Source organism: Cyanobium sp. Lug-B, from assembly GCF_024345635.1.
Taxonomy (GTDB): Bacteria; Cyanobacteriota; Cyanobacteriia; order PCC-6307; family Cyanobiaceae; genus Cyanobium; species Cyanobium minutissimum.
The window spans coordinates 1-55,070 of sequence record NZ_JAGQBM010000013.1; the positions used below are offsets into that span (position 1 = coordinate 1).

The 55,070-nt window shown below is 70.1% G+C and carries 53 protein-coding genes (1 of these 53 running past the window's edge); 34 read left to right on the plus strand and 19 right to left on the minus strand.

All coding sequences use genetic code 11. From position 1 onward, the window contains the following. Window positions 1-141 precede the first annotated feature (141 nt). The 3 genes from KBY81_RS04975 (at window position 142) to KBY81_RS04985 (ending at window position 2,616) form a co-directional block, all read left to right on the plus strand. The gene (locus KBY81_RS04975) at window positions 142-951 is read left to right on the plus strand and encodes an NYN domain-containing protein (protein WP_254971614.1); all 810 of its coding nucleotides are present in this window, start codon (window positions 142-144) and stop codon (window positions 949-951) included. Window positions 952-996: 45 nt separating this feature from the next. Next, window positions 997-1,830: a PhzF family phenazine biosynthesis protein gene (locus KBY81_RS04980; RefSeq protein WP_254975834.1), complete on the plus strand. Its 834-nt coding sequence runs from the start codon at window positions 997-999 to the stop codon at window positions 1,828-1,830. Between the two features lie 111 nt (window positions 1,831-1,941). After that, window positions 1,942-2,616 carry a gamma-glutamylcyclotransferase gene (locus KBY81_RS04985; RefSeq protein ID WP_254975835.1) on the plus strand — a complete coding sequence of 225 codons (675 nt, stop codon included), beginning with the start codon at window positions 1,942-1,944 and terminating at the stop codon, window positions 2,614-2,616. Here KBY81_RS04985 and KBY81_RS04990 read toward each other — a convergent pair. Beyond that, window positions 2,613-4,745: a 4Fe-4S binding protein gene (locus tag KBY81_RS04990; protein WP_254975836.1), complete on the minus strand. Its 2,133-nt coding sequence runs from the start codon at window positions 4,743-4,745 to the stop codon at window positions 2,613-2,615. The genes KBY81_RS04985 and KBY81_RS04990 overlap by 4 nt on opposite strands. 92 nt (window positions 4,746-4,837) lie before the next feature. On the opposite strand from KBY81_RS04990, the gene pdeM reads away from it, so the two are divergent. Next, window positions 4,838-5,542, plus strand: a complete 705-nt coding sequence (gene pdeM / locus KBY81_RS04995) for a ligase-associated DNA damage response endonuclease PdeM (protein ID WP_254975837.1) — start codon at window positions 4,838-4,840, stop codon at window positions 5,540-5,542. On the opposite strand, the gene KBY81_RS05000 is transcribed toward pdeM, so the two are convergent. Continuing rightward, entirely contained in the window at window positions 5,499-5,966 is a 468-nt protein-coding gene (locus KBY81_RS05000; RefSeq protein WP_254975838.1) for a CBS domain-containing protein, read from the minus strand. The two genes, pdeM and KBY81_RS05000, sit on opposite strands and share 44 nt — an antisense overlap. Window positions 5,967-6,013: 47 nt before the next feature. On the opposite strand from KBY81_RS05000, the gene KBY81_RS05005 reads away from it, so the two are divergent. Beyond that, window positions 6,014-6,547, plus strand: coding sequence for a CDP-alcohol phosphatidyltransferase family protein (locus KBY81_RS05005; RefSeq protein ID WP_254971705.1), 534 nt, complete (start codon window positions 6,014-6,016; stop codon window positions 6,545-6,547). Window positions 6,548-6,562: 15 nt separating this feature from the next. On the opposite strand, the gene KBY81_RS05010 is transcribed toward KBY81_RS05005, so the two are convergent. Genes KBY81_RS05010 through KBY81_RS05020 form a run of 3 tightly spaced genes read right to left on the minus strand, consistent with a single transcriptional unit; the run spans window position 6,563 to window position 8,518 of the window. Continuing rightward, the gene (locus KBY81_RS05010; protein ID WP_254975864.1) at window positions 6,563-7,480 is read right to left on the minus strand and encodes an NAD-dependent epimerase/dehydratase family protein; all 918 of its coding nucleotides are present in this window, start codon (window positions 7,478-7,480) and stop codon (window positions 6,563-6,565) included. Window positions 7,481-7,524: 44 nt separating this feature from the next. After that, window positions 7,525-8,304 (minus strand): hypothetical protein, encoded by a 780-nt coding sequence (locus KBY81_RS05015; RefSeq protein ID WP_106220159.1) that lies wholly within the window; start codon window positions 8,302-8,304, stop codon window positions 7,525-7,527. Beyond that, window positions 8,294-8,518 carry a hypothetical protein gene (locus tag KBY81_RS05020; protein ID WP_181280021.1) on the minus strand — a complete coding sequence of 75 codons (225 nt, stop codon included), beginning with the start codon at window positions 8,516-8,518 and terminating at the stop codon, window positions 8,294-8,296. Before KBY81_RS05020 ends, KBY81_RS05015 begins: the two co-directional genes overlap by 11 nt. 69 nt (window positions 8,519-8,587) lie before the next feature. Between KBY81_RS05020 and hisA the strand changes: the two genes are divergently transcribed. The 6 genes from hisA to KBY81_RS16600 all read left to right on the plus strand — a co-directional run bounded on the left by hisA (window position 8,588) and on the right by KBY81_RS16600 (window position 14,361). Beyond that, window positions 8,588-9,349 carry a 1-(5-phosphoribosyl)-5-[(5-phosphoribosylamino)methylideneamino]imidazole-4-carboxamide isomerase gene (gene hisA / locus KBY81_RS05025; RefSeq protein WP_106220158.1) on the plus strand — a complete coding sequence of 254 codons (762 nt, stop codon included), beginning with the start codon at window positions 8,588-8,590 and terminating at the stop codon, window positions 9,347-9,349. Window positions 9,350-9,561: 212 nt separating this feature from the next. Then, window positions 9,562-9,927 (plus strand): Fur family transcriptional regulator, encoded by a 366-nt coding sequence (locus KBY81_RS05030; protein WP_219904006.1) that lies wholly within the window; start codon window positions 9,562-9,564, stop codon window positions 9,925-9,927. A gap of 63 nt (window positions 9,928-9,990) precedes the next feature. After that, complete coding sequence (locus KBY81_RS05035) at window positions 9,991-11,685, plus strand: DUF3685 domain-containing protein (protein WP_254975839.1); 1,695 nt, start codon at window positions 9,991-9,993, stop codon at window positions 11,683-11,685. 22 nt (window positions 11,686-11,707) lie between these two features. Continuing rightward, window positions 11,708-12,301: a thylakoid membrane photosystem I accumulation factor gene (locus KBY81_RS05040; RefSeq protein WP_106220156.1), complete on the plus strand. Its 594-nt coding sequence runs from the start codon at window positions 11,708-11,710 to the stop codon at window positions 12,299-12,301. Continuing rightward, window positions 12,298-13,680 carry a class II fumarate hydratase gene (gene fumC / locus KBY81_RS05045; protein ID WP_254975865.1) on the plus strand — a complete coding sequence of 461 codons (1,383 nt, stop codon included), beginning with the start codon at window positions 12,298-12,300 and terminating at the stop codon, window positions 13,678-13,680. The genes KBY81_RS05040 and fumC overlap by 4 nt, the downstream gene beginning before the upstream one ends. A gap of 222 nt (window positions 13,681-13,902) precedes the next feature. Beyond that, window positions 13,903-14,361 carry a type IV pilin protein gene (locus KBY81_RS16600; RefSeq protein WP_106220154.1) on the plus strand — a complete coding sequence of 153 codons (459 nt, stop codon included), beginning with the start codon at window positions 13,903-13,905 and terminating at the stop codon, window positions 14,359-14,361. 32 nt (window positions 14,362-14,393) lie between these two features. Here the strand turns inward: KBY81_RS16600 and KBY81_RS05055 are convergent, their stop codons facing one another. After that, window positions 14,394-15,773, minus strand: a complete 1,380-nt coding sequence (locus KBY81_RS05055) for a PhoH family protein (protein ID WP_106220153.1) — start codon at window positions 15,771-15,773, stop codon at window positions 14,394-14,396. Window positions 15,774-15,858: 85 nt separating this feature from the next. Here KBY81_RS05055 and KBY81_RS05060 point away from each other — a divergent pair, with 85 nt between their 5' ends. The 6 genes from KBY81_RS05060 (at window position 15,859) to proB (ending at window position 20,994) form a co-directional block, all read left to right on the plus strand. After that, window positions 15,859-17,037, plus strand: coding sequence for a F420-0:Gamma-glutamyl ligase (locus tag KBY81_RS05060; RefSeq protein WP_254975840.1), 1,179 nt, complete (start codon window positions 15,859-15,861; stop codon window positions 17,035-17,037). Window positions 17,038-17,128: 91 nt separating this feature from the next. Next, complete coding sequence (locus tag KBY81_RS05065; RefSeq protein WP_254975841.1) at window positions 17,129-18,235, plus strand: hypothetical protein; 1,107 nt, start codon at window positions 17,129-17,131, stop codon at window positions 18,233-18,235. Continuing rightward, window positions 18,236-18,754 (plus strand): Holliday junction resolvase RuvX, encoded by a 519-nt coding sequence (gene ruvX, locus KBY81_RS05070; protein ID WP_106220150.1) that lies wholly within the window; start codon window positions 18,236-18,238, stop codon window positions 18,752-18,754. It abuts the gene before it with no gap. A 19-nt stretch (window positions 18,755-18,773) separates the two neighbouring features. After that, window positions 18,774-19,322 (plus strand): DUF3727 domain-containing protein, encoded by a 549-nt coding sequence (locus KBY81_RS05075; protein ID WP_043325387.1) that lies wholly within the window; start codon window positions 18,774-18,776, stop codon window positions 19,320-19,322. Further along, window positions 19,322-19,831, plus strand: a complete 510-nt coding sequence (locus tag KBY81_RS05080) for a YqeG family HAD IIIA-type phosphatase (protein WP_254975842.1) — start codon at window positions 19,322-19,324, stop codon at window positions 19,829-19,831. The genes KBY81_RS05075 and KBY81_RS05080 overlap by 1 nt, the downstream gene beginning before the upstream one ends. Beyond that, on the plus strand, window positions 19,831-20,994 hold the full coding sequence (gene proB / locus KBY81_RS05085) for a glutamate 5-kinase (protein WP_181280020.1): 1,164 nt from the start codon (window positions 19,831-19,833) through the stop codon (window positions 20,992-20,994). The genes KBY81_RS05080 and proB overlap by 1 nt, the downstream gene beginning before the upstream one ends. Here proB and bla read toward each other — a convergent pair. The 4 genes from bla to KBY81_RS05105 are packed head-to-tail and all read right to left on the minus strand — an operon-like array spanning window position 20,975 to window position 24,637. Then, window positions 20,975-21,877: a class A beta-lactamase gene (bla, locus tag KBY81_RS05090; protein ID WP_254975843.1), complete on the minus strand. Its 903-nt coding sequence runs from the start codon at window positions 21,875-21,877 to the stop codon at window positions 20,975-20,977. The two genes, proB and bla, sit on opposite strands and share 20 nt — an antisense overlap. An 8-nt stretch (window positions 21,878-21,885) precedes the next feature. Continuing rightward, window positions 21,886-23,112, minus strand: a complete 1,227-nt coding sequence (locus tag KBY81_RS05095) for a hypothetical protein (RefSeq protein WP_106220148.1) — start codon at window positions 23,110-23,112, stop codon at window positions 21,886-21,888. Next, window positions 23,109-23,870 carry a phosphatase PAP2 family protein gene (locus KBY81_RS05100; protein ID WP_106220147.1) on the minus strand — a complete coding sequence of 254 codons (762 nt, stop codon included), beginning with the start codon at window positions 23,868-23,870 and terminating at the stop codon, window positions 23,109-23,111. The genes KBY81_RS05095 and KBY81_RS05100 overlap by 4 nt, the downstream gene beginning before the upstream one ends. Window positions 23,871-23,920: 50 nt before the next feature. Then, entirely contained in the window at window positions 23,921-24,637 is a 717-nt protein-coding gene (locus KBY81_RS05105) for an SDR family oxidoreductase (RefSeq protein WP_106220146.1), read from the minus strand. An 82-nt stretch (window positions 24,638-24,719) separates the two neighbouring features. On the opposite strand from KBY81_RS05105, the gene KBY81_RS05110 reads away from it, so the two are divergent. Genes KBY81_RS05110 through KBY81_RS05120 form a run of 3 tightly spaced genes read left to right on the plus strand, consistent with a single transcriptional unit; the run spans window position 24,720 to window position 29,524 of the window. Next, window positions 24,720-27,782: a CHAT domain-containing tetratricopeptide repeat protein gene (locus KBY81_RS05110; protein ID WP_254975844.1), complete on the plus strand. Its 3,063-nt coding sequence runs from the start codon at window positions 24,720-24,722 to the stop codon at window positions 27,780-27,782. Window positions 27,783-27,840: 58 nt separating this feature from the next. Further along, entirely contained in the window at window positions 27,841-28,662 is an 822-nt protein-coding gene (locus KBY81_RS05115) for a hypothetical protein (RefSeq protein ID WP_254975845.1), read from the plus strand. Window positions 28,663-28,678: 16 nt separating this feature from the next. Beyond that, window positions 28,679-29,524, plus strand: a complete 846-nt coding sequence (locus KBY81_RS05120) for a hypothetical protein (RefSeq protein WP_254975846.1) — start codon at window positions 28,679-28,681, stop codon at window positions 29,522-29,524. Here the strand turns inward: KBY81_RS05120 and KBY81_RS05125 are convergent. Continuing rightward, complete coding sequence (locus tag KBY81_RS05125) at window positions 29,521-29,916, minus strand: hypothetical protein (RefSeq protein WP_106220142.1); 396 nt, start codon at window positions 29,914-29,916, stop codon at window positions 29,521-29,523. The two genes, KBY81_RS05120 and KBY81_RS05125, sit on opposite strands and share 4 nt — an antisense overlap. Before the next feature lie 125 nt (window positions 29,917-30,041). Between KBY81_RS05125 and KBY81_RS05130 the strand changes: the two genes are divergently transcribed. Next, window positions 30,042-31,466 (plus strand): mechanosensitive ion channel domain-containing protein, encoded by a 1,425-nt coding sequence (locus tag KBY81_RS05130; RefSeq protein WP_254971568.1) that lies wholly within the window; start codon window positions 30,042-30,044, stop codon window positions 31,464-31,466. 4 nt (window positions 31,467-31,470) lie between these two features. On the opposite strand, the gene KBY81_RS05135 is transcribed toward KBY81_RS05130, so the two are convergent. From KBY81_RS05135 to KBY81_RS05160, 6 genes are all read right to left on the minus strand, one after another. Next, window positions 31,471-32,682: a cytochrome P450 gene (locus KBY81_RS05135; protein WP_254975847.1), complete on the minus strand. Its 1,212-nt coding sequence runs from the start codon at window positions 32,680-32,682 to the stop codon at window positions 31,471-31,473. 52 nt (window positions 32,683-32,734) lie between these two features. Then, window positions 32,735-33,151, minus strand: coding sequence for an ester cyclase (locus KBY81_RS05140; RefSeq protein ID WP_106220139.1), 417 nt, complete (start codon window positions 33,149-33,151; stop codon window positions 32,735-32,737). 99 nt (window positions 33,152-33,250) lie between these two features. Further along, window positions 33,251-33,751: a GNAT family N-acetyltransferase gene (locus KBY81_RS05145; RefSeq protein WP_254975848.1), complete on the minus strand. Its 501-nt coding sequence runs from the start codon at window positions 33,749-33,751 to the stop codon at window positions 33,251-33,253. A gap of 707 nt (window positions 33,752-34,458) precedes the next feature. Further along, window positions 34,459-34,968 (minus strand): alpha/beta fold hydrolase, encoded by a 510-nt coding sequence (locus KBY81_RS05150; RefSeq protein WP_254975849.1) that lies wholly within the window; start codon window positions 34,966-34,968, stop codon window positions 34,459-34,461. A 203-nt stretch (window positions 34,969-35,171) separates the two neighbouring features. After that, window positions 35,172-35,615: a hypothetical protein gene (locus KBY81_RS05155; protein ID WP_254975850.1), complete on the minus strand. Its 444-nt coding sequence runs from the start codon at window positions 35,613-35,615 to the stop codon at window positions 35,172-35,174. Window positions 35,616-36,812: 1,197 nt separating this feature from the next. Continuing rightward, window positions 36,813-39,164: a S8 family peptidase gene (locus tag KBY81_RS05160; RefSeq protein ID WP_254975851.1), complete on the minus strand. Its 2,352-nt coding sequence runs from the start codon at window positions 39,162-39,164 to the stop codon at window positions 36,813-36,815. A gap of 104 nt (window positions 39,165-39,268) precedes the next feature. Here KBY81_RS05160 and KBY81_RS05165 point away from each other — a divergent pair, with 104 nt between their 5' ends. The 10 genes from KBY81_RS05165 (at window position 39,269) to fba (ending at window position 48,084) form a co-directional block, all read left to right on the plus strand. Further along, a complete protein-coding gene (locus KBY81_RS05165) occupies window positions 39,269-39,991 on the plus strand; it encodes a polysaccharide deacetylase family protein (protein WP_254975852.1) in 723 nt (240 codons plus the stop codon). Window positions 39,992-40,048: 57 nt separating this feature from the next. Beyond that, the gene (lpxD, locus tag KBY81_RS05170) at window positions 40,049-41,077 is read left to right on the plus strand and encodes a UDP-3-O-(3-hydroxymyristoyl)glucosamine N-acyltransferase (RefSeq protein ID WP_106220135.1); all 1,029 of its coding nucleotides are present in this window, start codon (window positions 40,049-40,051) and stop codon (window positions 41,075-41,077) included. Window positions 41,078-41,106: 29 nt separating this feature from the next. Beyond that, window positions 41,107-42,189 (plus strand): 3-isopropylmalate dehydrogenase, encoded by a 1,083-nt coding sequence (gene leuB, locus KBY81_RS05175; protein WP_254975853.1) that lies wholly within the window; start codon window positions 41,107-41,109, stop codon window positions 42,187-42,189. A gap of 80 nt (window positions 42,190-42,269) precedes the next feature. Then, the gene (locus KBY81_RS05180; protein WP_106220133.1) at window positions 42,270-43,172 is read left to right on the plus strand and encodes a phosphoribulokinase; all 903 of its coding nucleotides are present in this window, start codon (window positions 42,270-42,272) and stop codon (window positions 43,170-43,172) included. 65 nt (window positions 43,173-43,237) lie between these two features. Beyond that, window positions 43,238-43,615, plus strand: a complete 378-nt coding sequence (locus KBY81_RS05185; RefSeq protein ID WP_219903951.1) for a hypothetical protein — start codon at window positions 43,238-43,240, stop codon at window positions 43,613-43,615. Continuing rightward, window positions 43,612-44,463, plus strand: coding sequence for an A24 family peptidase (locus tag KBY81_RS05190; RefSeq protein ID WP_254975854.1), 852 nt, complete (start codon window positions 43,612-43,614; stop codon window positions 44,461-44,463). The genes KBY81_RS05185 and KBY81_RS05190 overlap by 4 nt, the downstream gene beginning before the upstream one ends. Window positions 44,464-44,502: 39 nt before the next feature. Beyond that, window positions 44,503-45,393: an acetyl-CoA carboxylase, carboxyltransferase subunit beta gene (accD, locus tag KBY81_RS05195; RefSeq protein ID WP_106220131.1), complete on the plus strand. Its 891-nt coding sequence runs from the start codon at window positions 44,503-44,505 to the stop codon at window positions 45,391-45,393. Further along, window positions 45,390-45,836: a hypothetical protein gene (locus KBY81_RS05200; protein WP_254975855.1), complete on the plus strand. Its 447-nt coding sequence runs from the start codon at window positions 45,390-45,392 to the stop codon at window positions 45,834-45,836. Before accD ends, KBY81_RS05200 begins: the two co-directional genes overlap by 4 nt. Continuing rightward, window positions 45,823-46,917 (plus strand): Gfo/Idh/MocA family protein, encoded by a 1,095-nt coding sequence (locus tag KBY81_RS05205; protein WP_254975856.1) that lies wholly within the window; start codon window positions 45,823-45,825, stop codon window positions 46,915-46,917. The genes KBY81_RS05200 and KBY81_RS05205 overlap by 14 nt, the downstream gene beginning before the upstream one ends. 93 nt (window positions 46,918-47,010) lie before the next feature. Further along, window positions 47,011-48,084 (plus strand): class II fructose-bisphosphate aldolase, encoded by a 1,074-nt coding sequence (gene fba, locus KBY81_RS05210; RefSeq protein WP_015108367.1) that lies wholly within the window; start codon window positions 47,011-47,013, stop codon window positions 48,082-48,084. Between the two features lie 98 nt (window positions 48,085-48,182). On the opposite strand, the gene KBY81_RS05215 is transcribed toward fba, so the two are convergent. Further along, window positions 48,183-51,065: a UPF0182 family protein gene (locus KBY81_RS05215; protein WP_254975857.1), complete on the minus strand. Its 2,883-nt coding sequence runs from the start codon at window positions 51,063-51,065 to the stop codon at window positions 48,183-48,185. Window positions 51,066-51,185: 120 nt separating this feature from the next. Here KBY81_RS05215 and thrC point away from each other — a divergent pair, with 120 nt between their 5' ends. The 3 genes from thrC to KBY81_RS05230 all read left to right on the plus strand — a co-directional run bounded on the left by thrC (window position 51,186) and on the right by KBY81_RS05230 (window position 53,888). Then, entirely contained in the window at window positions 51,186-52,466 is a 1,281-nt protein-coding gene (thrC, locus tag KBY81_RS05220) for a threonine synthase (protein WP_159818195.1), read from the plus strand. Between the two features lie 41 nt (window positions 52,467-52,507). Further along, entirely contained in the window at window positions 52,508-52,783 is a 276-nt protein-coding gene (locus KBY81_RS05225) for a MoaD/ThiS family protein (protein ID WP_106220127.1), read from the plus strand. A 109-nt stretch (window positions 52,784-52,892) separates the two neighbouring features. Next, window positions 52,893-53,888 carry a cupin domain-containing protein gene (locus KBY81_RS05230; RefSeq protein WP_254975858.1) on the plus strand — a complete coding sequence of 332 codons (996 nt, stop codon included), beginning with the start codon at window positions 52,893-52,895 and terminating at the stop codon, window positions 53,886-53,888. Here KBY81_RS05230 and ftsH read toward each other — a convergent pair. Beyond that, window positions 53,826-55,070, minus strand: the 3' portion of a protein-coding gene (gene ftsH / locus KBY81_RS05235) for an ATP-dependent zinc metalloprotease FtsH (protein WP_106220125.1). 711 nt of this gene lie beyond the right edge of the window; the window shows 1,245 of its 1,956 coding nt (coding positions 712-1,956); its start codon lies off the right edge, out of view — the gene reads right to left on this strand; its stop codon occupies window positions 53,826-53,828. The two genes, KBY81_RS05230 and ftsH, sit on opposite strands and share 63 nt — an antisense overlap.

Here is a 55,070-nt window from a genome sequence, read left to right on the forward strand (position 1 = left end):
GGCGGCAGGGGGGCTGGCGGGGCGGTGGCGATCCGGGGCACAACCATGGCTGGATTCTCCCGTCGGCGGCGGCGGCCGGCGGCATCCGGGGACACGCGGGCGCGGGCCGGGTAGGGTCAAGGAACCGCGGGGGGATGTGTGATGCGATCCCCATCGGGAGCCCAGCCGCCGGCCGGTGGTCTGGCGGAAGACACGGGCCGGCGCCTGGCGGTGCTGATCGACGCCGACAACGCCCGGGCGGCGGTGATCGAGGCGGTGCTGGAGGAGGTGGCCCGCTTCGGTGAGGCGATCGTGCGGCGCATCTACGGGGATTTCACCTCCAGCCAGAGCGCCTCCTGGAAGGCGCTGCTGAACAAGTTCTCGATCAAGCCGATGCAGCAGTTCGCCTACACCGTGGGCAAGAACGCCACCGACAGCACGATGATCATCGATGCGATGGATCTTCTCTACACCCGGCGTTTCGACGGCTTCTGCCTGGTGACCAGCGACAGTGATTTCACCGGCCTGGCGGTGCGTCTGCGGGAGGAGGGCCTGCTGGTGTACGGCTTCGGGGAGGAAAAGACACCGGCGGCGTTCCGCAACGCCTGCCACAAGTTCCTGTTCACCGAGGTGCTGCGCACCGCCTCCCGACAGGGGGAGATCAGCGACGGGGCCGGCGAGGCCCGGCGGGCCCGGGATGCCGAACCCCCCGCCAGCGCCCATCCCGTCATCCCGGCCGACTTCCTGATGGAGGCCCTGGATCGCTCGGTGGATGAATCGGGCTGGACCCAGCTGGGCACCTTCGGCAGCTACCTGCAGAAGATCCAGCCCGATTTCGATACCCGCCTCTACGGCTTCCGCAAGCTTTCCGACCTGGTGCGCGGCTGCCCCTCCCTGTTCGTGATGGAGGAGCGGGAGGCGCCGAGCGGCAACCGCACGATCGTCTACGTGCGCGCCCGCGAGGACGACTGAGGCCGGCAGACTGGTCCGCGTCCGCCGTCGCCGCCTCCCCCTGCCATGACCGTCCTGCGCCTGGCGGCCTTCAGCGACGGGGAGCGGGGCGGCAACCCGGCCGGTGTGGTGATCGCTGAGACGTTGCCCGCGGACAGCGCGATGCAGGGCATGGCGGCCGAGGTGGGTTTCTCAGAAACGGCCTTTGCCGCCCCGCAGGGGGACGGCTGGCGGGTGCGCTACTTCTCCCCGGCGGCCGAGGTGCCCTTCTGCGGCCACGCCACCATCGCCCTCGGCGCGGCCCTGGCCGAACGGTGCGGGGATGGGGTGTTCCCGCTGACGCTCAACCAGGCCGAGATCACGGTGGAGGGGCGCCGGCAGGGGGAGCGCTGGAGGGCCGCCCTGCAGTCGCCCCCCACCCGCAGCACTCCGGTGACGCCGGAGCTGCTGACGGCCGCCCTGGAGCTGTTCGGCTACGACCCCGGCGACCTGGATCCGGCCCTGCCCCCCGCCGTCGTCCACGGGGGTGCCGACCATCTGCTGCTGGCCCTGCGCCGCCGCGAAGACCTGGCCGCCATGCGCTACGCCATGGAGGACGGGGCCCGGCTGATGGCGGAGGCGGGCCTGCTGACGCTGCTGCTGGTGTGGGCCGAGGGTCCCCGGCTGTTCCACAGCCGCAACGCCTTCGCCGTCGGCGGTGTCTACGAGGATCCGGCCACCGGAGCCGCCACCGCGGCCCTGGCCGGCCACCTGGGGCGCCTGGGCTGGCCCCACGGCGGGTCGATCACGGTGGTGCAGGGGGAGGACATGGGCTGCCGTTCCCTGCTTGAGGCCGAGATTCCCGCGATGCCGGGGGCTTCGGTACGGGTGGCGGGGCAGGTGCGCCGCCTGGGGCCCTGACTCAGGAGGCCTTCTCCAGGCGCTTCACGATCCAGCCCATCAGCACCAGGGAACCCAGCAGCGCCACCAGCAGGGCGATCGTCATGGAAACGGGGGCAGGTCCGTCGCATTATGACCACAGGCACCCCAGCCCTGGCCCGAGCCGTGCACAGCCATCCCGAGCTGGTCTTCGTCTACGGCACGCTCAAGCGCGGCCACGGCAACCACCACTGGCTGCTGGATGCGCCCTTCCTCGGGGAGGCGGTGCTGCCGGATGTGATGCTCCACGACCTGGGCCCCTTTCCGATGGCCGTGCCCGGTGCAGGGGTCGTGCGGGGTGAGGTGTACCGCGTCGATGCCGCCGGCCTGGCCCGGCTGGATCGGCTGGAGGGCTACCCCCGCCTCTACGACCGCCGGCCCCTGCCCCTGGCCGATGGCCGCCATGCCTGGGTCTACCTGGGGCGGCCCCACCAGGTGCGTCACGTGTCCGCCATCGCCGACGGCTGCTGGCGAGGACCGGCGCCGGGAGCGGCCGTGCGCCGCAGCCAGATGGGACTGGCCGTGGTGCTGGCCCTGGGCGGGGCTGCGCTGCTGGCGGCCGCGGTCCCCTCCGTCGCCCTGGCCCTCGACACCCTCTCCCAGTGCAACGCCTGGCGCGGCAGCCGCGGCAGCGAACGCGTGCTGCTGGGCAACGGCCTTGGCGCCGCCCACTACCTCACGAAGAAGGTGCGGCTGCAGGAGAGCCCGGCCGAGGCGCCCGTGGCGCTCTACAGCGACAGCGATCTGCAGCGGCTGTGCGGGCGTTAGCCGCCGGCCACCAGCCAGCGCCCCCCCGTGCCCAGGGCCACCACCAGTCCGCCCAGGGCCAGGGACGGGCCGCTCCAGAGGGCCAGCTGCAGCAGGCGCCGCAGCATCAGCAGGGAACCGCCCACCCCCACCAGCACCGCCAGGCTCTGGCAGAAGGCGATCACGTGGGCATCGGCGCTCCAGGCGGGCAGCCGGGCGGCCAGGGCCGGCCAGAGGGTTTCGGTGCTCACCGGCAGCAGACGGCCCCCCTCCGCCATGCCCATGGGCAGATGCTGGGCCAGCAGCAGGGCCCAGAGCAGGGGCAGCAGGGCGTAGAGCAGCAGCCAGCTGGGGCTGGCCGGCCGCAGCCGGGCCACCAGGGGTCGCAGCAGCAGCCACAGCCCCGCCGGCAGGGCCAGGGCGAGGGCGGCGAAGGCCAGGCGCCCCAGCAGCGGGCCCTGCGCCAGGTCTTCCGGAGCCAGGGGCAGCCAGCCCAGCAGCCGCTCGGTGTGCCGCAGGCAGACGCCGCCGGCCAGCGCCAGGATCAGTCCCGCCTCCCCCGCCGGGGGCGCCATGTCGCGCTGCAGGTCGGCGGCGGGGGGGCGCAGGCGCAGCTGCACCGACCGGTGCGGGCAGGCCTGGGCGCAGGTCAGACAGAGCACGCAGTTGCGGTTGTCGGCGAGGTGGGCCGGATGGGTGCCCAGGGGGCAGCCGGCGGTGGCCATCCCCTCCCCTTCCGCCGGGCCCCCCTTGAAGCAGGCATAGCTGCTGCAGCTGCCGCTGCAGGTGCCCGCCTCCGCCCGCAGCTCGCTGATGGCCAGCTTGGCGAACAGGCCGTTCATGCCCCCCACCGGGCAGAGGTGCCGGCACCAGAAGCGCTTCTCGAAGCGCAGGGAGCCGACCACGGCACCGGCGGTGATCAGCAGCAGCAGGGCGCTGCTCTGGCGGGCGCTGTTGCGCAGGTCGCCCAGTTCCTCCCACAGCAGGATCGCCGCGAAGCCGGCCGCCAGCAGGGGGGCCGCCCAGCGGTCGCTGTCCCCCCGCGGCCAGCGGGCCGGCCGCCAGCCCAGTCCCGTCGCCAGCCGCTGGACGATCTCCCCCCAGACCATGAACGGGCAGAAGGAGCACCACAGCCGGCCCACCAGGGGATAGGCCAGCAGGATCAGGGGCCACCACCAGGCCCAGAAGAGGTTCAGGTCGCCGTTGTGGGCGCGGTCCTGGGGCCCCCACCAGAGCCAGAGGTTCACCAGCACGAACACCCAGCTCACCACCCCGTACAGCAGGGCGTTCCAGAGCACGGGCGAACGCATGATGTCCCGGAGCTGTGGCTTCCAGCGCCACAGATCGAAGCGGGCCCGCTGGGGCCGCCGCAGGGTCCAGAACACGTCCTCCGGCAGCTCCTCCGGATGGGCGCCGCTGCACTGGCGCAGGGCCCGCTCGATCAGCTCCAGCAGCTCCCGCACGTTGCCGGGAAAGTCGTAGGTCTGCAGGCGCTTCACCAGCCCCTCCCCCACGGCCGGCGGCCGGCTCCAGCCGAGGCTGAGGGCCTTCTGGCGCACCCCGTAGCGCAGCCACTCCCCCAGGTCCTGGCGCCGCACCCGCAGCGGCGGCACCCGGATGTGACAGCCGAGGGCGTCGAAATCGGGGGCGCTGGTTTCGGCGGTGAGGAACACCCGGCCGATGAAGCGGTGTTCGCTGTGGCCGGCGTCGGGCGAGCGCCAGCGGCCGCTGCGGGCCAGCTCCAGCAGGGCGGGCCGCAGGGCGGGGTCGGCGCGGTCGATCTGATCCAGCAGCAGCCCGCCGGCACCGATGCAGTCGATCAGGGCCACACCGCCGGCAGGGGCCCCGAAGAGTTCGGCGCCGTCGGCCCGCAGCTGGGCGCAGTTGACGCGCACCAGCAGCTGCTTGCGGGCCGACGAGCCGAAGTGGATCAGGGCGGCGAGGTTGTCCTTCTCCAGGCCGGGCTCACCGCTGATCAGCACCGCCCGGCGGCTGGTGTCGGCGGAGGCGGCGCGGATGGCGTCCCGCAGCTTCTGGGCATAGCGGCTGCTGCCGACCACGCCGCGGCGGGCCCGGCCCAGCAGGTAGGGGGCCAGCCGCAGCAGGCAGGCCCTCGGATCGGGGGTGGCCTCCGGCGGGCTGGACGTCATCGCTGACCTCGTGCTGGTTCGATTCTGGTCGGAGAAGATGGCCACGCCGGCGCGCCGACGTCGGACCCCTCCCCCACGCTGATGGTTTTCGCATGAACGGGCCGGGTTCGGCCGAGTTTCTGTGGCGCGGTCACCGGCTCCAGTTGCTGGGCCAGCGGGCCGTGTGGGATCCCCAGCAGGGGTTGCTGCTGGTGGCGGATCTGCACCTGGGCAAGGCGGAGAGCTTCCAGAGCCAGGGCATCCCGCTCCCCAGCGATGGCGACGGGGCCACCTTCAACGCCCTGCTGGCGGTGGCCCATGGCCTCGGGCCCGCCCAGGTGGTGGTGCTGGGGGACCTGATCCACAGCCGGCTGGGCCTGACGGCCGAGCTGCGCCAGAAGCTGCGGGCCCTGCCGGACCTGCTGGGCTGCCCGCTGCGGCTGATCGGCGGCAACCACGAGCGGGGCTGCTGGCTCGAGGGGCTGGAGCAGGAGCCGTCTCTGGCCCTCGGCCCCCTGTGGCTGAGCCACGCGCCCGAGCCCCGCCCCGACCACCTCAACCTCTGCGGCCATCGCCATCCCGTTGCCCTGGTGGGTGGCGGTGCCGACCGGCTGCGGCTGCCGTGCTTCGCCTACGACCCCGTGGCCGATCAGCTGGTCCTGCCCGCCTTCGGTGCCCTCACCGGCGGCCATCCCTGTCCGGACGGCGAGCGTCTCTGGCTGCTGGCCGATGGGGCCGTTGTCCCGTGGACGGGGACGTCCCGCCGCTCCGGCGTCAGCCCTCGGCGGCCAGGGCCCGCACCACGTCGCCGCGGGTGAGCACCCCCACCAGGGCCTCCTGGTCGTCGAGCACGAACAGCCGCTGGGTGCCCCGGTCGTGCAGCAGATGGGCCGCCGCCGGCAGGCTGGTGGTGGCGGGGCAGCTGTGGGGCTTGGAGCCCATCACGTCCCCCACCGTGCTGCCCAGCACCTGGTGCACCTGCTTGTCCCAGTCGAGGGGATTGCGCAGGTAGATGACCGCATCCAGCAGCATCACGTAGGGGCCGGCATCGAAGCCGCTCTCGCGCACCATCAGGTCCTGCTCGCTGAGTTCCCCCACCAGGGCGCCGAGCTCATCGAGCACCGGCAGGCCGCTGACGTGGTGGTCGCTCATCAGCTGCACGGCCTCCTGCAGGGGCGTGGTGGTGGTGACACTCAGCACGGGGCTGGTCATCACCTCGGCCACGCTGCGCTCGACGACCATGCGGATCTCCTCGGTGATGGCATTCTGCTGGTGAACGGGACCCTGCCCTGCGACGCCTCGCCGACCTGCTGACCCTGGCCCGGGCCGTGCTGGGGTTGCCCCTGCTGCTGGCCCTGGCGGGCGGCCGGCCCGCTTTGGCCTGGGGTCTGCTGCTGCTGGGCGGCCTGAGCGACTGGGCCGATGGCGCCCTGGCCCGCCGGGCCGGCGGCGGTTCGGTGTGGGGGGCGCGGCTCGATCCCCTCACCGACAAGATCCTGATCAGCGCCCCGCTGCTCTGGCTGGCCCATACGGGCGGCCTGCCCCTGTGGGCGGTGTGGCTGCTGCTGGCGCGGGAGCTGCTGATCTCCGGCTGGCGGGCCGGCCAGGGCAGCGGCGGCCCCGCCTCGCTGGGGGGCAAGGCCAAGACGATCCTGCAGTTCGTTTCGCTGCTGCTGCTGCTCTGGCCGCCGGCCTGGGGCCTGGGCCAGGGGGCCGGGCTGGTGGCCGCTCTGCAGGCCGCCGGCTGGTGGCTGTTCTGGCCGTCGCTGCTGCTGGCCCTCAGCTCGGCCCTGGGGTATCTGCGGGCGGCTCAGCGGGGCTGACCTGCCGGCGGCCCCTCACCCCAGCAGGGCCGCATCGCTGCTGAAGTCGGGGGTGGTGGGCATCCGCAGGGCGTAGTCGTTGGCGTAGCTGTCGGCCAGGGTGGCCTCCAGGTCGTAGGCGGGCTCCCAGGCCAGCTCCCGCCGCACCCGGTGGGTGTCGGTGAGGAAGTGGGCCAGGCGCAGGGGGAAGGCCTTGCGGGCCTTCTTGTCGAGGCCGGCGGGATCGAAGCTGCGGATCTCCACCGCCTCCAGATCGGTGCCGCAGGCGCGGGCGGCGGCGGCCACCAGGCCCCGGAACGTGGTGCCCTGGGAGCCGGTGCAGTTGTAAATGCGGTTGGTGGCGGTTTCCACCTCGATGCAGCGGGCCATGGCGGCCGCCAGGTCGGCCACGTGGCCCAGCTGGGTGATGGTGCTGCCATCGCCCGGCAGGGGCACCGGCCGGCCGTGCACGATCCGATCGAAGAACCAGCTCTCCACCGGGTTGTAGTTGCCGGGTCCGACGATGTAGGTGGGGCGGAAGCTGGTGAAGGGGATGCCCTCCTGGCGCAGCCAGGCTTCGGTGTCCAGCTTGCCGGCGTGGCGGCTCTGGGGATCGGTGGGGGCGTCCTCGTCGAGGGGCCAGAGCTCGCTGTCGGCGTAGACCCCGGCCGAGCTGACGTACACCAGCCGGTGGGAGGGGGGACCGGTGCGCTCGATCACCTGGCGGGTGTCCTCCAGGGTGCGGCCGGAGCTGTCGACGATCACATCGAAGGGGCGGTCCTGGAGGGCCGCCAGGCCCTCGGCGCTGCTCCGGTCACCCCGCAGATGCTCCACCCCCGCCGGCACCGGCTGGCGGCCGCGGGTGAAGAGGCTGAGCTCATGGCCCGCCTCCAGCAGCCGGTTGACCAGGGGGCGACCCACGAATCGGGTGCCGCCCATCACCAGGATCCTCATCGCCATGCCGCGTCGGTGAGCGCCATTCAAGCGGCCGGGCCGGATCAGGGGCCGCAGGGGAGGGGCTGGCCCAGGCGCTCGAACGGCAGCGGCAGCAGCTCCAGCAGCACCGTGCCGGGCGGCCCGCTGGTGCCGTCGGCCACCGGCAGCGGCATGGGCCGGTAGGTGCGGCCATCGAAGCGCAGCTCCTTGAGGCCGTCGGGGGCGCCATGCAGGCTGGCGGGCATGGTGAGATCCAGCCAGCCGCGGTGGCGGTTGCTGATCACCGTCAGGGGCGACTGGAACAGGCCGTTCTCCGCCACCAGTTCCAGGCTGCCGTCGTTGTCCCGGAAGATCAGCAGGCTGCAGCCGCCGCTGGAGCAGGCGTAGGAGCCCACCACCACCGCCACGGTCTCCAGGCGGCCGTCGCCGTCCAGGTCGACCCGGTTGTGCAGGTAGCGCAGGGGGCCCACGTCGGCGCAGACCGGCCGGGTGGCCGTGGCACGGGCCTGCTCCCACTCGGTCTGGTCGGGATCGCCGGCTGCGGCGGGGGGGGAGGCCAGCGGGCCGCCGAACAGGCGGGCCCGCAGGGCCGCCTCCAGCCGGGGATCGGGGCGGTTGATGGGTGGGATCACCGAACCGGGCGGTGCCAGGGGGGGCGGCCTGTCGCGGGGATCGGGACCGTCGGGCCCCAGCAACGAGCGCGGCGGTGGGGCCGGCGGCGCCAGCGGAGGCGGGGCCAGGGGCTGGGCCAGGGCCGGGCCAGCGCCGCCGATGGGCAGCAGCAGGGCGACGAGTCCCAGATAGGTGACCAGCCGCAGGGGCCCCGTCCTCTCAGCCCGCATCGGCCCCGTCGAGCCCGGCGAGATGTTCTTCGATGCGATCCGCCAGCGCCAGGCAGCGGTCCATCTCCTCCCACAGCAGTTCCCGGCGCCGGCTGTCCACCGCGTAGGACCGGTGATGGAGATCGCGGCCCTGGTAACGGAGCGCATCCCGGAGGCGGCGCCAGTCGTCCGGGGCGAGGTGAAGAGTGGCGAGGTCGGGAGGGGTGGGGGCCATCAGGTCCGCATCATCCAGGCAGCGTCATGGCACAGGATGGGTCCGGCAGCGGCATTGTCCTCCCTTTCCATGCAAGTCATCCCCGCCATCGATCTGCTCGACGGGCATTGCGTGCGGCTGCATCAGGGCGATTACGGCCAGGTCACCCGCTTCAGCGACGATCCGGTGGCCCAGGCCCGCGAGTGGCAGCGGCAGGGGGCCACCCGTCTGCACCTGGTGGATCTCGATGGCGCCCGGAGCGGCGAACCCTCCAACGACGCCGCCGTGCAGGCCATCGCGGCGGCCCTGGAGATCCCAGTGCAGCTGGGGGGAGGGGTGCGCTCGGTGGAGCGGGCCGAACAGCTCCTGGGCTGGGGTGTGGACCGGGTGATCCTGGGCACGGTTGCCGTGGAGAACCCCGCGCTGGTCCGGGACCTGGCGGGCCGCCACCCGGGCCGGATCGTGGTGGGGATCGATGCCAACGAGGGCAAGGTGGCCACCCGCGGCTGGATCGAGCAGAGCACGGTGGAGGCGACGGCCCTGGCCGCCAGCCTGGAGGGAACCGGAGTGGCGGCGATCATCAGCACCGACATCGCCACCGACGGCACCCTGGGGGGCCCCAACCTGGCGGCCCTGCGGGCCATGGCCCAGGCCACCTCCCTGCCGGTGATCGCCTCAGGCGGTGTGGGCAGCCTCACCGACCTGCTCAGCCTGCTGAGTCTCGAACCCCTCGGCGTGGAGGGGGTGATCGTGGGACGGGCGCTGTACGACGGACGGGTGGAGCTGGCCGAGGCGCTGCAGGCCCTCGGCGACGGTCGGCTCCAGGATCCGCTGCGGCTGCCGATCGCCTGAGCCCGGCCGGCCGCCGCTGTGGCGTTCATGCCGATGATCGGGCAACTGCTCTATAACAGAGCCAATGTGTTCTGCGGCAGCGTTTGCCTTCTTCAACGACCACCGCATCCTCCGCGGCCCCGGGCCGCCGCGGCGAGGCCGGTGATCGCCATGCGGTGGCCACGGCGCCATCCCATGTGGAGGAGGTTTACCAGCGTTGCCGGGATCTGGGCATGCGGCTGAGCCGTCAGCGGCGCATGGTGCTGGATCTTCTCTGGGATGAGAAGAGCCATCTTTCCGCCCGCGACATCTTCGACAAGCTCAACAACCAGGGCCGCCACATCGGCCACACCTCCGTCTATCAGAACCTCGAGGCGTTGCAATCGGCCGGCGTGATCGAGTGCATCGAGCGGGCCAGTGGCCGTCTCTATGGCTATCGCGCCGATCCCCACAGCCACCTGACCTGCACCCAGTCCGGCCAGATTCACGACCTTGATGTTCTTCTGCCCGACCATCTCCTCCAGCAGATCGAGGAGCAGACGGGCTTTGCCATCGAGTCGTACACCCTGCATCTCTCCGGCCGGCCCCGCCCCTCCTGAAGGGGTGGCACTGGAGAAAGCCCGGCGCCTTGGTTAAGGTCGGGCCATTCCTTCTCTGGCAACGTGGGACGACGTCCGGCACGGCCCCTGCCCCAGCTGCTGCTGTTCGCCGACCCCCTGGAGCGCGCCGGCCTCACCAGCTGGCTGGAGGTTGACGATTCCGGCGCGGCTTCCGATGGATGGGGCGGCTGCCGGGTGGTCGGCCCTGAAGAGCTCCAGGGGGCACCCCAGCTCGTCCTCTGGTACCTCGGCAGCCTGCCCGAACCCCAGGCCCTCGACGCCGAGAGCCGCCGGCTGCTGGAGCGCTGGCACCCGGCGCCGCTGCTGCTGCTGCTGCCCGCGACCCACCCCTACGGCAGCGATGTCCTGCTACAGCTGCCGGCCCAGGGGCTGATCGAGCAGGCCGATGCCGAGAGCCTGCGGCAGGCGGTCACCACCCTGCTGGCCGGCGGCCGGGTGCTGGCCATCGCCGCGACGCAACGGGGCGAGAACCCCGGGCCCTCCATGCCGATGGGCCTGGGCCAGTGGCTGCTGCTGAGCGGCCTGCAGCAGATCGATGCCGAACTCCGCCTTTGCCTGCGCCTGCTGGATCCGCCGCCGGTCGACCTGCTGCCGCTGCTGGTGCTGCAGGGCCGGGTGCGGGAGCTGCGCCTGGCCCGCCGGCTGCTGCTCTGGCTCTGGGGGCCCGTCAGCCTGGCCTGGGGCCAGCCCCTCGACGGCCCCGCCGGGCTGCCCTCCCCGTCCGCCGACGCCAGCGTGCCCAGCGCCCCACTCGGCGGCCCGGCCCATGGGGTGGCCATCACCCTGCGGCAACGCACCGCCGAAGGGCTCTGGGAGGCCCTGCGCGGCCGGCTCACGGCGGCCGCCGCCGCCGGCCCCAGCAACAACAGTGGCCAGCTGCTGGCCCTCGACGGCCTCCATGCCTCCCGCCGCAGCGACCTGCTGCTGGGACTGCTGGAGCAGTTCCACCGGCTGCGCCAGCGTCTGCTGCAGGATGATCCCCGCGGCGAGCAGCTGGAGCGGCTCTGGAGGGAGCTCCAGCCCGAGCTGCGCCAGCAGGCCCTGCGCTCCATGGCCGGGTCCTATGTGCAGTTGCCCATGGAGGGCCGGCTCTGCCCGGTGGCCGAGACCCTGCTGCAGCGCAGCAGCCTCGACACCGACGATCTGGAGCTGACCGATCCCGCCGCCATGCTCAGCCCGCTGCTGCAGGCCCGTCCGCTGCTGGTGGACGGCCGCCTGGTGGCGCCGGATGAGCCCCAGGCGGTCCTGTACCTGGAGCTGCTGCTCAGCAACTGGCTGGTGCGCAGTGCCGAGCTGATCAGCGCCGAGGTGCTGGCGGCCTGCGCCGAATGGCCCGAACTGCGCCGCTACCTGCTGCGCCCTGAGCTGCTCGCCACCCGCAACCTGGAACGGCTGCGCAACCAGCTCAACGCCCAGCAGCGCTGGACCAGCTGGTTCGAGCGGCCGATCCACCTCTACGAGAGCCGACGCTCCCTGTTCCGCCTGGGCGACGGTGCCATCGACTGCGTGGATCTCACGGAGCCCCGCGATGCCGAGCTGCGCCAGCTGGGCTGGGTGCAGCAGGCGGTCACCCTGGCCCTGGAGGCCCGCGATGCCCTGGGTCCCCAGCTCCGCAGCCTGCTCAAACGTCTCGGCGACCTCCTGGTGGTGCTGCTGACCCAGGTGCTCGGCCGGGCGATCGGCCTGGTGGGGCGCGGCATTGTCCAGGGGATGGGCCGCAGCCTCAACCGCAGCTGAGGCGGCCGGTTACCACGGCACAATGTGCCCATCTGCCCGCTTCCCCTTGCTCCGTTCGCGCTCCCGGCCCCTCGCCGGCCTCTGGGCCCTGCTGCTGACCCTGGTGCTGGGGCTGCTCTGGGCCCCGGGCGAGGCGACGGCCAGCCTCGAGAACGACCGCTACGACGGCAACATCTTCGCCCTCTACGCCGGCAACGGCTCCCTGGTGCCGCCCCGCAGCAGCCTGGCCCAGTCCCTAGACGAGCACCGGGTGGCCGTGCTCGTCTACTACCTCGACGACAGCAGCGTCAGCAAGCAGTTCTCGCCGGTGGTGTCGGAGCTGCAGCGGGTCTGGGGCAATGCCGTCGACCTGATCCCCCTGGTCACCGATCCGCTCCAGAACCGGCCCGACGCCGGCGTGGCCGATCCGGCCCATTACTGGGACGGCCTGATCCCCCAGGTGGTGGTGATCGACGGCACCGGCCGCGTCGTCTTCGATCGCCATGGCCAGGTGAGCGTCGATGCCATCAACACGGCCGTGAGCGAAGCCACCGGCATTCCGATGGCGCCGGGCTCGGGGAACAGCGCCACCTTGAGTTTCAACGAACTCAACAGCGAAGTGGTGGCGTCCCGCTGATGCCGGCCACCCGCACAGAAACCGACAGCCTCGGCCCGGTGGAGGTGCCGGCCGAGCACTACTGGGGCGCCCAGACCCAGCGTTCCCTGCGCAACTTCCCCTTCGGCGCGCCGATGCCGATGGCGGTGGTGCACGCCTTCGGCCAGCTCAAGGCCGCCTGCGCCGAGGTGAACGCGGCCCGTGGGGTGCTGAGCCCACAGCTGGCGGGCCTGATCGTGGCCGCCGCCGAGGAGGTGAGCCAGGGCCGGCTCGATGGCGAGTTCCCGCTGCGGGTCTGGCAGACCGGGTCGGGCACCCAGACCAACATGAACGTCAACGAGGTGATCGCCAACCGGGCGATCGCCGCCGCCGGCGGCGTGCTGGGCAGCAAGGTGCCGGTGCACCCGAACGACCACGTCAACCTGAGCCAGTCGAGCAACGACACCTTCCCCGCCGCCATGCACATGGCGGTGGCGATCGAACTGCAGCAGCGGCTGATCCCGAGCCTGGAGGCGCTGATCGCCGCCCTGCGCCAGAAGGCGGAGGCCTACGCCGGCCTGATCAAGATCGGGCGCACCCACCTGCAGGATGCGGTGCCCCTGAGCCTGGGCCAGGAATTCGGCGGCTACGCCTCCCAGCTGGAGCTGGGGCTGGCGGGCCTGCGGGCCACCCTGCCCCAGGTGCTGCAGCTGGCCATCGGCGGCACGGCCGTGGGCACCGGACTCAATGCCCCGACGGGGTTCGGTGAGGCGGTGGCCACCCGGCTGGCGGAGCGCATCGGCCTGCCCTTCACCAGTGCCCCCGACAAGTTCCAGGCCCTCGCGGGCCAGGAGGGGCTGGCGGCGGCCCACGGCGCCCTCACCGTGCTGGCGGGCAGCCTGATGAAGATCGCCAACGACATCCGCTGGCTGGCGAGCGGGCCCCGCTGCGGCCTCGGCGAACTGGTGCTGCCGGAGAACGAACCGGGCTCGAGCATCATGCCCGGCAAGGTGAATCCCACCCAGTGCGAGAGCCTCACCATGGTGGCCGTGCAGGTGATGGGCAACAACACTGCCGTCCAGATGGCGGCCAGCCAGGGGAACTTCGAGCTGAATGTGTTCAAGCCCCTGATCGCCCACAACCTGCTGGAGAGCATCGACCTGCTGGCGGGCAGCTGCGGCACGTTCCGGGAGCTCTGCATCGAGGGCCTGCGCGCCGATGTGGCCCACATCGAAGCCATGCGGGACCGCAGCCTGATGCTGGTGACGGCCCTGACACCGGCGATCGGCTACGACCGGGCCTGCGCCATCGCCCGTCACGCCCACGAGCACCGGCTCAGCCTGCGGGAGGCGGCCCTGGTGCTGGGCGAGATCAGCGGGGAGGAGTTCGACCGCCTCGTCAGGCCGGAGCAGATGGTCTGAGCCTGATGACGTCAGCCTGGTGAGCGGGGACCGGTCCGGTTGATTTTCTGTGGATCGCCCGTAAGATCCCCGTTGTCACCCACGGTGAGGTCTCTGGAGTGAGCCCTGGCGGATGTTCTTCAGCTTCAGGATCAACTTCAGGACGACCTTCTTCGTGGCGGTCTGTACCTGGTATCCCTGATTCTCACCCGGACGAGACAGAAGGGGATCCCCACGCCTGAGATGTTCCAGAGCCCCTTCCCCGTCTTCTCTCTGCCCTTTGTCCGCGGCGATCACCGCCGCCATTCGGTACGGCTGGGGGAATCCGGAGCATCCGGGTTCACGCTCCTGGAGCTGATGATCGTCGCGGCCATCGTGGGCCTTCTCTCTGCGGTGGTCCTGCCCCAGTACCTCCGCGCCCGCGCTGTGGCCCAAGCCTCCAGCAGCATCCTGGAGACGGTCGCCTTCGCCGAGCAGTGCGCGGTGGCCCATAAGTCCGGGCTGCATGTGGTGGTCGCCCAGCCCGGCGGCGGGCCCACCCGCAACTGCAACGGCACCTCGGCCCGGCAGATCAACAGCCGCTCCTGGACCGGCGACGCCAGCGGGGTGCTGTGCCTGGGTCAGCAGGCCCAGGAGACCCATCGCCAGGCCATGCTGCGGGTGGCCGTCAACGGCACGATCACCTGCACCTTCCTCCCCTGAGATCCGCCGGTTGAGCGGGCTGGGGGGCCGGCTCAGAGCAGATTGGCGGCCAGTTCGGCCAGCTCGGAGCGTTCGCCCCGCATCAGCGTGATGTGGCCGGAGAGCAGCTGGCCCTTGAAGCGCTCCACCAGCCAGGTGAGCCCATTGCTCTCGGCATCCACGTAGGGATTGTCGATCTGGTACGGATCGCCGGTGAGCACGATCTTGGTGCCCTCCCCCACCCGGGTCACGATCGTCTTCACTTCATGGGGGGTGAGGTTCTGGGCCTCGTCCACCACCATGAACTGGCGGGGGATGGAGCGGCCGCGGATGTAGCTGATCGCCTCCACTTCCAGCAGGCCCATGCCCTTGAGGTCACTCCAGTTGCTGCGGGGCGGGCGGTGGCTGCCGCGTGCGGGCTGGCCCTCGTCGCCACCCAGCAGGAAGTCGAGGTTGTCGACAATCGGTTGCATCCAGGGGGCCATCTTCTCCTCCAGATCCCCTGGCAGGAAGCCCATTTCCTTGCCCAGGGAGATCACCGGGCGGGTCACCAGCAGCCGCTCGTAAAGACGCTCGTCGGCGACCTGGTGCAGCCCCGCCGCCAGGGCCAGCAGGGTCTTGCCGGTGCCCGCCTTGCCCACCAGGGTCACCAGGGCCACCGCCGGATCGAGCAGCAGATCGAGGGCGAAGGACTGCTCCCGGTTGCGGGGCTGGATGCGTCCCATCTTGGCCTTGGCGGACTTCTGCAGCGGCTGCAGGGTGCCGGTGCGCCCGTTGTAGCGGGCCAGCAGGGTGTGGGCGGGCTGGGCCAGATCGATGAGGGTCACCCCCTCGTTGGCCTGCAGCGGCGAGACGGCCACCGTCTGCTCCGGGATGGCGTCCGCCGGCAGGCCATCACCCGTCTTCACGCGGTCCATCTGATCAGCGTCGACCCAGCGCTCGCAGAAGCCCGGATAGAGGTCGGCCATGTCCACCTTGTCGGTGGTGTAGTCCTGGGCGATCAGGCCCACCGCATCGGCCTTGATGCGCAGGTTGGTGTCCTTGGTGACGAGCACCACCGGCGGCTGGCTGCCCACCACCTCCTGCAGGCGCTGCTCCAGGGCCACGGCCAGGATGTTGTTGTCGCCGTTGCCCGCCTTCAGCTCGGGGGGCAGCTGGCTCAGGGTCTCGCTGCGGCAGAACACCACCTTGACGGTGCCGCCGCTGACGTCGTCGATGGGCACCCCTTCGGCCAGGTTGCCCTTCTCACGCAGCTGGTCGAGCAGCCGCGACACCTGGCGGGCGTTGCGGCCCTTCTCGGAGGGGTCCCGCTTGAAGCGGTCGATTTCCTCGACCACCTCGATCGGGATCACCACCTGGTTGTCCTCGAACCGGTTCAGGGCCTGGGGGTCATGCAGCAACACATTGGTGTCGAGCACGAAGGTCTTGCGCATGCCAGGGCCCTGCCGGTTCCATGGGGCCGAAGCTAGGTCCGCGGGCGCATCTACGCTCCGGCCGGACATTCCCCGACGTATCGGCTTGCCGCTCCCCGTTTCCTTCCTGCTGGTCCTGCTGCTGCTCCTCGGCCTGGGCCTGGTGGTGCTCGAACTCCGCCACCGCCTCCGGCCCGCCTCGCCCCTGCAGTTGCTGCCGGGATCCTTCCAGGTGCGGCGCCGGGCCCAGGGCCTGGAGATCACCGGCGAGGTGCGCATCCGCAACCCCCACCCCCGCATGGAGGTGATGGTGCCCGAGATCACGGTGGTGCCCACCCTGCTGGGCCGCAGTGACGTCAGCCAGGTGCGCCACGAGCTGCAGATCACGCCCCTGCATCCCGACGAGGAGGCCCGCCCCGACGGGTACTGGGCCGCCTACATCGTCAAGGGCCGCAAGAGCACGGCCGCCCACATCCGCCTCAACCTGACGGCGCCCGGCGGCCTGGACCTGGAGAGCGTGCTCGACACCCTCTGGATGGACATCCACTGGATCAACTACGGGCCCTTCGGCCGGCTGCAGCGGCGCCAGGGGATCCTGCTGCCGCTGCAGAGGCCGGAGCCGGGCGACCCCGCCGCCCCCGGCTGGCGCGAGGGAGAGCGCTGCCGGGTGCTGCCGGTGCGCACCCACCTGCTCGGGGTGCTCGACGATCCGCTGGCGGTGCTGCAGCGCTACACCGACGGGCTGCTGCAGCCCGGGGACGTGCTCACCATCGGTGAGACCCCCCTGGCGGTGATCCAGGGGCGCTACCACCACCCCTCGACGGTGGAGCCCTCCTTCCTGGCCCGCCTGCTCTGCCGGGTGTTCCACCCCACCAGCTCCCTGGCCACGGCCTGCGGCCTCCAGACCCTGATCGATGTGTCCGGCCCGGCGCGGGTGCTCGGGGCCTGGGTGGTGGGCACCGCCCTCAAGCTGGTGGGCAGCAAGGGCTGGTTCTATCGCCTGGCCGGGGAGCAGGCCCGCCTGATCGACGACATCACCGGCACCACGCCCCCTTACGACCAGACGATCGTGCTCGGACCGGATCAGCCGGCCGCCTGGTGTGAGCGGATGGCGGCGGCCCTGGGGGTGGCGGTGGCCGTGGTGGATGTCAACGACCTCGGGCGGGTGAAGGTGCTGGCCGCCAGCGGCGGCACCGATGAAGATCTGCTGATGCGGGCGTTGCGCCCCAATCCCGCCGGCAACGCCAATGAGCGCACACCTCTGGTGCTGGTGAGGCCCGCGTAGAATCCTGAGACGACGTCGCCAGCCGCCGCGGCGTCGGTCCCGTTTCGCCCACGCCCCCTCTCCACCGTCGTCTGCCGTGCCAGTGCCTGCCGTGCCAGTGCCTGCCCAGGGCAGAACCTCCCCCACCTGGACGGTGGAGCCCCTGCAGGGATGGCACCTGCCCCTGCTCGATGATCCCGCTTTCCTGCCGCTGCAGCCGCTGCTGCAGCGCTCGCTGCTGCTGGCCCTGCCGGAACAGCTGCTGACGGCGGTCACCAGCCGCCGGCCGTTGGCCGCCCAGGTGCTGGTGGCACTGCAGCGCCAGGGGCTCACCCGCCAGCAGGCCCTGGGGCTGATCGTCTGCCGCCGCCTCAACCGCAGCGGCACCTGCTGGCAGGTGCAGCACCTGCGCCTGGCCCTGGCCGCCAGCGAGGGGGCGGCCGCCGATGGTCCGGCCCCGAGCCGGGCAGCACTGGCCGGTGATCTGCTGCGCCAGGCCATTGGCCGGGTGAAGGGCGCCGCCAGCTGGATCGCCACCGCCTCCAGCCTCGACACCTCCCGGCTCGCCACCCTGCGGGAGCAGGGGTTCCAGCCCCAGCGCACCGATCGCCTCTGGCGCTGGCAGCTGCCCGCCGCCGGCGCCGCCCCCGTGCCGCCGGCCGACCTGCAGATGCGCCCGCTCAACCGTCGCACCGCCCCGCTGCTGTGGCACCTGGAGCAGGCCACCTGCCCGGCCCACCTGCGCCAGCTCCAGGACCGCCGCATCGAGGACCTGCTCGACCAGAGCCGCGGCCAGGGCTGGATGCTGTTGGATGGCGTCCGCAACGAGGCCGTGGCCGGCGTGCGCCTGCTCGATGAACATCCCGGTGGCGGCCAGGCGGTGGAGCTGAGCATCCACCCGGGTTGGGGCCATCTGCTCGGGCCGGCGGCCGAGTCGCTGCTGCACCGCATCGGCCGGGGTGGCGCCAGCCTCTGGCTGCGCTGCGAGGTGGGCGATGGCGACCGCCAGCTGTGGCTGCAGGCCCTCGGGGCCGAGGCCCACGGCGAGGAGGTGCTGATGGCCCGCAGCGTCTGGCGGCGGCAGGAAGGCCAGCCGGCCAAGCGGGCGGCCCGCCGCATCGAGGCGGTGCTGGAGCAGCTGCAGCCGCGGCGGCGCCCCATGCCCACCCCCACCGGCCCCCTTGGCAGCCTGCCCAGCGAGCCCCTGGTGCTGCACTGAATGGCGCCGCCCCGGCCGCGCTCGGTGCTGGCCCTGGATGTGGGCCGCCGCCGCATCGGCCTGGCTGGCTGTGATCCCCTGGGGCTCACCGTGACCCCCCTGCCTGCACTGGCCCGGGGCGACTTCCAGGCCGACCTGGGGCGCCTGCTGGAACTGGTGCGCCAGCGGCGGGTGGAGACGCTGGTGGTGGGCCTGCCCCTGGATGCCAGCCAGCGGCCCACCCCCCAGGGGGTCCACTGTCGCCGCTACGGCCTGCGGCTGGCCCGGGGCCTGGCGGCCCTGGGCCAGCCCCTGCCCCTGGCCTGGGTGGATGAGCACGCCAGCAGCTGGGCCGCCGGCGAACGCTTCGGACTGCACGGCGACCGCAGCGGCCGGCTCGACAGCGCGGCGGCGGCGCTGCTGCTGGAACAGTGGCTGCGGGAGGGGCCCGAGGCCCTGGGTCCCGCCCTGTTCAGCGCCGATCCGGTCGACCCGGCGGCCATCGCCGTGGGCACTCGGGCCGGTGCTGATTCATTCTGAGGAGACCCGCTTCCTCTTGATGGCCTCCGACCCCCCTGCGATGACGGGCTCCGGCGATGTGCCCACCGTGCAGGTGCGGGACGGCAGCGGCCGCCAGCTGCTGTGCTTCCTGGAGCAGCTGATCCCCCTCGACGGCCACGACTACGCCCTGCTGACGCCGGTGGACACCCCGGTGTGCCTGTTCCGGCTGCGGGAGGATGACGACCCCGAACTGATCGAGACCCTCGATGCCACCGAACCGGTGCTGTCGGTGGCGGATGTGGTGCTGCAGGAGCACGACCTCACCCTGGTGCGTTCCGCCGTCACCCTCACCGTCAGCGGTGAGCTGGAGGAGCCCGACCCGGACGACCTCGAGGACGAGGAGGGGGATGATGACAGCGAGACCTACGAGCTGCTGGTGAGCTTCATGGCCGGCGATGAGGAGTACGGCCTCTACATCCCCCTGGATCCCTTTTTCGTGGTGGCCCGCATGGACGGCGCCGATGCGGTGATGGTGGAGGGGGAGGAGTTCGAGCGGGTCCAGCCGCGCATCGAGGCCGAACTCGACGAACGGGAGAGCGACGACTGATGCTGCGCGACCTGCTCACGCCCGACTGGCTGCTGGGGACCTCCCTGGCCCACCTGCCCCTGCAGGAGCTGGTCGACCGTGGCATCTGCGCCCTGGTCCTCGACGTCGACCGCACCCTGCTGCCCCGCCGCCAGGCCACCATGCCCGTGCAGGCGGAGGTGTGGCTGCGCCATGCCCGTGAGCGGATGCCCCTGCACCTGCTCAGCAACAACCCCTCCCGGCGCCGGATCGGTGCGGTGGCGGACACCATGGGGCTTCCTTACACCACCTCGGCGGGCAAGCCGCGGCGCGCCGCCCTGCGCAAGGTGCTGCAGGACCTCGCCCTGCCCCCGGCCCAGGTGGCCCTGGTGGGCGACCGGCTGTTCACCGACGTGCTGGTGGGCAACCGCATGGGCCTGTTCACGGTGCTGGTGAAGCCGATCGATCCCGACGGTGAACCCTGCCGCCAGGACCGGCTCCAGAACCTCGAGCTGCGCATGGCCCGCTGGGTGGGCTCGGTGCCGGGCTGATGGCGACCTCCGGCACAACGCCGACCTCCGGCGCGGCGGCGGACGCCCGCCCTGGACTGCGGCGGGTGATCAAGGTGGGCACCAGCCTGCTGCGGGGCAGCCCCGAGCGTTCCACGGCGGCGGTGATCGCCGATCTGGCCGCCAGCTTCGGCCGCCAGCAGCGCCGGGGCGACCAGCTGGCCCTGGTGACCAGCGGGGCCGTGGGACTGGGCTGCGAGGCGCTCCGCTTCAGCCGGCGCCCCACCGAGGTGGTGGCCCTGCAGGCGGCTGCCGCCGTCGGCCAGGGCCGGCTGATGGGTCTGTACCAGGAGGCCTTCGCCGTGCGGGGGATGGCGGTGGCCCAGGTGCTGCTCACCCGCAGCGATCTGGCCTCCAGGCGCCGCTACCAGAACGCCTGCCGCACCCTGGAGCAGCTGCTGGCGTGGGGGGTGCTGCCGGTGGTGAACGAGAACGACACCCTGGCCACCGACGAACTGCGCTTCGGCGACAACGACACCCTCTCGGCCCTGGTGGCGGTGGCGATCGGCGCCGATGAACTGGTGCTGCTCACGGACGTGGACCGGCTCTATTCCGGCAACCCCCGCACCGATGCCGATGCCAGCCCGATCGAGGAGGTGCGCGACCTGGCGGAGCTGGAGCGCCTCAGCCACGTGGCCGAGGGCGGCGGGCAGTGGGGCACCGGCGGCATGACCACCAAGCTGGCGGCGGCCCGCATCGCCACCTCCAGCGGCATCCGGGTGCGGCTGGCCGATGGACGCGATCCGGCGGTGCTCGAGGCCCTGTTCGCCGGCGAGAAGGTGGGCACCGTGTTCCAGCCCAGCGCCACCCCCCTGGCCGACCGCAAGAGCTGGCTGGCCCATGCCCTGCTGGTGAAGGGCAGCGTGCGGGTGGATGCGGGCGCCGAGCGGGCCCTGCTGCAGCAGGGGGCCTCCCTGCTGGCGGTGGGCATCCGCGAGGTGGAGGGTCACTTCTCCCGGCGCGAGGCGGTCCGGGTGCTGGCCAGCGATGGCCGCGAGCTGGGGCGGGGCCTGAGCACCCTGAGCAGTGAGGAACTGCGCCGGATCAAGGGTCTGAGCAGCGAGGAGGTGCGCCGCCGGCTGGGGCCGGTGGGGGATGCGGTGGTGCACCGCGACCAGCTGGTGCTCACCTGCCAGCCGGTCTGAACGCCCCGGCCACGATGGTCGCGGCTTCGGCGATCACCCCATCCTGCGCGGCGGCGGCCGGATCGGCCTGAGTGTGAAACACCGCCAGCACGATCGGCGCCCGGTCCGGCGGCCAGAGCACGGCCACGTCATTGGCGGTGCCGTAGGCCCCGCAGGTGCCGGTCTTGTCGCCCACCTGCCAGCCCGACGGCACCCCGGCCCGGACTCGCCGGTCGCCGGTGGTGGTGCCGATCAGCCAGTCCTGCAGCCGTTGCCGCTGCGGCGGGCCCAGGGCCGTCCCGAGCACCAGGGCCTGAAGGCTGGTGCCCATGCCGGCGGGGGTGTCGGTGTCGCGGGGGTCGCCGGGGATGGCGGAGTTGAGGGCTGTTTCCCAGCGATCGAGCCGGAAGGTGCGGTTGCCGATGGAGCGGGCGAAGGCGGTCAGGCCGGCGGGGCCGCCCAGACGTGCCATCAGCTGGTTGGCGGCCGTGTTGTCGCTGGTCTGGACCGTGGCGGCGGCCATCTCCTCCACCGTCAGGCCGCCTTCGAGGTGCTGCTCGGCGATCGGCGAGTGGCTCACCAGATCCTGGCGGCCGAAACGGATCCGCTGCTCCAGGAAGCCGGGCTGCCGCTGGCTTCTGTGCAGAACGGCCCCCGCCAGGATCGCCTTGAAGGTGCTGCAGAGGGGAAAGCGCTCGCCGGCCCGGTGGCCGATCCGGGCACCGCTGGCGGTGTCGATGGCGAACACCCCCAGCCGGCCGCCGGAACGGGCCTCCAGCGCCGCCAGGCCGGCTTCCGCCGCGGCTTCCGGCCTGGCGGGCCCTGGGACGGCGGGTGCCGCGGCGACGCCCGGCAGCGCCACCACCAGGGCTGCGGCCAGCGAGTGGGGGTTGCAGAGGTTCATGGGCTCCATCATCCCCGGGGCCGATCGAGGACAGCCTCCAGCTTCTCCAGCAGCTCGGCCGCCTCCCGCTCGCCGGAGAGGCCGTCCACCACGATCGGCGGCCGGCGTTCGCTCCAGAGGATCACCCGGGGGTCCGGACCCGGCAGCCGCAGCACGGCGGTGATCATCCGCAACGGCAGCTGGCGCCTGGGCTGGCCGGGGCGGCGGAGGTGGATCTGGTCGTCCGCCACGGAGAGCTCCTGGGGACTCCACTGCCTGTAGCTGCCGATGCCGGCGGCACCGAGGGCGGCGATCACCAGCAGGGTCTGGAGCACGGTCCACTCCGGCAGGCCCAGCGACAGCAGGCCCGGGAGGGAGAGATCCAGCACCAGGGTGGTGGGTGCGCTCAGGCCCAGGCGCGGACCGAACATCCAGACGAGAAAGCCGCCGTACTTCACCATCACGGTGTTGAGCACGGCGACGAACAGCAGGTCGCTGCCCTGCGTGACGAAGGAGCGGCACCACTGGGCGGCGCCCACCGTGCGTCGGCTGCGGACCAGGCGTGTGGCGGAGGCCCCCGGCTCCAGCCTCCAGACATCCTCCGGCTGCGCTCTGTCCGACCGGGCCTCCGGGAGCTGCCGGCCGTCGGGGACGCCGGCCAGGCGCAGGGGCACCCCCAGATCGGCGGCCAGGGCGTGGCCCCGCTGCCAGGCGCCGGAGAAGCCGGCGGCACGGGCCAGCAGGTGCTCCCCAACGGGATCGGCCACAGCCAGAACCAGATCCCAGCCCAGGGACCGCTCCCCCAGCGGCGGCAGCTGGACGCTGGCCTGGCGGATCAGCACCGCCGTGACGGCGGCCCGTCCCAGCTCCAGGCGTTCGCTGCCCTCCGGCGTGTCCAGGAACAGACGGATGCGGTCGCCCCAGCTCTGCAGCAGTACCCGCCGCTGGACTGGCGCGCCGTAGCCCAGCCGGGCCATCAGCCACTCCATCGGCAACAGGAACAGCAGCAGGCCGATCACGTAGCCCACGGTCCCCTGGAGGCTGGCCAGCAGGCAGAGGCCGGAGAACAGCAGGAAGGCGAGCAGGCTGACGAGCGGGTTGGCGGGGGCTTCCCCCTCGATCAGCTCCCGCCAGATCATGCGCTCCAGGGCCAGGGCCAGCGTCCGCACGACGCGGCGGAGCCGCACCAGCGGGGTGAGCAGCAGGCCCAGTCCGTTGCGCCGGGCGCCGCGGACCGTGGCGCGGAATTCGATCAATCCGCCAGCAGGGGCAGGCCGGCCGGTGGGACCGCCAGCAGCAGGCGGCGCTCCCCGGCCACCTGCTGCTTGAAGCGCGTCCACTGGGGCGAGGCGATCACATCCCGGCTGATGGCTTCGGCGAGGCGCTGGCCGGCCAGCACATCACTGGGGTAGTGCATGGCGCAATAGGCACGCACGTAGCCCCCCTGAAGACCCACCGGCAGCAGCCGCTCCCGGCGCTCCGGCAGCAGGTCGGCCAGCAGCAGGGCCGCGGTGGCAAACCAGGTGGCGTGGCCGCTGGGGAACGACCAGGAGCTCTCCAGGGGCAGGCAGGGCTTCAGATCCGAGTGGCTCAGGAAGGGGCGCGGCCGGGCCACCGCATCCTTGAGCTGATCCTTGAGCCCATCGGCCCGCGCCAGAAAAGCCGGCAGGCCCGCGTGGAGGAGAGGTGAAGTCCTGGCCAGGTCGGCGCCCACGGCGGCATCGAAGACGCTGAGATTGCGGTTCAGGAAGCGCCAGCTGTGGACGATCCCCGCCGGCGTGCGGCTGCGCTGGTTCCAGCGCAGGATGGCCAGATCGTCGAGCTCCAGCCGGCTGCCCGGGGCCGGTGGCTGGCCGAGCAAGGCGCGGTAGGCGGCCGCCGGCAGCACCAGGCCCGCCGCCGGATCCTCCGGCTGGGCGAGCGCCGGCCCGCCCAGCGCGAGGCTGCCCGGCAGCAGGGCGGTCTGCAGTAGCAGAAGGCCGGACAGCCAAGGCCCCGGGCGCAGGGTGTGCATGGCTCCGGTGCCGTCGGCGGGGTGGCAGCACCGTAGGGGTGCCTCGGACGTCAGAACCGTTCGTCGCCGATGGCGGGCAGGACCAGCTCGCGCACGAAGGAGGCCGGGGAGAGCTGCAGCAGGGCCGAGACGATCCGGATCACGTCGTGCAGCGGGATCTGCCGGCCCTCACCGCGGCCGGCGGCCGCCTCGCGCGACACCTCCAGGCCGTCGTCGGTGTTGAGGTAGCCCAGCTGTAGGCAGGTCACCGCCAGCTGCTGGTCCCGGAAGCTCTCCCGCAGGGCATCGGCGATGCCGGTGAGGGCGAACTTCGAGGCGCCGAAGGTCACCTCCGGCTGGCCGCTCTGGCGCAGGCCGGAGGTGGAGCCCGTGAGGATCAGCTGGGGCCTCCGGGAGTCGAGCAGCCGGGGGATCAGTCGCCGCAGCAGCAGCAGGGTGCCGGTGATGTTGATGGCCACCATCTCGAGGATGCTGTCGTCGGGATCCTCCAGGAAGCTGTAGGCCTCGCTGAAGGCGTTCGCTTCCCAGACGCCGAGGTTGTAGATCAGCACATCCAGCTGGGCGGGCGCCTGCTGCTCGATCCAGCGGGCCGCCGGCAGCGGCTCCGCCAGATCGGCCTCGATCCAGGCGAGCTCGACGCCCGGAGGCAGGGTCAGGCCATCGGGCCGTCGCCGCGAGACCCCGATCACCGTGTCGCCGGGGCTGCCCAGACCCTCGACAAAGGCCCGGCCCAGCCCGCGGCTGGCGCCCACCACCATCAGTTTCATGGACCCGCTCCGGCAGGTTTTGTCGATGTGCGGCCCATGCTGGATCCCGTACCGGAAGCTGGGAACCCCCCGTACCCCCATGATGCGGTCCGCTCGCCTGCCGTTGGCTCTGTGTCGGTGGGGAACCGCCCTGGCCGTGCTGCTGCTGGCCGATGGACAGCCGTCGGCGGCCGCCGGTCGCCCGGCTCAGCACCCGGCGCCTCGCCAGCAGGAGTGGATCGCCCAGCCGCTGGGCGAGCGCTACACCCAGACCCCGGCGCAGGTGTGGGAGTGGATCGATGATGCCAACGCCCTGGAGGCCAAGGGGGCGAACGGCAAGGCGGCGGCGCTGTGGGAAAAGGTGCTGGCCTGGCGCGAGAAAGCGCAGGGGCCCGACCATGCCGATCTGGCCACCGGCCTGAGCAACCTCGGGTTGCTCTATGTCAAGGAGCGCGCCTTCACCAGGGCCGAGCCCCTGCTGGCCCGGGCCCTGGCGATCCGAACCCGGACCCTGGGACCGGACCATCCCCTCACCGCCCTCAGCCTCAACAACCTCGCCTGGCTCTACTACAACCAGAACAACAACGCCAGGGCCGAGCCCCTCTACCGCCGCGCCCTGCAGGTCGCCGAGAAGGCACTGGGGCCGGAGCACCCAGGTCTTGCCCTGGGCCTGATCAACCTCGGACTTCTGTACAACGGCCAGGGCGCCTACACCAAGGCCGAAGCCGTCTATCGGCGGGCCCTGGCCATCAGGGAGAAGGCGCTCGGACCCGATCACCCCGACACCGCCACCAGCCTCAACAACCTGGCGGCGGTGTACATCAACCAGGGCCGCTATGGCGAGGCGGAGCCCCTGCTGCGCCGCACCCTGGCCATCAAGCAGAAAGCCCTGGGTGACGATCACCCCGACACCGCCACCAGCCTCAACAACCTGGCGGCGCTCCAGGAGAACCAGGGTGCCTTCGCCAGCGCCGAACCCCTCTATCAGCGCGCCCTGGCGATCAACGAGAAGGCGCTGGGCCCGGAGCACCCCGCCACGGCCACCAGCCTGAACAACCTCGGGCTGCTGTACCGGAGCCAGGGCGCCTACACCAAGGCGGAGCCCCTGCTGCGGCGTGCCCTGGCGATCCGGGAGAAGGCGCTCGGTTCCGGCCATGCCGAGACCGCCGCCGGCCTCAACAACCTCGCCATGCTGTACAGCGACCAGGGGGCCTACGCCAAGGCGGAGCCCCTGCTGCGCCGCGCCCTGGCCATCCAGGAGAAGACGCTGGGACCCACCCACCCCGTCACCGCCACGGGCCTCAACAACCTGGCGGTGCTGATCGACCAGCAGGGAGCCGCCGACAGGGCCGAGCCGCTGCACCGACGCGCCCTGGCGATCCGGGAGCAGGCCCTGGGGCCCGACCATCCCGATACCGCCGGCAGCCTCAACAACCTGGCGGATCTTTATCGGCTTCAGGGCGCCCATGCCAGGGCGGAACCGCTCTTCCTGCGTGCCCTGGGGATCTACGAGACCGCGCTGGGGCCCGATCACCCCACGACCGCCCTCAGCGTCAACAATCTGGCCAAGGGATACCTGAGCCAGGGGGCCGAGGCCAGGGCCGAACCCCTGCTGCGCCGCGGCATCGGCAGCCAGTCCCTGTTCCTGCAGCGGGAGGCCCCGCTGCTGCCCCAGGCCCGGCGGCAGGAGCAGATCAAGGCCCTCGGCAACGTCTGGGAGATCCCCTTTTCCCTGGTGGCCACAACGCCGGCCGGCGCCTCCCTGGCCCTGTTCACCCGTCTGAACCGCCACGGCCTGCTGCAGGACATCGAACGGCGCCAGGCCCAGCTGGGCCGGGGCTCGCCGGCCCAGCAGATCCTGGTGGGCCAGCTCACGGCGATCACGGCCCGCCTGGCCGACGTCAACCTCAGCGAAGCGCAGCGACGGACGCTGCAGCAGGAGCGGGATCGGCTGGAGCAGGAGCTCTACCGCCAGTTGCCGGCCCTGACCCCGCGCCTGGTGGACGCCGCCCAGGTGGCCGCCGCCCTGCCGGCCGATGGGGTGCTGATCGAATTCCAGCGTTTCCGCCCCTACGCCGCCCGTCAACCGGAGGCCAGGAGCTGGGGGGAGGCGCGCTATCTGGCGATGCTGCTGTTCCCCGATGGGTCGACCCGTGCGGTGGACCTCGGCCCGGCGGCGGCCACCGATCCCCTGATCCAGCAGGCCCTGGCCGAAAGCCTGGCCCGCAACCGCCCCGCCGGACCCTTCTGGGCCCGGGTGAGCCAGAAAGTGCTGGGGCCCCTGCTGCCGAAGCTGGTGGGGCGGCGGCAGTGGTTCATTTCACCCGATGGTGAGTTGAGCCGCATCCCGTTCACGGCGCTGCCGGCTCCCACCGGCGGCCTGAACGGGGCAACGTCCGAATCGGCTCCCACCCTGGGCCAGCAGGTGCAGCTGCGGCTCCTCACCAGCGGCCGCGACCTGCTCAGCCTGCGCAGTCCCGGGCCTGGGGGCCAGCGTGCCCTGGTGCTCGCCGCCCCCGATTTCGGCGGCCCGGGCCCTTGGCAGCCGCTGCCGGCGACGGCCGCCGAGGGGAGCTGGATCGCCGAACGCCTCGGTGCGGCCCTGTATCAGGGAGCCGCCGCCACCACCGCCGTGCTGCAGGAGGCGCGCGGCCCCAGGGTGCTGCACATCGCCAGCCACGGGTTCTTCACCACGGGCAGCGGCGACCCACTGCTGAACAGCGGCATTGTGCTGACGGGCGCGAACCAGCGCCGCCCGTCAGGCCAGGCAACCCCCGCCGCCGTGGCCGGGGACGACGGCTATCTGACGGCCAAGGAGGCGGCCCAGTTGCAGCTCGATGGCACCGAGCTGGTGGTGCTCTCCGCCTGTGACACCGCCTCCGGCACCCTGCAGACCGGCGAGGGGGTCTATGGGCTGCAGCGGGCCCTCACGGTGGCCGGCGCCCGCTCCACCCTGCTGTCGCTGTGGAAGGTGGACGATGACGCCACGGCGGCGTTCATGCAGCGCTATGTCGCCCTGCTCAAGCAGGGGATGGGTCGCATGGAGGCGCTGGCGGCGGTGCAGCAGGAGTTCCGCAGCAACCCGCCGGAGCCGGACTGGGCCGACCACAAGTTCTGGGCCGCCTGGCAGCTCACCGGCGACGGGGGGCCGATTCCGGGGTTGTGAACCATTGCCGGCACACCAGGCAGACTGATTGGGCCGGCGGCTGTTGTTGTTTCCACCCATGCGACACCAACCGGGGTCTGCGGCACTGGGCGCTCTGCTGGTCGCCGCCTCGCTGCTCGTGCCGGTGGCCCCCGGGGCCGCCGCCCCTGACCTGGACGCCACGGTGGCGGCCGTCGCCAGCCAGCTCCGCCAGAGCTGGAACGCGGATCCCGGCACCGCGTCGCTGGCCTGGCCCGCCATCGAGGTGCTTCCCGCCGGCCAGACGCCGGCGTCGGCCTGCCCCGGGGCCGGCACCGCGGCCCGTGCGGCCGGGTCCGCCCAGAGCCCCGCGCTGCACTGTGCCGCCAGCGGCAAGCTGCTGCTGGACCGCTCCAGGCTGGAGAAGGCAGCCAGCCGCCATGGCGATTGGGGCGTGGCCTACTGGGTCGGGATCGGCCTGGGCACCGCGATCCTGGGCCATCGGGGACCATCGCGCCTGGCCCCTGCCGCTGCCAACCTCCAGGCCAACTGCCTGGCGGGGGTGCTGATCGGTGGCACCGGCCTGCAACCCACGCCCCAGGATCCCCCCAGGCCCGATGCGGTCGTTGCCCCGGCCAACGGGGCCTACGCCACCGCCTTGGCCGAGCAGATGGGAACCCGCAGCCAGCGCTCCTATGCCCTGCTCACCGGCCTCGGCATGACGGAACTGGCGGGTTGCTCCGATTCGGCGATGGCCGAGCTCGCCGGGGACCGGGTGCCCGATCCGGCGCTGCTGGGTGCGCTGGCCACCGGGACTGACCGGGCCGCGTTCAACACCATGGGGGTGATGGGCCGGCGTTGCAGGCCGCTGCCCAACGCCCCCTGCCCGAGGCGACTGACCGGTTTCACCGGGAAGAAATGAGGCACCACCACCACCCGTGAGCAGCGACCCCCCGACCAGGCCCCATGGCGACAGAGAGACCCTGCCCCGCAAGGGAATGCCGGGGGCCAGGACCAGGGCGCGATCGCTGCGCCTGCCGGCTTGGCTGCGCTCCCCTGCGCTGCATGAATGGGTGCGCACGTCGGGCATCATCATCGCCGCCTCCTGGGGCATTTACACCTTCGTCTGGAAGGAGATCTACGTGCCATCCCAGGCGCCGGCCAGCATCACCCTGGAGATCAGCCTGATCCCGATGGCCGGTGAGGGCGGCAGCGGCTCCTCGTCACCTTCGCTGCAGCGGGAACTGAAGGTCAGCGCCACCAACGCCAGCACCCGCCGGCTCTACCTGCTCAGCAGCTTCTGGGAACTGTTCCCGATACGCCGCCAGGTGCTGAACCGCTCCACGTTTCCGAGTCGCGCCATCGGCCCTTTCGATGCCATCCACGTGGAGAGGGGGGCGGTGCTCCAGCCCTATCCCACCGAAGCGGCCGGCAAGTTGTTCGTCGACGATCACATCAATCCCGGCGAAACGATTCACCGTTCAGTGATTGTCTCCCTGCCTGCCGGCGCCTACGCCGCCCAGGTGGATGTGCTGGTTCCTGTGCTGACGCGGGAGCCACCCAAGGGCAACGCCCTGCTGGGAGGACGGGTGCTGGAGTGGGGGTATGACAGAACGGATGTGGTCATTCCTCTGCTCTGCGTGGATGGCGACCCCTCCGACTGCCTGCGCCTGGATGATCCCGAAAAGCAGGATCGGCTGATGGATCGAAAGCTGAAGGCCTTTGATTCCAACTACTTCCTCAACGAACAGAGTGTGCAGGTGGGACTGTCCGGAGGTTCCTAGGGGAGGCGACGGGCGCCACCCATCGGCCCACGTTTGCCATCCGGTCCGAGAATCCAGAAGCGGATCGCATCGCCGCTCACCTCGAACTCCTCCACGACCTTCAGTCCGGCGATGCCGGGATCCGAAGGAAACAGCACGCGCCAGGTGCGGCGGGAGCCTTCGCAGGTGGCCTCCCAGGCGCCGGCGACGGTGGCCCCACGCTCCGAGATGATCCACACCAGGTGATGGCGCCCGTCCGCCAGCTTCGTGACCACGGCCCGGCCGGGCTTGCTGGGGGCCACGTAGTCCCAGGTGCCGAGCGCCGCCTCACAGGGGGGTGATGCCGGGGCGGCCCAGGAGGGCGTCGAGCCCAGCGTCAGAACCGTGGCCGCAGTGAGCAGTCGGCGTCGCATGGGCGGTTCCAGAGATGGCTGGCGTCCAGGGGGACTGTAGGGGTGCTCATCGGTGCGGCCGCCCGCCGCGGACAGCGTCATTCCGGCCCCTCGGGCTAGAAGGGAGCAGCGGTGGAGCACAAGGGGTGGATCTCGAGCGCCTTCAGAAGCTGTTCACGGCCCCGCTGCTGCCGCTGGGTCGCCAGAGCTTCTCCCTCCTCTGGGTCGTCGAGGTGCTGCTGCTGCTGCTGGCCGTGAGCCTGGCGGCGCGGTGGCTGAAGCGGCTGCTGGCCGGACGGGTGCTGCGCTGGTTCTCCCTGCCGGAGGGGCGGCGTGAGGCGGTGGCCACCCTCTTCTCGATGGGGCTGGCGGCGCTGGGCTACGTGGTGGTGGCCCAGGGGATGGGGCTCGACATCGGTGCCCTCGCCGTGATCTTCGGGGCCCTGGGCGTGGGCATCGGCTTCGGCCTGCAGGAGCTCACCCGCAACCTCACCAGTGGTCTCACCCTGCTGATGGAGGGGAAGCTGAAGGTGGGCGACCAGATCGAGTTCGGCGACACCAGCGGCTTCATCCGGGAGATCTCGATCCGCTCCACCGTGATCCGCACCTTCCAGGGCGCCGAGATCGTGGTGCCCAATTCGGCCATCACCAATGCGCCGGTGAAGAACCTCAGCTACCTGAGCTCCGATGGCCGGGTGGATGTCGAGGTGACGGTGGCCCACGGCAGCGACCCCCTGGCCGTGACCGAGGTGCTGCTGGAGGCGGCCCTGGCCGAACCGACGGTGCTGGCCGATCCGCCGCCGAAGGTGCTGCTGCACGGGCTCCAGGGCCAGGGGATGGCGTTCGAGCTCTGGGCCTGGACGTCGGCGATCCACGCCAGCCTCAGCCTGCGCAGTTCGCTGAACTACGCGATCGAGCAGGGGCTGCGCCAGCGCCGCATCGAACTGGCCGGGTCGCGCCAGCAGATCCAGCTGCTCTCCTCCCGGCGCGCCGAGGAAGGGGACGCCGCCGCCCCGGATTGGAGCCCCCTGCGGACGTCCCTGCCCGACCATCCCTGCTACAGCGGCATGGATGATCGGCGCCTGCGGGAACTGGTGGGCAGCGGCGCCCGCCGTCTGGTGCCTGCCGGCACGGTGCTGGTGCGCCAGGGTGATGAGGGACGCTCCTTCCACCTGGTGCTGAGCGGCGCGGTGGATGCGATCCACGAAACCGACCGGGTGAGCCGCAAGCTTTTCACCTTCACCGCCGGGGAGTTCTTCGGCGAACTGCCGCTGCTGCTGCAGGTGCCCTACCCCACCACGATGGTGGCGGCCGAGGACACGACGCTGTTCGTGGTGCCCAGTGGCAGCTTCCGCGCCCTGCTGGCCTCACGGCCCGAATTCGCCGACAACGTCGCCCGGGAGGTGGCCCGCCGCAGCGACGTGCTGCGCAGCTACGAGGACTGCCTGCGCCAGCGCGGCCTGCTCGAGGACGCCGACATGGGCCACCCCCTGCAGTGGTTCCGCGAGCGGCTGCGCCGGGTGCTTGCCGGTCGCCCGGCGATGGCTTCGGTGGAAACGGAGGCCGGCTGAGCGCTCAGGCCGATCGCCGCTCGAACACCACCGGCAACCCCTTCAGCCCGCGCAGCTCCAGGTTGTCCTGATACGCCAGAGGCTCGCCGGTGAGTTGAAGTCCTGAACAGCGCCGCAGCAGGGCCGTGAAGGCGACCCGGGCCTCCATCCGGGCCAGGGCCGCCCCCAGGCAGACATGGGGGCCATGGCCGAAGGCCAGGTGCACGTCGGGCTTGCGGCGCACGTCGAGCCGGTCGGGGTCCGGGAAGCGGGCCGGGTCGCGATTGGCGGCCGCGAACATCAGGTAGACCAGCTGCCCCTTGCGGATCGAGCGCTCGCCGATCGTCAGCTCCTCCCCGGCCTCGCGGTACATGAACTGGACGGTGCCGTCGTAGCGGAGGAACTCCTCGATCGCACTGGGAATCAGCGATGGGTCGGCCAGCAGCAGCTGCAGCTGGTCGGGGTGGTGCAGCAGGGCCAGCAGGCCGTTGCCGATGAGATGGGTGGTGGTCTCGTGTCCGGCGGCCAGGAGCAGATTGGCGTTGGCGATCAGCTCCGTCTCACTGAGCCGATCGCCGTCGATCTCGGCGTGCACCAGCAGGCTCAGCAGGTCGTCGCCGGGCGAGGCCCGGCGCTTCTCGAATTCGGCGCGGAAGAACGTGGTCAGCTCGTGGGTGCTCTGCAGGGCCCGCTGGTACTGCTTGGGGGTCACGGCGGAGGGATCGGTGCCGAAGATCGCCGAAAAGTCGTCCGACCAGCGCTTCAGCTGCTCCAGCTCGCCGGTGTCCAGCCCGAGCAGCCGGGCGATGACCCGGGCCGGCAGCGGAAAGGCGAGGTCGGCGATCACATCGAAGCGGCCCTGCTCCGGCAGCCGATCCAGCAGCTCGTTGACCATGGCTGCGACGGCCGGCCGCAGGGCGTCCACGGCCCGTGGCGTGAACACCTTGGCCACCAGGGCACGGAGCCGGTGGTGACGCTCCGGGTCGGTGATGTTCATCTGGGCCCCGATGACCTCGAACAGGGGCTGCAGTTCGGGGCGGCCGGCCCGCTCGCCCATGCCGCCGGCGCGATCGGAGCGCAGCCGGGGGTCGTGCGTCGCCGCCACCACGTCGTCGTAGCGCGTCAGCACCCAGGCCCCGAACGGTTCATGCCAGTGGACCGGGTCGGTGCGTCGCAACGCGGCGTAGGTCGGGTAGGGATCGACCAGCATCGCCGGGCTGAACAGGGCTGCTGTCATGGTGGAGGACACACACGGAAGACGGTATCGAGATCTCCCCGATGGTGCCGGCTCAGTCTGGAATCACGCCGAGCTGCTGAAGCATTCCGTAGGTATCCACGATGATCCAGTCTTCCTCGATCCTGCCGTTCGCGATGCGGTAGATCGCCTGGCCGGCCACGCAGATGCGCCTGTTGGTCGGTGGAATTCCGTTGAATTCCCCTTGGTGGGTTCCTTCGGCCGACCAGCGCAGTGACACGCGGTCTGCTTCTGCGAACAGATCGTGCACCTGCATGTGAAGGTCGGGAAACGCAGCGACGAGGGCTCCGATGTAGGCCTTGGCGGCCTCGGGTCCGTTCGCCAGATGGGGAGCCGATGGGTCGTTCATGGTGAAGTTGTCCGAGCAAAGCTCGTCGATCACGGCGAAATTGCGCCCATTCCACCCTTCCATGATGAGTCGACGGACGAGATGCTTGTTCGCTTCTGACATGGGGCTGTACTCCTTAGGGAAGTGGACATGCGGCTGTCCTCTTGGCGGAAGAACGGTCAACCGCTCAGACGCTTGTGGTTTCGATCGGCATGATGGGCATCACCGTTCCATGTCTGGAGGATCCAGATTCTTCCTGAAGATCACGCGGTCTTCCCCTTCCCCGTCATAGTCCACAGCAACGGGTACGCCGTCGACCTTGACATCAGATTCAAGGAACGAGAATCCCATGCGACGGTGGAATTCAATCGAGTTGCGATTGACCGGAGACGTCACGCCATGCACAGTGCGACAGCCAAGCGAGGTGGCCCTGGCAAAGAAGCGCCCATAGAGGAGGCGTCCCAACCCCTCTCCCCGTCGTGCCGGATGGACACCGAGAAAATGGACATAGGCCTGGTCCGGATAGGTCTGCGACACGAACCCGATGAGGAACGCCACGATCTGACCATCAACGACGGCGGTGAAGCTGGTGGACTGGAAGTGGACGAAGAAGAGTCTGGGCAGCATGTCGGCCATTGGCCGGCCACCCCACCATGCATCAACGACCGAGATGATCGGGTGATAGTCGCCCGGCCCTATCTGGCGGATGACAACGTCGTTCATCGCTTCCCCCTCAGCAGACAATAGGCTCGACAGCCGCGTTAAGCCGCCCGAGCAGGTGTGAATGGCTTAGCCACCTGAGGAGATTGACAGAATGGGCCTGAAGCGGCAACGCGCTTCGGACCATCGCTGGTCAGGTTGAGCGAGGTGTTAGGCGTCACTTCGTACGATTTTCTCCCAGTCTAAAGAACAATCGGGCGAGTAGAATGGTTCCAACGATACAGTTCGCGACAAGCACAAGGTAGAAGAGGAGGAGGACAAGGAACCAGACAGGGTGATCTGAGAACTGGATCGTGCTACTAGCGGGACCAAAGTTTCTGCCAGGGCTGTTTATCTGCCCCGTTGTGACGAAGCGGTAGAGGCCAAAGACAAACCCTGCACAAGTTGCTGTGAACACGGGGACAAGAACAATCCTGCCGATCCATATCGCCCATTTCTTGTATCCAGGCATTGGGACAGGCTCTGGATGTTCTTTCGGTTGCATGGTGTTTGCTGCTTCTACGGGGTCTCGAAGATGGTGGTTCAAACAGAAGTCAGGGGATCTCGCGTTTCGTGGTGGTTGCATTGCTACTGTTCTTGGCGGTGGCTCAATAGCAGCGGACCTTGTGGGGCCTAACGCTCAGGATCATCGGTGGGAAAGAGCCCTCAGCAAGCGAGCGATGCCGCTGCTCCCGTCAGCTGATCTTGATGTTGGGCTGCAGAAGTTCAACTTAAGTCGAGAGAAACTCAAGCACTGTGGTGTTGAATTCATCTGCATACTCAAGATATGGCAAATGGCCGCATTCCTCAAATACCTTCAATTGGGAATCAGAAATTCGATTCCTTGCAATTTCAGCGTGGCTCACTGGGAATGCTCGATCTTGCCTCCCCCACAGAATAAGAGTTGAAGCCTTCTTGAGCGCAAGCATGCCGCCCACAGAGCCTGCAACCAGGGTGGAATGAGACAATCCAACCACGTCCATGAAGCGGATAATGAACTGAGTGACATCGTCAAGACCATACGTTGCACTCGGCTTGTCAGTCTTGCCTGATCCAGCCCAATCCAGTGCATAAGCCTGATGGCGTTCAGCCATTGAAAAGACATTCTTGTACCAATAGTCAACTGCGCCCCCCTGGCCGTGAATAAACAGAACCGATGAGTCTTTGGTGCCCAAACACCAATATCTAGTGCTAACCCCATCAACATCAACGTACTTATCCTCCGGCAAGATGATGGCCATGATTAGTTTGGTGAGTGTCGATATGGGTCAGCAGCTCAGGCAAAGCAGATGATTCATGGCTGGAATCCGACTCCTCCAGAGTCTGGTGGGTCATGACTTCATCTCTGATGTGGCCGTCAGTCCAGTTGCCGATGAATGACAGGATGAGGCTCTCGAGAAGAGAGAAAGGAATTCCCTTCGCCTGCAGAACCGTTGATGGTTCGCTAAGACTGCTTGTCTTGAGGGTCTTGATTTCTGTTGTTATCTTGTGACTTGCCTAAGACGTAGCCAGCCATCGTCCCTAGCAATCCAAATGCTGGAGCAATCTGTTGACTTGAGTACCCTGCAACAATGAAGAATACTGCTGAGTTGATAATGAGGACAACCGTGAATAATCTTATTGCCTGTTCGGGTGTTTTCAGTCCTTTCGCAATGACTGTTGCGACGATAAGAACAATCAGGCTGTAGCCAAGTGCCGCCCCACTCATGATCATTGTCTCGCGAGGAGTCCAGCTATTGCTTACTTCCGTTGTTGACTCACTAGTGGCAGAATTGAACTTGGCTTCTGTGCTCTCACTCAAGATCTTATCTATGCTCTTGAGAGCTTCATCCGCGCTTGTGCCTGCGACTTGTGTCTGGGTGGTCGCAGTGCTGGATGGATTTGTCATCTGGCAAGACTCCTCAATGCAGCACGAGCTTCCCTCAGTGCTTCCTTGTACTGAGAGCAGCCACATGTCTTTGTCGGTCCGCTGGAAAGGCCGGCAGCTTGAGGGACCAAATGAAAGCTCCCACTTCCAGTTGCGACATGATCTGATGAGGGACAGGAAAGCTGCTCTAGACTCATTTCGGCAGAGGCACTTAGTTCATCAATTCGTTGTACGCTTTGCTCCACACCTGAAGAATCACTGCTGCATATGCCAAGACCTGTGCCAGCGGCAAATGCAAGTGCGCCAAGTTGTCCAAGCCGTAGGTTAATGAGCTCCATGGCTTCTCTGGACAAGCAGGGTTCAGCTGCAGCAGGCTGAGATATGGCGACGAAGGATGAGATGAATAAACCTAGCCAAGGCGTACATTGTCTGTACATGTATCTGTACATGTATGGAATGTCTATGTGCAGCATCTTTTTATTCAACTTACCTTGTCGTCAACCGAAGAACTGTCGCAATAAAACGTAATGACTGGTGGGGCGTTCTTTCGTTGTCAGGGCTTGCGATCTGGAGCTGGCAATCGGCGGCGGGCTTGAAGTTTGTAACCAGATCCGGAACTTCAAAAGTCAGTCCGTTGCAATGACATGGTAAGTCGTGCTTGCTACAGATTCGCGATTCACACACTGCCTTGGCAAGATTGCGACAAGCCACTTTCCTTTCTGCATTCTGTGTCTGGCCTTTGTCCTGAATGCGCTGCCATCTAGAGTTTTCTTGTCTGTCTCTGGTCATTCTTAATAGCGTATGCAACCGCGATGTTCCTGGCATTGTCGGTACTGCCTCTGGATCGGCTCTGAAGACGTCTGGCTTTGCGCTGAGGAGCATCACTTGGCGAAAACCTATTCGAATCCCGCATGACCTGCGCCAAAACACGATGATTGGAGCTGGGACACCCCGAGGCCGGTTGATCTGCAGAACGAGCGTCACCGACTTCGGCGCCTTTGCTCCTGGCAGAAGCGCCAAGGGCTTGCGCGACCTCTGTTTCTCGTTGGAGCCTGATAGAAACCCAACGTATTCTTCGTTGGATTCCGTGAACGATGCTCGGCCTGAGCCCATTCCGTGAACTACCGCACAACTCCATCCGCTATCGCCAATAACCGCTTTGGCACCATGCTTTGAACCTCGCCGGACCGTAGCCGTAGCTCACGGACCCGTGAACCCTCAAGTCTCCAGCAACATCTTCGAGAGATTCGGCAGGCCCGCCCCCTGGTGGTAGCGGTCCCGTTGCAGGTCGGTGCAGTGCTCCAGCAGGATCCGCTTCACCCGGTCGGGATAGCCGATGAATTCGGTGCGCACCGACAGGAAGGCGGCCAGCAACCCGGAGATGTGGGGCGCCGCCATGCTGGTGCCGGACAGTGCCACGTAAAGCTCATCGAGGCTCTTGCCTTTGTCCCGGCTGGGGGTGCGCTTGGGGTCGCTGCTGCTGCGGCAGGAGAGGATCTTTTCTCCCGGACCCACCACGTCGGGCTTGAGGCGGCCATCGGCGGTGGGACCGCGTGAGGAGAAGTAGGAGGTGCCGTAGCGGTGCGGCAGCGTCGGGTGCACCGAGCCCACGGCGATCGCCTCATCCAGGTTGGCTGGATCGCCGATCGAGAGATCAAACGAGCGGGTGGCGCTGAAGCCGTCCACCACGATGTCGCCGCTGCCCTCGTTGCCCGCCGCCAGCACCACCAGCACCCCCTGGCGCACCAGCCGCAGCAGGGAGGCGCACAGCGGTGAATCGCCGCAACCGAAGCTGGCCGGGTCGAACGGTCCCCCCAGGCTCAGGTTCACCCCCTGGATCGCCAGGCGCCGTCCCTCCTGGTTCTGCTTCCAGATGTGGTCGATCGCCTTGATGATCCAGGCGTCGTAGCCGCCGCCGTTGTCGGCCAGCACCTTGTAGCTCACGATCCGTGCCCGGGGGGCCATGGCCAGCAGGTCGGGGCCGCCCTCGCCGCCCACCGACAGCAGCCCGCCGGCGATGATCCCCGCCACATGGGTGCCGTGGCCGTTGGCATCGTTGCCGCTGCCCTTCTGCACCGGCCCCCGCTTGGTGCAGTCCCACTCTGCAGCGATCGTTCCGTCCGGGGCGAAGATGTTGTTGTGGAAATGGGGATGGTGCCGGTCGATGCCGGTGTCCAGCACGGCCCAGGTGATGCCCTGGCCGCAGGCGTTGTAGCCCAGCTGGGCGGTGCGGGCCTGCACGGTGTGGATCGAATCGTGCATCAGCGCCTTCTTGCGGCTGTTGCTGAACATCCGGTACACCGCCGGTGTGGTGGCGCCGTACTGGCGGCTCATCGCCCCCGCCAGGGTCTCCACTTCGGCCCGGGTCAGGTTCACCGCCACGTAGCGATCCAGCTGGTCCTCCAGGAACACCGTCTCGGCGGTGATCGGACCCTGCAGCACATGCGCCTGGATCCACGCCAGCACTGCTTCGCGGGCCTTCTGCAACGAATCGCCCCCCTCCGGCGCCGCCGTCGAGCGATCCGCCAGTTCGATCAGCACCGGCACCCGCGCCGTGGCCTCCACATCCAGGGCATCGGCCAGGCTGCGGGCCACCGTCATCGGACTCACCGGCTGGAAGCGGGAGCGATCCAGGGCCGCCATCACCGTCTCCTGGGTCGACTGGCGCGACAGATAGCGGCTGGCGGAATGGGCCTTGCTGGGTGGCCACACCACCCCCGGGATCCGTTCATCGATGATCTTCGGCTTGCCGGCGGCGCTGTACTCGTCGGCCAGGCTCTGGTCGAGGCAGACGATGTCGCCGTCCTGGGCGATGTTCACCCAGCGCTTCACACCGGCCGGGATCGGCAGCTTCTGGCCGTGCCACTTCTGCAGCACGTCGGTCACCTGGGGCAGCCCCAGCGGTGAGCCGATCGTCACGTACAGATCCACCTCCAGGCTGGCGCCCAGTTCCATCAGCGCCTGGTACGTGACCATGCTCCCCTGGCTGTGGCCGACCACCACGAAGGGGCCGCCGCCGGTGCTGACCCGCTCCTTCACGGTCTGCACCATCCGCTGGCGCTTCGTCCCGTTGAACAGGAAATCGTTCACATCCGCCAGAAAGGCCTGGGTGAACATCGCCGTCACCGGGCTCCACAGCCCCTTGGCCTCCACCGACAGCGTCGCCGGGCCCCCCATCGGCGCCCCCCGCTGGGCCGCGGTCTGGGCGGCCGCGTCCAGCTGGGCCGTGAGTGCGTCCACGAACGCCTGCGATTCCGCCGGCGCGTCGCTCTCCTGGATCGAGGCGGCCAGCAGCCCCTGCGCCTCCGGCCGCAGCGTCGCCCGGTCCTCGCCCAGGGCCCGGGTGGAGAGGCCCGCCGTCTCCGGGTAGCGCTCCCGGTCGACCCAGTAGGCCATGCGGGTGCGCTCCCCCTGGTCGGCACCGAAGAGGGCCCGGTCCCACTCCGAGCGCAGTACCCCCTCGGGGGGCATGTTGGAGATGCCGTGGCAGTAGATCACCGTGCGGGCCTGCCCCCGCGCGGCCGGGGTGCTGGCGCTGCCGGTGGCGGCGGCTTTCTTCGGGGCGGTCATGGCGGCGCGGAGAAGAAGGGAACCACCCCCCGCCCTAGCCAGCCAGGACGACGCCGGACCACGGCCCGCCGCCGGTGTCATCGTTCTTGAGGCCGCCCCCGCCCATGACCCTGCTCCTCACCGTGCTGGCTCTGGTCGTGCTGGCGGACCTGCTGCTGCTGGTGGTGCTGCTGCCCTCAGTGCTGATCCGTCTGCTGCTGGTGCCCCTGTGCCCGGAGGTGATCTGGTGCGGCCCGGGCCGGCAGAAGACGCTGGCCCTCACCATCGACGACGGTCCCAGCCCCGGATCGGAGGCCCTGCTGGCCCTGCTGCGGGAGCTCGAGGTGCCGACCACCTTCTTTCTGATCGGCTCCCACCTGGAGCGCGACCCCCGCTTCCCCCGCCGGGCCCTGCAGCAGGGCCACGATCTCGGCAACCACCTCTGGAGTGACGCGTCCGCCGCCGCCGTTCCGCCGGCGGTGTTCCAGCAGCTGCTGAGCGACACCGAACGGGTGATCGCCCGGGCCGCTGCCCCCGCCAGACTGCGCTGGCGCTGGTTTCGCCCCGGGCAGGGCTGGTTTCGCAGGGCCATGCTCGAAACCCTCGCGGCCCGGCGCTACCGCCTAGTGCTGGGCTCGATCTTTCCCTGGGACACCCTGCGGCCGCCCCTCTGGTTCGTGCGCCTGTTCGTGCACCTCAATGCCCACCCCGGCGGGATCCTGGTGCTCCACGACACCCCGGAACTGAGCGGCCGCACCCTGGACGCCCTGCGCGGCCTCGTTCCCGACCTGCGCCGCCGCGGCTACCGCTTCGTGCCCCTGCTGGAGCTGCTCGATCCGGCCGGCTGATCCGGCGCCCGGCGGCGGGTATGGGGCCTACGATCCGGGCCGTCCGCCCCCTGGGGAATGCGCTTCAGCAGCCTGCTCACCCGGATCGGCGCCGTGCAGGACGGCAGCCCGCGGCACCTGGCAGGGGATCCGGAGATCACCGGCGCCGAAGCCCTGGATCGGGCCGGCCCCGGCCAGCTGGCCTTTCTCGAGCCCGGCCATGCCCTGGCGGCCGCCCTCTCCGCCAGCGGCGCCGCCGCCCTGCTGCTGCCCCTCGATGCAGAAATCCAGCAGCTGGCCAGCGAGCGCGGCCTGGCCTGGGTGGCCCTCAAGGATCCCCGCCTCGGCTTCGCCCAGGCGCTCGGGGCCCTGCATCCCCCCACCCCGAAGCCCCCGGGGGTTCACCCCAGCGCCGTGGTGGACCCGGGGGCGACCGTGGCCGCCGATGCCCATGTGGGGGCCCATGGGGTGGTCGGCGCCGGCAGCGTCGTGGCCTCAGGCTGCGTGCTCCATCCCGGCGTCGTTCTCTATGAGGACGTGCAGCTCGGCGAGGGCTGCGAGATCCACGCCAATGCCGTGCTCCATCCCGGCAGCCGCCTCGGGGCGGGGTGCGTGGTCCAGTCCCAGGCGGTGATCGGCGCCGAGGGCTTCGGCTTCGTTCCCACCGCTTCGGGCTGGGTGAAGATGCCCCAGACCGGCCGGGTAGTGCTCGAGGACGGCGTCGAGGTGGGCTGCGGCTCCACGATCGACCGCCCCTCCGTCGGCGAGACCCGCATCGGTGCCGGCACCAAGATCGACAACCTCGTCCACGTCGGCCATGGCGTGGTCACAGGGAAAGGCTGCGCCCTGGCGGCCCAGGTGGGGATCGCCGGCGGCGCCATTCTCGGCAACGGCGTCATCCTCGCCGGCCAGGTGGGGGTGGCCAACCGGGCCGTGATCGGCGACCGGGCCATCGCCTCCTCCAAGTCCGGCATCCACGGCGAGATCGCCGCCGGTGAGGTGGTCAGCGGCTACCCCGCCATCCCCAACCGGCTCTGGCTGCGCTGCTCCGCCGTCTTCAACAAGCTGCCCGAGATGGCCCGCACCCTGCGGCAGCTGCAGAAGTAGCCTCGCCTGCTGAGCGGCCCCCCCTCGCGATGACCAGCTACAGGATCACCCTGCTCGCGGGGGACGGCATCGGTCCGGAGATCACCGCAGTGGCCCGCACCCTGCTGGAGGCGGTGAGCGGCCGCCACGGCTTCAGCCTCACGTTCGATCCGCAGCCCGTCGGCGGTGCCGCCATCGACGCCACCGGCGAGCCCCTGCCCGCCGCCACCCTGGAGGCCTGCCGGGCCTCCGATGCGGTGCTGCTCGCCGCCATCGGCGCCCCCCGCTTCGACGCTCTGCCCCGGGAGCAGCGCCCCGAGAGCGGCCTGCTGGCCCTGCGCTCCGGCCTGGGGCTGTTCGCCAACCTGCGGCCCGTCAAGATCATCCCGGCCCTGGCCGGCGCCAGCAGCCTGCGCCCCGAGGTGATCGAAGGGGTGGACCTGCTGGTGGTGCGCGAACTGATCGGCGGCATCTACTTCGGCACCCCCAAGGGGCGCATCGAGGTGGATGGCGGCGTGCGCGCCTTCAACACGATGGTGTACGCCGATCACGAGGTCGACCGGATCGCCCGGGTGGGCTTCCGCCTGGCGGCGGCCCGCCGCGGCCGCCTCTGCTCGGTCGACAAGGCCAACGTGCTCGATGTCAGCCAGCTGTGGCGCGACCGGGTGGAGGCGATCCACGCCGAGTTCCCCGCCGTCGAGCTCAGCCACATGTACGTCGACAACGCCGCCATGCAGCTGGTGCGCGAGCCGCGCCAGTTCGACGTGCTCCTCACCAGCAATCTTTTCGGCGACATCCTCTCGGATGAGGCCGCCATGCTCACCGGTTCGATCGGCATGCTCCCCTCGGCCTCCCTCGGCTCCGGCGGCCCGGGCCTGTTCGAGCCGGTGCACGGCTCCGCCCCCGACATCGCCGGCCAGGACAAGGCCAACCCCATCGCCATGGTGCTGTCGGCCGCCATGCTGCTGCGGGTGGGCCTGCAGCAGGAGGCCGCCGCCGCAAACCTCGAGACCGCCGTCGACCGGGTGCTGGCCGCCGGCTACCGCACCGGCGACCTGCTGATGTCCGACGGCTGCACCCGGGTGGGCTGCCATGCCATGGGCGAGCAGCTGCTGGCGGCCCTGCCCGGCTGATCGCCCCCTTCCGGTAACGGCTGGGGGGGGAGCGGACCGGCGACCTGCCAAACTCACAGCCTCTCAACCCCCCTGCGTCGATGTCGAAGCGTCACCCGGTCGTGGCTGTCACCGGTTCCTCGGGAGCGGGAACCAGCACCGTCAAACGGGCCTTCGAGCACATCTTCTCCCGCGAGGGCATTATCCCGGCGGTGGTGGAAGGCGACAGCTTCCACCGCTTCGAGCGGGGCCCCATGAAGCAGGCGATGGCCGAGGCCCAGGCCCGCGGCGAGAACTTCTCCCACTTCGGCCCCGAGGCCAACATCTTCGACAAGCTCGAGGAGCTGTTCCGCACCTACGGCGAGACCGGCAGCGGCAACCGCCGCTACTACCTCCACTCGGTGGAGGAGGCGGCCGAGCACAACGCCCGCCTCGGCACCAGCCTCGAGCCCGGCCAGTTCACCCCCTGGGAGCCCATCCCCAGCGATACCCATCTCCTCTTCTATGAGGGCCTCCACGGTGGTGTGGTGGGTGACGGCTACGACGTTGCCTCCCTGGTGGATCTGCTGATCGGCGTGGTGCCGATCGCCAACCTGGAGTGGATCCAGAAGATCTCCCGCGACAACGCCGAGCGGGGCTACTCGGCCGAGGCGATCGTCGACACGATCCTGCGCCGCATGCCCGACTACATCAATCACATCTGCCCCCAGTTCAGCCGCACGGACATCAACTTCCAGCGGGTGCCCACGGTGGACACCTCCAACCCCTTCATCTGCCGCAACATCCCCAGCCCGGACGAGAGCTTCGTCATCATCCACTTCCGCAAGGGCGCCCGTGAGAAGTGGGGCATCGACTTCTCCTACCTGCTGCGCATGATCCACGATTCCTTCATGTCCAGCCCCACCAGCATCGTGGTGAACGGCGGCAAGATGGGCTTCGCCATGGAGATCATCCTCACGCCGATCATCCACAAGATGATCGAGGAGAAGAAGAACCTCCACTGAGCAGTTCGGCTGAAGATCGCTCTCTCGATCTTCCTTTCGGCCCTAAGATCCCCCGAAAGGAATCGGTGAATCCCATCACCGCCCAGCCCCCCACCATCCACCCGTCCGGGCCCGGCAGCTCCCCGTCCGGAAGCCCCTCCTTCCTGATCAGGGGCGGGGAGTCCTCGGCCTCCCCGCCCGTCGGTGCCCTGCGCCTCGATCGCATCAACAGCGCCGAACTGCTGCGCTGTTCGCGCCGGGTCTACTTCCGCTTCCTCGAGGCCTGCCCCACCGCCCCCGAACCGCTAGGGGTGGTGCTGCTCGGCGCCGGCCCCCAGGGACGGGTGGTGTTCGAGCTGCCCATCCTCCTGCCGGACGAACAGTTTGTGCCGATGGAGCTGCTGCGCCCCCGCTCGGCCCGGGGCCGCAGTGCCCGCGGGGGATCCAGCCGCCCGCTGCCATGAGTCCCGTCGCCCTGCTGGCCCCCACCGCCGCCCTGCCCCTGCTGGCCCCCCTGGTGGCCCTGGTCGGCGCCTGCATCGGCAGCTTCCTGAACGTGGTGGTCTGGCGGCTGCCGCGGGAGGAGTCGCTGGTGTTCCCCGGCAGCCACTGCCCCCGCTGTGGCGCCTCCCTGGCCTGGTTCGAGAACGTGCCGCTGCTCAGCTGGCTGCTGCTGCGCGGCCGCTGCCGCCATTGCCAGGCGCCGATCGCCGTGCGCTACCCGCTGGTGGAGCTGCTCACCGCCGGCCTCTGGGTGGCCATGCTCTTCGCCCGCCCCGCCGCCATGGGCCCCGACCCCAGTCCCTGGCTGCTGCTGGCGGCCGGCTGGCTGCTGGCCAGCTGGCTGTTGCCCCTGGCCCTGATCGACCTGGACAGCCTCTGGCTGCCCGAACCCCTCTGCCGCTGGGGCGTGCTGCTCGGCCTGGCGGTCACCGCCGGCATCGGCTTCCCGCAGGGGGCCGAGGTGGGCCGGGAGCTGCTGTTCTCCCACCTGCTGGCGGTGGCCGCCGGCCTGCTGGGTTTCGAGGCCCTCAGCGCCCTGGCCGAGAAGGCCATGGGCCGGCCGGCCCTGGGCCTGGGGGACGCCAAGCTGGCCGCCCTGATGGGCGCCTGGCTCGGACCCCTGGGCCTGGGGCTGGCGGTCAGCCTGTCGGTCCTCGGCGGTGCCCTGATCGGTGGCCTCGCCCGCCTCAGCGGCCGTCTCGGCCGCCAGCAGCCTTTCCCCTTCGGCCCCTTTCTCGCCGCCGCCGCCCTGGCGGTCTGGATCGGCGGCCACGGCCCCTGGCTGCGCCTCTGGGGCCTGGGTCTTTAATGGCCCCAGGTCTCCGTTCCCCGTCGCCGCCGTCGCCCCATGTCCCTGTTCGACTGGTTCGCCGATCGCCGCAAGAACGCCCCCGCCGTCCGGGCCAGCAAGGGCCCTGAGGCCGATGAGGGGGATGGCCTCTGGAGCAAGTGTGCGGAATGCGGCCTGGTGGTCTACCGCAAGGACCTGATCGCCAACGCCAGCGTCTGCAAGGGATGCGGCCACCACCACCGCATCGACAGCGCCGAGCGCATCCGCCTGATCGCCGATGAGGGCAGCTTCGAGCCCATCGATGCCGACCTCGCCCCCACCGACCCCCTCGCCTTCAAGGACCGCCGCAGCTACGCCGACCGGCTGCGCGACAGCCAGCGGGCCACGGGCCTGCGGGATGCGGTGGTCACGGGCCTCTGCCGCCTGGAGGGCATGCCCCTGGCCCTGGGGGTGATGGACTTCCGCTTCATGGGCGGCTCCATGGGCTCGGTGGTGGGCGAGAAGCTCACCCGCCTGGTGGAGCTGGCCACCGCCCGCCGCTATCCGCTGCTGATCGTCTGCGCCTCCGGCGGCGCCCGCATGCAGGAAGGGATGCTGAGCCTGGTGCAGATGGCCAAGGTATCCGGCGCCCTGCAGCGCCACCGCAGCGCCGAACTTCTGTACCTGCCCCTGCTCACCCATCCCACCACCGGTGGTGTCACCGCCAGCTTCGCCATGCTCGGCGACCTGATCCTGGCCGAACCCAAGGCGATGATCGCCTTCGCCGGCCGTCGGGTGATCGAGCAGACCCTCGGCGAGAAGCTGCCTGAGGGCTTCCAGACCGCCGAATACCTCCAGGACCACGGCTTCGTCGACACGATCGTGCCCCGGCCCCAGCTGCGCGGCACCCTCTCCACCCTGCTGCGGCTCCACGGCAGCCTGCGGCCGGCCGTGTCCGTGGTGCCATGAACGGCGTCATGAGCCGTGGCCGCACTCCTGTTGCCGCCGCCCTGCTGACGGTGCTGCTGCTGCTGGGCTGCTGGCTGGCGGGTCCCGCCGCCGCCGTCGCCGGCCCGGTCGACTGGCAGGAGGTGGAGGCCGGCCCTGAAGGCCGTCAGTGGTGGGATGCCGGCAGCCTCCGCTTCGATCGCGACGGCCGTCTCTCGGTGCTGAGCCGCTTCCAGCCGGCCGCCGCCGCCGATGCCCCCGAGGACGCCCGTCCCCCCGTCGGCCAGCTGTATGTGATGCAGCTCGACTGCGACGAGGAGCTTTACCGCGACACCGCCGTCAATGGCCTGCCCCGCTGGGGCGCCACCTGGCAGCCGGCCGCCGGCGACAACCTCACGATCCGCGTGCTGCACGCCGCCTGCGACGCCGCCCGCCGTCCCCGGGAGAGCGATGCGACGGCCTGAGGCGCCCCTGCGGGTCGCCGTCGCCGGCCTCGGCTTCGGTGAGAAGGTGATCCTTCCGGCCCTGCGGGACGCCCCGCTCACCGAGCCGGTGGCCCTCTGGCACCCCCGGGCGGAGCGGGCCGCCGCCGCGGGCCACGCGGCGGAGCTGCCCGCCTTCCACGATTTCGCCGCCCTCCTGGCCGATCCCGCCGTGGAGGCGGTGGTGATCGCCACGCCGCCGGAGCCCCGTTTCGACCTGGCCCGCACGGCCCTGGAGGCGGGCAAGCACCTGTTTCTGGAGAAGCCGGTGGCCCTGAACGCCGGCCAGGTGGAGGAGCTGCAGCGCCTCGCCATCGCCCGGGGCCTGGTGGTGGCGGTCGACTTCGAGTACCGGGCCGTGCCCCATGTGCAGCAGCTGGCGGCCCTGCTGGAGGCGGGGGTGCTGGGGGATCCCTGGCTGGTCAGGTTCGACTGGCTGATGTCCAGCCGCGCCGATCCGAGCCGCCCCTGGAGCTGGTACTCCCAGGCGGCGGCCGGCGGCGGTGTGCTCGGCGCCCTGGGCACCCACGCCTTCGACACCCTCCACTGGCTGATCGGTCCCAGCCGGGGCCTCACCGCCCGCCTCAGCACCGCCATCGGCGAGCGCCCCATCCCTGGCTCCGGCGCCATGGGGGTGGTGGATGCCGAGGACAGCGCCCTGATCCAGCTCGACCTCGAGGACCGGCGCGGCCGGGCCGTGCCCGCCCAGCTCGCCCTCTCCTCGGTGGCCCAGGCGGGCCGGGGCTACTGGATCGAGCTCTATGGCAGCGAGGCCACCCTGGTGCTGGGTTCGAGCAACCAGGCCGACTACGTCCACGGCATGCAGCTGTGGATGGCCCGCCCCGGCGAGGCCCTGCGGCCCGTGGCCGCCGATCCGGCCCTGGCCTACGGCCGCACCTGGGAGGACGGCCGGATCGCGCCGGTGCGCCGGCTGCTGGGCTGGTGGTCCCAGGCGGTGCGGCAGCGGCGTCCGATGCTGCCGGGCCTGTCGGAGGCGGTGGCCAGCCAGCGGTGCTGCGACTGGGCCCGCCAGGGAGCAGGAACCCTGGAGGGCATCCCCTAGACTCCCCGGCAGACCCGGCGGGACGACCCCGCCAGCCGTCCTTCGATCACGGTTCTCCACAACCGTACCCACCCCAATACCGCGAGATTTCCCATGGCGCTCGTACCGCTTCGCCTGCTGCTGGATCACGCCGCAGAAAACGGCTACGGCATTCCTGCCTTCAACGTCAACAACCTGGAGCAGGTGCAGTCGATCATGGAGGCTGCCTACGAGACCGACAGCCCGGTGATCCTGCAGGCCTCCCGCGGAGCCCGTCAGTACGCCGGGGAAAGCTTCCTGCGCCACCTGATCCTGGCCGCGGTGGAAACCTATCCCGACATCCCGGTGGTGATGCACCAGGACCACGGCAACAGCCCCGCCACCTGCTACGGCGCCGCTGCCAACGGTTTCACCTCGGTGATGATGGACGGCTCCCTCGAGGCCGACGCCAAGACCCCCGCCAGCTACGAGTACAACGTGGCCGTCACCAAGGAAGTGGTGGATGTGGCCCACGCCATCGGTGTGAGCGTGGAAGGCGAACTGGGCTGCCTGGGTTCCCTGGAGACCGGCAAGGGTGAGGCCGAGGACGGCCACGGTTTCGAAGGCGCCCTCGACCACTCCCAGCTGCTCACCGACCCCGCCGAGGCGGCCGACTTCGTCGCCAAGACCAAGGTCGACGCCCTGGCCATTGCCATCGGCACCAGCCACGGCGCCTACAAGTTCACCCGCAAGCCCACCGGTGAGGTGCTGGCCATCTCCCGGATCGCCGAGATCCACAAGGCCATCCCCAACACCCACCTGGTGATGCACGGCTCCAGTTCCGTTCCCCAGGAATGGCTGGACATGATCAACAAGTACGGCGGCGCCATCCCCGAGACCTACGGCGTCCCCGTTGAGGAGATCCAGGAAGGCATCCGCAACGGCGTGCGCAAGATCAACATCGACACCGACAACCGCCTCGCCTTCACCGCCGCCGTGAGGGAAGCCGCCGCCAAGGATCCCGCCAACTTCGATCCCCGCCACTTCAACAAGCCCGCCCGGGCCTACATGAAGAAGGTCTGCCTGGATCGTTATCAGCAGTTCTGGTGTGCCGGCAACGCCAGCAAGATCAAGCAGCGCGACATCAACTACTACGCCACCCTCTACGCCAAGGGTGCCCTCGATCCCAAGACCGCCGTGGCCGCCTGATCGGCGTTCCCCCAGCGATCACCCAACGATCCATCGGGGCCCCACGGGGCCCCTTTTTCATGGCCGGCCTTCCCTGGATGGCCGGCCAGACCGAGCGCTCAGGGCAGGGGCAGGGGCAGCGGCGTGCCGTCGGGCAGGGGCGGCTTGCCGGCGGCCGACTCCTTGGCGGTGGGGGCCCCGTCCACCAGCCGCTCCAGGGCCCGTTGCAGGCTGCGCTCCATCACGAAGCGACGGCCGTCGGTGACCACCACCCGCACCAGGGTGGGCAGGTCGTTGCTCTTCGACTGCAGGTAGATCGGCTCCACGTACAGCAGGCCCTCGCCCACCGGCAGCACCAGCAGGTTGCCACGGAACAGCCGCGAGCCCAGCCGGTTCCAGAGCCCGAACTGGAAGCTGATCGTCGGGTCCTGGTCGATCAGGGCGGTGACCTGCTGGGGGCCGAGCAACAGCCGTTGCTGGGGGAAGCGCACCAGCATCAGCTCGCCGTAGTGGGGCGGATCGTTGCGGGCCGCCAGCCAGCCCACCAGATTGGAGCGCTTCAGCGGGGTGAAGGGCAGCAGCAGCACGAACTCGGAACGCTGCTCGCCCGGCAGCTGCAGGGTGAGGTGGTAAGGCGACACCGGCACGCTGTTCTCGCCGTAGATCTCGGTGGGCACCGACCAGACGTCGTCACCGTTGTAGAAGGTGCGCACATCGGTGACGTGGTAGCGCAGCAGCCGCTCCGCCTGGATATCGAACTGGCTCTTGGGCACCCGGATGTGGGCGAGCAATCCCTTCGGCATCGCCGACAGCGGCCGGAACAGTTCCGGGAAGGCGCGCACCCAGGTGCGCAGCACCGGATCGCGGGCATCGTTCACGTACAGCCAGAGCCGGCCATCGTGGGCATCCACCACCGCCTTCACCGGGTTGCGGAAGTAGCGCAGCCCCTGGGGATTGGGATCGCTGTAGGGGTAGGAGCGGCTGGTGGTGAAGCCGTCCAGCAGCCAGTACTGGTACTGCTCTGGCCGGTACCCCTCACTGCCGGCCACCCGGGCGGTGACCAGGTAGGGCTGGCTCTCGAAGCGCAGGAACGGCGCCAGGGCCGTCAGACGCCGGTTCACCTGTCGCCGCAGCAGCAGCAGGGAGCGGTCGGTGAAGGAGCCGGTGAACAGCAGCCGCGGCTCCCGCAGGTAGATCGCCGCCCCCAGCCGGTTGAGCGGTGAAGCCAGGGAGATGCCCCGGGTGCCGGTGTAGTGGGTGTAGACGTTCAGCTCCCCCTCCGGATAGGAGAACTCCTTCACCTTGGTGGGGGCGATCGCGTAGGGGGAGGGCCCGGAGGCGAAGTAGAGGCTCGGGCTGCCCACCGGCAGCGCTGCCTGGGCCTCCTTGTCGGTGATGCCCAGTTCGGGGATGCCCTGCACCCGGCCACTGCTGCCCAGGTCCTTGACGAAGAACAGGGGCAGGCCGTCGGCACCGAAGGCGTTCACCGGCGAGACGGTGAAGCCGTGGCCGTTGGTGAACACCAGATGGCGGTTCAGCCAGGTGCGCGAGCCGGGCGGCAGGGCGCTGCTGTCCAGCTCCCGGGCCGCGATCAGCACCTGCTGGGAGCCGTCCCGGGCCGACTTGCCCTGCAGCGGGTAGCGATCGACATCCGCCGAAGGGAAGGTGTAGTACAGGCGCAGCTGCTGCAACTGGCGGTTGGCGGCCAGCAGGGGCTGGCTGTCCCAGAGGCGGATGTTGTCGAGGGTGCCGGGGGCGCTGGCCAGATCCGCCTTGGTCAGGCCCTGGCTGGGTTCCAGCCGGATGGTGCGCACATGCTCAAGGCCGAAGGCGCGGCGGGTGGCCCGGATGCTCCGCTCCAGATAGGGGGCCTCCACCGCCAGCTCCCGCGGCTGCACCCAGAAACGCTGGGCCAGGGGGGTGATCACCCATTCGCTGATCGGCACCAGCAGGGCCGTGCCCGCCAGGGGCAGCAGGGCGCCGCGGCGCACCCAGCCCCGGGGCAGGGGCACCAGCAGGGCGCAGGCCGTGAGCAGCAGCAGCACCGCGAACAGCAGCCGCAGGGGCAGGCGCACGTGCAGATCCACGTAGCCGGCCCCCGAGGCCACGCCGCTGCCCTGCACCATCAGGTCGAAGGGCGCCAGGGCGTTGCTGAGGGCCAGCACGACGGCCATGGCCGCCACCTGGGGCTGCAGCACCCGCTGCTGGGCCTTGCTGAGCCCGTCGAAGCGCAGATCGCTGAGGCTGCGGCCCTTGCCGATGGTCAGCAGCAGACAGGCCGCCAGCCCCACCAGCCCCTGGGCCAGCAGCACGCTCAGCAGCAGCCGCAGGGCCGGCAGGCGCAGCACCGTGAAGGAGAGGTCGAACCCGGTGAGCGGATCCCCTTCGCCGAAGGGGGTGGCCAGCAGGGCGGGCAGCCAGAGGCTCCAGCCCCGGGCCACCGCCGTGGCCGAGCCCGCCAGGGCGGCCGCCAGGGTGATCCGCAGGGTGGTGAGGGGCCAGAGCAGCAGCGGCAGCAGCAGGCCCCCGGCCAGGCCCGCCACCAGCAGGGGCGGCAGGTCGCGGAGCACGGAGAAGCCGGTGATCACATCGCCGTTGAAGGGGTTGGCGATCAGTCCCCGGGCCTGCACCATGAGATAGCTGAGGCCCCCGGCCAGCAGCAGCACCAGGCCGATCAGCACCGCCACCAGGGCGCCGTTGCCCAGCCGCAGCAGGGGCTCCCTCGGCCGGGGCGCCTCGGCCGCCTGCCCCCGCAGCCGCCAGCAGCGCTGCAGCTGGGCCAGCTGCAGCGCCGAACCGAGGCCGAAGACCGCCGTGAACGCGGAGAGCTGCAGCATCCAGCGCCGCAGCAGGATCTGCTGGAAGTCGAACTGCGCGAACCAGAGCCATTCGATGGCCAGCCGGGCCCCCGCCCAGAGGACCAGCAGCAGAGCGAAGGCGATGGCCAGGCCGACGGCGGGGTGGGGCCTCCGGGGGGATGGCAGAGGGGTGGGAACGGGCACAACCGGAGCGTAGGCAGAACCCTGCGGGCGACAAGCTGTCAATACCCGATGCCGGAGGTCGGCTTTATCGGCGGCCTCCGGACACCGCTGTTAGCGTGTCCCCCAGTGACCGGGATTCCCTTGACCGCCACCCTTTCCCGCTCCACCTTCACGGGCCTGCGCTGCAAGGAATGCGGTCATCCCTACGAGGCCGGCGCCCGCCACGTCTGCGAGGACGTCTGCTTCGGCCCCCTCGAGGTGGTCTACGACTACGACGCCATCCGCAGCCGCGTCAGCCGCGCCACGATCGAGGCCGGCCCCACCTCCATCTGGCGCTACCGGGAGTTCCTGCCCGTCGAGGGCGACCCGATCGACGTCGGCACGGGCTTCACCCCCCTGCTGAAGGCGGATCGCCTGGCCCGGCGCCTCGGCCTCTCCTCCCTCTACATCAAGAACGACGGCGTCAACATGCCGACGCTGTCCTTCAAGGACCGCGTCGTCTCGGTGGCCCTCACCCGGGCCCGGGAACTGGGCTTCACCACCGTCAGCTGCGCCTCCACCGGCAACCTGGCCAACTCCACCGCCGCCATCGCCGCCCATGCCGGCCTGGAGTGCTGCGTCTTCATCCCCAGTGATCTGGAGCTGGGCAAGGTGCTCGGCACCCTCGTCTACAACCCCACCCTGATGGCGGTGAAGGGCAACTACGACCAGGTCAACCGGCTCTGCTCCGAGGTGGCCAACACCTACGGCTGGGGCTTCGTCAACATCAACCTGCGTCCGTACTACTCCGAGGGCTCCAAGACCCTCGGCTACGAGGTGATCGAGCAGCTCGGCTGGCAGCTTCCCGACCACATCGTCGCCCCCCTGGCCTCCGGTTCCCTGTTCACCAAGATCCGCAAGGGCTTCGACGAATTCATCAAGGTGGGTCTCGTCGACGAGAAGCCGGTGCGCTTCAGCGGCGCCCAGGCGGAGGGCTGCTCCCCCATCGCCCAGGCCTTCGCCGCCGGCCGCGACTTCATCACCCCGGTGAAGCCGAACACGATCGCCAAATCGATCGCCATCGGCAACCCGGCCGATGGCCCCTACGCCATCGACATCGCCAACCGCACCGGCGGCAGCATCGCCGCCGTCACCGATGAGGAGATCATCGACGGCATCAAGCTGCTGGCCGAGATGGAGGGGGTGTTCACCGAAACCGCCGGCGGCACCACCATTGCCGTGCTCAAGAAGCTGGTGGAGCAGGGCAAGATCGACCCCTCGGAAACCACCGTCGCCTACATCACCGGCAACGGCCTCAAGACCACCGAGGCCATCGCCTCCTCCATCGGCGCTCCGTACACCATCGAGCCCCAGCTGGCCAGCTTCCACGAAGCCTGGGAGCGCTCCCAGGCCTCCCACGGCGGCGCCGCCCCCCGGGCCTGATCGCCCCCGTCTCCCCCGTCCCTGCCCCTTCGACCGCTTCCATGGCCATCCAGGTTCTGATCCCCACCCCCCTGCAGAAGTTCACCAACGACGAGGCCAGCGTCAGCCTGGAGGCCAGCAGCATCGACGGCCTGCTCCAGGCTCTCGAAGGCCGCTACCCCGGCATCCAGGCACGCCTGTGCGATGAGAACGGCAAACTGCGCCGCTTCCTCAATCTCTACGTGAACAGTGAGGACATCCGTTTCCTCGATAACCAGGCCACGGTCCTCAGCGACGGCGATGAGGTGAGCATCGTGCCCGCGGTCGCCGGCGGCTGAACCCGGCCCCCTGGGCTGGGGGCCGCAGCGCTGTCACCACCCCTGGGGGGGAAGGCGCCGGCGATGGAAAGAAATCCATAAGATCTGTCAACGATTGCAACCTGAACCCATGGGGCAGCTCCAAGCGTCCAGGCCCCCCAGCCCCGCCGCCATCGCCGGCCGCCACGACTGGCACGCCGACACCCTGCTGTTCGATTACCGCCAGGCCGCCAATCCGATCCGTCCCGGTCTGACCGAGCCGATTCCCGAGGGCCGCTGGGGCCCCGAGCTCCACGCCACGGGTCCGACGGCGGTTCTTCCCCTCGACCTCAGCGCCCGTCTCGGCTGTCCCTACCCCGCCACCAGCCCGGCCCTGAGCGCCAATTTCGTGCGCATCCTGGGCGGTGAATCCATCGCGGTGGCCGCCAACGCCACCAGCTCCCTCTTCTATGTGTATCGGGGATCCGGTCGCTGCCACTGTCCCTCCGGTGCCGGGGACCAACCCCTTGATCTGGCCTGGGGCCGCGGGGATCTGTTCGTCCTGCCGGCCGGACTGGAACCTCGGCTGGACGCCTCCCAAGAGAGCGTTCTCTACTGGATCCACGACGCTCCCTTGCTCACCTTCCTCGGGGTGCGGGCCGAATCCGCCCGCTTCGCCCCCAGCCATTACCCGGCCGCCTGGCTGGATGAGGAGCTGGCGGCGCTGGCGGCGGATCCCAGCAGCGCCCGCAGCAACCGCCTCAGCCTGCTGATGGCCAACACGGCCCTGCCGGCGAGCCGCACCGTGACCCACACCCTCTGGGCCATGTACGGACTGGTGCCGGCCGGCGCGGTTCAGCCCCCCCATCGGCATCAGTCGGTGGCCCTCGACCTGGTGATCGACTGCCAGCCCGGCTGCGCCACCCTCTCCGGCCCCGACCTCAACCCCGACGGCACGATCCGCAACCCGCTGCGCATGGAATGGGAGCCGGGCGCCGCCTTCGTGACGCCGCCGGGCCACTGGCATTCCCATGTCAATGAAAGTGGCCATCCCGCCCGGCTGCTGCCGATTCAGGACGCGGGCCTACACACCTACCTGCGCAGCCTCGACATCCGCTTTGCCTCCGGTCTGGCCGGCGAGGGCTGACCCTCCCTTGGCCTCATGGGCCTCCACCAGGGCGCGGAAGCTGTCACCGTCGATGGTCTCCAGCTCGATCAGCTTGTTGACCAGCTCATCGATCAGTTCGCGCCGGGGGGTGAGCACCGCCACGGCCTTCTCCAGGGCCTCGAAGGCCAGCCGGCGCACCTGTTCGTCGATGCGGTTGCCGGTGCGCACGGAGGTGTGGGGGGCCGAGCGGATCCAGTCGCGGCCGAGGAACACCTCCTCCCCGTCCTCCTCCAGGGCCAGGGGGCCCAGGCTGGAGAAGCCGTAGCGCAGCACCATGTCGCGGCAGATGCGCCGCACCAGCTGCAGATCGCTGCTGGCCCCCTGGGTCACTTCGCTGGGGCCGAACACCACCAGTTCGGCGGCCCTGCCGCCGAGGGCCACCACCAGCCGCGCCCGCAGGTAGGCCTTGCTGATCAGCCCGGAATCGAGGATGTCCTCATCGGGCATCGTGCGGGCGAAGCCCCCCACCCCGCCGGCCCGGGGCAGCAGCGTCACCTTGTCGAGCCGGTCGGCGTGGGGCAGGAGTGTGGTCAGCAGGGCGTGGCCGATCTCGTGGTAGGCGATCAGCCGCTTCTTGGCGCTGTCCTGCAGCGGGGCGGCCGCCAGCCCCATGGTGATCCGCTCGAGGGCATCGCCGATGGCCTGGTCGTCCACCTGGCTCTTCTGGCGACGGGCCGTGAGGATGGCCGCCTCGTTGAGCAGGTTGGCCAGGTCGGCGCCGGAGAAGCCGGGGGTTCGCCGGGCCCAGTCGGCCAGGGACACCTCCTCGGCCAGGGGCCTGGTACGGGCGTGAACCGAGAGAATCTCCTCCCGGCCGGCACGGTCGGGGAGGTCGACGCTGATGCGGCGATCGAAGCGTCCGGGCCGCAGCAGGGCCGCGTCGAGCACGTCGAGACGGTTGGTGGCGGCCAGCAGGATGACGCCCGAGTTGTCCTCGAAGCCATCCATCTCGGTGAGCAGCTGGTTGAGGGTCTGCTCCCGCTCGTCGTTGCCGCCGCCGATCCCGGCCCCCCGCTGGCGGCCCACCGCATCGATCTCATCGATGAAGATGATGCAGGGCGCCTTGGCCTTCGCCTGGCGGAACAGATCCCGCACCCGGCTGGCCCCCACACCGACGAACATCTCCACGAATTCGGTGGCAGCCATCGAGAAGAAGGGCAC

What these genes read in the sequence shown, in the direction of transcription:
- KBY81_RS04975 (WP_254971614.1), top strand. Translation starts at nt 142, where the DNA reads ATGCGATCCCCATCGGGAGCCCAGCCGCCGGCCGGTGGTCTGGCGGAA.
- KBY81_RS04980 (WP_254975834.1), top strand. Translation starts at nt 997, where the DNA reads ATGACCGTCCTGCGCCTGGCGGCCTTCAGCGACGGGGAGCGGGGCGGC.
- KBY81_RS04985 (WP_254975835.1), top strand. Translation starts at nt 1,942, where the DNA reads ATGACCACAGGCACCCCAGCCCTGGCCCGAGCCGTGCACAGCCATCCC.
- KBY81_RS04990 (WP_254975836.1), bottom strand. Translation starts at nt 4,745, where the DNA reads ATGACGTCCAGCCCGCCGGAGGCCACCCCCGATCCGAGGGCCTGCCTG.
- pdeM (WP_254975837.1), top strand. Translation starts at nt 4,838, where the DNA reads ATGAACGGGCCGGGTTCGGCCGAGTTTCTGTGGCGCGGTCACCGGCTC.
- KBY81_RS05000 (WP_254975838.1), bottom strand. Translation starts at nt 5,966, where the DNA reads ATGGTCGTCGAGCGCAGCGTGGCCGAGGTGATGACCAGCCCCGTGCTG.
- KBY81_RS05010 (WP_254975864.1), bottom strand. Translation starts at nt 7,480, where the DNA reads ATGAGGATCCTGGTGATGGGCGGCACCCGATTCGTGGGTCGCCCCCTG.
- KBY81_RS05015 (WP_106220159.1), bottom strand. Translation starts at nt 8,304, where the DNA reads ATGCGGGCTGAGAGGACGGGGCCCCTGCGGCTGGTCACCTATCTGGGA.
- KBY81_RS05020 (WP_181280021.1), bottom strand. Translation starts at nt 8,518, where the DNA reads ATGGCCCCCACCCCTCCCGACCTCGCCACTCTTCACCTCGCCCCGGAC.
- hisA (WP_106220158.1), top strand. Translation starts at nt 8,588, where the DNA reads ATGCAAGTCATCCCCGCCATCGATCTGCTCGACGGGCATTGCGTGCGG.
- KBY81_RS05030 (WP_219904006.1), top strand. Translation starts at nt 9,562, where the DNA reads ATGCGGCTGAGCCGTCAGCGGCGCATGGTGCTGGATCTTCTCTGGGAT.
- KBY81_RS05040 (WP_106220156.1), top strand. Translation starts at nt 11,708, where the DNA reads ATGTGCCCATCTGCCCGCTTCCCCTTGCTCCGTTCGCGCTCCCGGCCC.
- KBY81_RS16600 (WP_106220154.1), top strand. Translation starts at nt 13,903, where the DNA reads ATGTTCCAGAGCCCCTTCCCCGTCTTCTCTCTGCCCTTTGTCCGCGGC.
- KBY81_RS05055 (WP_106220153.1), bottom strand. Translation starts at nt 15,773, where the DNA reads ATGCGCAAGACCTTCGTGCTCGACACCAATGTGTTGCTGCATGACCCC.
- ruvX (WP_106220150.1), top strand. Translation starts at nt 18,236, where the DNA reads ATGGCGCCGCCCCGGCCGCGCTCGGTGCTGGCCCTGGATGTGGGCCGC.
- KBY81_RS05075 (WP_043325387.1), top strand. Translation starts at nt 18,774, where the DNA reads ATGGCCTCCGACCCCCCTGCGATGACGGGCTCCGGCGATGTGCCCACC.
- KBY81_RS05080 (WP_254975842.1), top strand. Translation starts at nt 19,322, where the DNA reads ATGCTGCGCGACCTGCTCACGCCCGACTGGCTGCTGGGGACCTCCCTG.
- proB (WP_181280020.1), top strand. Translation starts at nt 19,831, where the DNA reads ATGGCGACCTCCGGCACAACGCCGACCTCCGGCGCGGCGGCGGACGCC.
- bla (WP_254975843.1), bottom strand. Translation starts at nt 21,877, where the DNA reads ATGAACCTCTGCAACCCCCACTCGCTGGCCGCAGCCCTGGTGGTGGCG.
- KBY81_RS05100 (WP_106220147.1), bottom strand. Translation starts at nt 23,870, where the DNA reads ATGCACACCCTGCGCCCGGGGCCTTGGCTGTCCGGCCTTCTGCTACTG.
- KBY81_RS05105 (WP_106220146.1), bottom strand. Translation starts at nt 24,637, where the DNA reads ATGAAACTGATGGTGGTGGGCGCCAGCCGCGGGCTGGGCCGGGCCTTT.
- KBY81_RS05110 (WP_254975844.1), top strand. Translation starts at nt 24,720, where the DNA reads ATGCGGTCCGCTCGCCTGCCGTTGGCTCTGTGTCGGTGGGGAACCGCC.
- KBY81_RS05115 (WP_254975845.1), top strand. Translation starts at nt 27,841, where the DNA reads ATGCGACACCAACCGGGGTCTGCGGCACTGGGCGCTCTGCTGGTCGCC.
- KBY81_RS05125 (WP_106220142.1), bottom strand. Translation starts at nt 29,916, where the DNA reads ATGCGACGCCGACTGCTCACTGCGGCCACGGTTCTGACGCTGGGCTCG.
- KBY81_RS05135 (WP_254975847.1), bottom strand. Translation starts at nt 32,682, where the DNA reads ATGACAGCAGCCCTGTTCAGCCCGGCGATGCTGGTCGATCCCTACCCG.
- KBY81_RS05140 (WP_106220139.1), bottom strand. Translation starts at nt 33,151, where the DNA reads ATGTCAGAAGCGAACAAGCATCTCGTCCGTCGACTCATCATGGAAGGG.
- KBY81_RS05145 (WP_254975848.1), bottom strand. Translation starts at nt 33,751, where the DNA reads ATGAACGACGTTGTCATCCGCCAGATAGGGCCGGGCGACTATCACCCG.
- KBY81_RS05150 (WP_254975849.1), bottom strand. Translation starts at nt 34,968, where the DNA reads ATGGCCATCATCTTGCCGGAGGATAAGTACGTTGATGTTGATGGGGTT.
- KBY81_RS05155 (WP_254975850.1), bottom strand. Translation starts at nt 35,615, where the DNA reads ATGACAAATCCATCCAGCACTGCGACCACCCAGACACAAGTCGCAGGC.
- KBY81_RS05160 (WP_254975851.1), bottom strand. Translation starts at nt 39,164, where the DNA reads ATGACCGCCCCGAAGAAAGCCGCCGCCACCGGCAGCGCCAGCACCCCG.
- KBY81_RS05165 (WP_254975852.1), top strand. Translation starts at nt 39,269, where the DNA reads ATGACCCTGCTCCTCACCGTGCTGGCTCTGGTCGTGCTGGCGGACCTG.
- lpxD (WP_106220135.1), top strand. Translation starts at nt 40,049, where the DNA reads ATGCGCTTCAGCAGCCTGCTCACCCGGATCGGCGCCGTGCAGGACGGC.
- leuB (WP_254975853.1), top strand. Translation starts at nt 41,107, where the DNA reads ATGACCAGCTACAGGATCACCCTGCTCGCGGGGGACGGCATCGGTCCG.
- KBY81_RS05180 (WP_106220133.1), top strand. Translation starts at nt 42,270, where the DNA reads ATGTCGAAGCGTCACCCGGTCGTGGCTGTCACCGGTTCCTCGGGAGCG.
- KBY81_RS05190 (WP_254975854.1), top strand. Translation starts at nt 43,612, where the DNA reads ATGAGTCCCGTCGCCCTGCTGGCCCCCACCGCCGCCCTGCCCCTGCTG.
- accD (WP_106220131.1), top strand. Translation starts at nt 44,503, where the DNA reads ATGTCCCTGTTCGACTGGTTCGCCGATCGCCGCAAGAACGCCCCCGCC.
- KBY81_RS05200 (WP_254975855.1), top strand. Translation starts at nt 45,390, where the DNA reads ATGAACGGCGTCATGAGCCGTGGCCGCACTCCTGTTGCCGCCGCCCTG.
- KBY81_RS05205 (WP_254975856.1), top strand. Translation starts at nt 45,823, where the DNA reads ATGCGACGGCCTGAGGCGCCCCTGCGGGTCGCCGTCGCCGGCCTCGGC.
- fba (WP_015108367.1), top strand. Translation starts at nt 47,011, where the DNA reads ATGGCGCTCGTACCGCTTCGCCTGCTGCTGGATCACGCCGCAGAAAAC.
- KBY81_RS05225 (WP_106220127.1), top strand. Translation starts at nt 52,508, where the DNA reads ATGGCCATCCAGGTTCTGATCCCCACCCCCCTGCAGAAGTTCACCAAC.
- KBY81_RS05230 (WP_254975858.1), top strand. Translation starts at nt 52,893, where the DNA reads ATGGGGCAGCTCCAAGCGTCCAGGCCCCCCAGCCCCGCCGCCATCGCC.